The sequence below is a fragment of the Stenotrophomonas maltophilia genome (genome assembly GCF_039555535.1).
Taxonomy (GTDB): domain Bacteria; phylum Pseudomonadota; class Gammaproteobacteria; order Xanthomonadales; family Xanthomonadaceae; genus Stenotrophomonas; species Stenotrophomonas maltophilia_Q.
The window spans coordinates 228,384-284,621 of record NZ_CP154630.1; the positions used below are offsets into that span (position 1 = coordinate 228,384).

Here is a 56,238-nt window from a genome sequence, read left to right on the forward strand (position 1 = left end):
CCGACCGTTGGTCGGCACCCACCACTGTAGAGTCGAGCCATGCTCGACTGCCTTTCATGAGTCGAGCATGGCTCGACTCTACAAGGCGCTGTGCAATCCGCGATCGGCCGCATGGCGCTCCAGCGCCAGCTCGATCAACCGCGTGATCAGGGTGGTGTAGTCCACGCCGCTGGCGCCCCAGAGCTTCGGATACATGCTGATGCGGGTGAAGCCCGGCAGCGTGTTGATCTCGTTGATGATGATCTCGCCATGGGCCGTGAGGAACACATCGACCCGCGCCATGCCCGCGCATTCCAGCGCCTGGTAGGCCTGCAGCGCGATCTGCTGGATGCGTGCCTGGGTAGCGGCATCGATGTCGGCCGGCACCACCACGTCAGCGCCATTGGCATTGATGTACTTGGTGTCGTAGGCGTAGAACTCGTCGTGCACCACCACCTCGCCGCATACGCTGGCCTGCGGCTGCTCATTGCCCAGCACCGCGCATTCGATCTCGCGGCCGACGATGGCCGATTCCACCAGCACCTTGTGGTCATGCCGCAGCGCCAGTTCCAGCGCATCGGCGAAGCCCGCGGCATCCTTGACCTTGCTCACGCCCACCGACGAACCCTGGTTGGCAGGCTTCACGAACAACGGCAGGCCGAGCTGGGCGATCACCGCATCGACATCGACCGCTGCGGCCTGATGACGGCGGATGCACAACCACGGTGCCACCCGCAGGCCGGCATCGCGCAGCAGGCGCTTGGCCACGTCCTTGTCCATCGCTGCGGCCGAACCCAGCACCGGTGAACCGACGAAGGGCAGGTTGACCATGCGCAGCAGGCCTTGCAGCGCACCGTCCTCGCCCAGTGGCCCGTGCACGATCGGCAGCACCACATCGATCTGGCCGAGCGCTGCGGCCGCATCGGAAGGGCGCAGCTGCGCCTGTTCGGCGCCGGGATGCACCGCCAGCGACGCGCCGGACCGATGCAGCGCGATGCGCGACGGATCATCGGCATTGATCAGGAACGTCTCCGGCTGGCTCAGGTGCCACTGGCCCTGCTTGTCGATGCCGACCAGCACCGGCTCGAAGCGCTCGCGGTCGAGCGCGTCGAGGATGTTCTTCGCCGACTGCAGTGAAACTTCGTGCTCGGAAGACTTGCCACCGAAGATGATGCCGACCCGGGTCCGTGCCATGGCGAATGCGATGTCCTGTGCGTTGCGTGGCCGTACAGCATGAACCTTCCGTTGCCGCCCAGGTGAGGCGCGGATGAACCAACCATCCATCCACGCATGGCGTGGATCTACCGTCCTCATGGCCCATCAACAGGGGTCAGAGCCCGTTGCGCAGCAACGGGATCCGACCCTACAGACGGCAGGAACCTGTCGAAGGCGGGGTGGGTCCGGTTGCGGGGGCGTGAGCCGCATGGATGCGGCGACCGAGCTTACAGGGACGTACTTGCAGCGGCCCCCGCAACCGGACCCACCCCGTCAACCCACGGAATGCCGGTTGTTGCTGTTGCTTCGGCTATTGCTGTTGCCGTTGCCTCTGCCGTTGCCTCTGCGGGTGCCGGGCGGCAGCCCGGCCCAAGCCCCCCACCCACGCAGGTAGAATGCGCACATGGCTCTCTCCCTGCTCAAGTCCCTCAAGCCGGTCGCTGGCCGCGCCCTGCAGATCGCCCTGAACCGCGCACTGGCGCTGGATCAGGATACCCGCTATGCATTGGTCAGCCTCGACGGCCGGCATATCGACCTGACCCTGGAAGCGCCTTCGCTGGCCATGCGCATCAGCGTCGACGGCGATGCACTGCGGGTCGGCCCGGTGGACGCGCAGGAGGCCGACCTGGCCGTGCGCAGCAGCCTGGCCGGCGTGCTCGCTCAACTGCCGCTGCTGGCCAACGCGCGGCGCGGTGACAACAACGGCAAGGGCCGTGTGCGCGTGGCCGGCGATGCCGAGCTGGCGCGTCGCCTGCAGCAGCTGGCCAAGGGCTTCGACCCGGACTGGCAGCAGCCCTTCGTCAGCGTGTTCGGCGAAGTGCTGGGCGTGCAGGTCGCCAACACCCTGCGCAGCGCCCTGCAGCATGCACGCCAGGGTGCCATCGACCTGGCCCACAGCGCTGCCGAGTTCATCACCGAGGAATCGCGCGACGTGGTGCCACGTGCGGAGCTGGATGCCTTCCACGACGACGTGGATGTGCTGCGCGATGACGTGGAGCGCCTTGGTGCACGCGTACAGCGGCTGCGGGGTGCCGCATGAAGGCCGTGCTGCGGGCAAGCCGCATTGGCCGGGTGATCCTGCGTTACCGTCTCGACGACCTGTTGCAGGGCACGCCGGCCGAGCGCTGGCTGCGCCTGGCCAAGCCGTTCGTGCCGCGCGCCTCGGCCAGTATCGCTTCGCAGTCGCGTGGCGCCCGCCTGCGTCTGGCGCTGCAGGACCTCGGCCCGATCTTCGTCAAGTTTGGCCAGATCCTGTCCACGCGCCGCGACCTGGTGCCGCCGGACGTGGCCAACGAGCTGACCCTGCTGCAGGACCGGGTCAAGCCGTTCGATGGCGAGACCGCGCGCCGCATCGTCGAGGACGCGCTCGGCCTGCCGGTCAGCGAAGCGTTCGCCAGCTTTGATACCGAACCACTGGCCTCGGCCTCGATCGCGCAGGTCCACGCGGCCACGCTGGCCGATGGCCGCCAGGTGGTGGTCAAGGTGCTGCGTCCGGGCATCGAGAAGCAGATCGACGCCGACATTGCGCTGCTCAACTCGCTGGCCGCGCTGGTCGAGCGCACCCACCCACGCGCCGACAAGATCCGCCCGCGCGAAGTGGTGGCCGAAGTCGAGAACACCCTGGCCGCCGAACTGGACCTGCAGCGCGAGGGCGCCAATGCCAGCGTGCTGCGTCGTTTCTGGGAGAACAGCGACGACCTGTACGTGCCGGAAGTGATCTGGAGCCACACCGCCGAGCGCGCACTGACGCTGGAGCGGGTGTGGGGCATTCCGTCCGACGACATCGCCGCGCTGGACAAGGCCGGCATCGACCGAAAGGCGCTGGCCGCCAAGGGTGTGCGGGTGTTCTACACCCAGGTGTTCCGCGACAACTTCTTCCATGCCGATGCACACGCCGGCAACATCTGGGTCGACACCGATCCGGCGCGCCGAGCCAATCCGCGCTTCATCGCGCTGGACTTCGGCATCATGGGCCAGCTCTCGCAGGAAGATCAGTACTACCTGGCCGAGAACTTCATGGCCATCTTCAACCGGGATTACCGTCGCATCGCCGAACTGCACGTGCAGGCACGCTGGATGCCCGACCACGTACGCATCGACGATCTGGAAGCGGCGGTGCGCTCGGTATGCGAGCCGTACTTCACCCGGCCGCTGTCGCAGATTTCGCTGGCCGAAGTGCTGATGAAGCTGTTCCGCGTGGCGCAGCGTTACCAGCTGACGTTGCAGCCGCAGCTGATCCTGCTGCAGAAGACCCTGCTGAACATCGAGGGCGTCGGCCGCCAGCTGGACCCGCAGATCGATATCTGGGCGGTGGCCAAGCCGGTACTGGCGAAGATCCTGCGCGAGCGCTACAGCCCGCGCCGGGTGGTACGCGAGATCGGCAAGCGCCTGCCGGAGATCATGACCCACGCGCCGGACATGCCGCGCCTGGTGCACGCCTGGTTGACCCAGCAGGTGGAGGGCCGCCACGAACTGGCGATGCGTTCGCGCGACCTGGTTGTGCTCGATGCCAGTCTGCAGCGCCTGCAGAAGCGCGCGGTGGGTGCGATCACCGGTGTCGGCCTGCTCGCCATTGCCGCGCTGATGTATGTGCTGCAGCCGCCGGGCTGGTACTGGGGCGACCTGCCGATGTGGAGCTGGCTGTCCGGTGTGGTAGGTGTCGTTGCGCTGGCACGCGCGTGGTGGCGCTGACCCCAGCAGATTGAAGATCGGCGGCAATGTGCGCCGCCGATCGACCACAGGCTTACCAGTGGTAGCCCAGGCCCAGGTGCGACTGCACGCTCTGGAAGCTGTCCAGGCGCGTCTTGTGCCAGGTCTTGCCGACACCCACGTCCAGCACCAGGTGCTCACCCAACGGCTGGCTGCGGCGCAGGAAGGCACGCCGTGCGTCGTGCTCGCGCAGCAGCAGCGGATCGGACTCGGCGGTGTAGCCGGACGTACCGCTGCCCAGCCACAGCTGGGTCGAGCCACGGCCTTGCGCATCCTTCAGTCGCAGCGACAGTGTGGTGCCATGCCCATCCGGTCCATTGGACTGGCGGTGCCGCTCGTGGCGCAGTGAGGTGGTCACGCGCGGGAAGTAATGCGAGGCACCCACCGACCACCCGCTCACGTAGGCGCCGGCATGGTACTGGGCGTATTTGCCGCCCACGCTCAGTACGGTCTGCGGTGCCACTTTCCACAGGATGTCCTGGTTCACCTGGCGGTTGACGAACACGGGATCATCGTTGGATGCCGTGACGGCAGTGCGGGTGGACAGGCGCGGGCTCCAGCGATGGTGCAGCGAGCCCTGCACGCGGTTGCCGCTGAATCGCCTACTGCCGTAGTCACGCTCGCCATGGGCCAGCCCGAGGTGCCAGCGGCTGTCGCCATTGCGGCCGGCCACGTCCACGGTCTGTACGTCACGCTTGCCGAAGCCATCGCTGTAGTCGGCATGGTCCAGCTGCACCGTGACACGGTCGACGCCGGCGTGGGCGCTGGAAACAGCCAGCAGCAGGGCGCACGGCAGTGCGCTACGGATGATCAATCGCATGGGGTTACTCCAGGGGTTGGGAATGCAGTGACTGCAGCAGCCGGTAGCGGCCGGGCGGCAGGTTTCGTTCCACGGTGATACGTGGGCCGAACTGGCTCCCCGGCGCGACGATGCGACCGGGCAGGATGATCACGCCGACACCCAGCGCGGCACCTTCACCGATCCAGGCACCGAGCTTCTCGCGTTGGCTGTCGATGGCGGTGCCTTCGATGTGCACGCTGACGGCGGCGCCATCGAGGCGGTGGTTGCTGGTGCGCACCAGAGCGCCGAGATAGACCCGGTCATCGATACGACTGTCGGCGATGAAGCATTGCGGACCGACGCTGACCTGGCTGCCCAACCGCGCGTTCTTCAGTTCACTGGCAAAGCCGATGCGCGTGCCGTCACCGATGCACAGCGGGCCGCGCAGCAGCGCGTTGTTGCCGATCAGGCAGTCGCGGCCGATCGACACAGGACCCTGGACATGGGCGCCGTCGCAGATGCGACTGCCGGCACCGATCCGTACGGCCCCCTGCAGGGTGGCCCGTGGCGAGACCCGTGCGCTGGGGTCAGTGCGGGGCGCCAGTGTCGACAGCGCCTCTGCCATGGCGTCGAGGTCATTCCACCACATGCGGGTACCTCGTCGGTTTGTCGCGCACCGGCTCACGGCCGGTGAAAAGTCCCGCCAGGCCGTGCAGCAGCCAGATCGCGTAGGCGAGCAGTACATACAGCATCGAGAAGGCCGCCGCCGGCACCAGCCACGCGCGTCGGTGGTGGACGGCGCTGATCACTGCCAGCAGCATGACGATGCCGACCCAGAACAGGGGCATCACCGACAGTACAAGGCCACCGGGTCCGTGCAGCCGGGCCGCGCCGAACCATACCTGCAGCGACAGGACGATGCCGGCCAGGGCGAGCAGCATCATCGGCAGGATGCTGAAAAGGCCGAAGCGGGTCAGCAACAGGCGCCGATGCAGGCGCATGCATACCGCATAGCCGACGATCCAGCGTCGCCATCGCCGCCACTCCTCCACCAGCGTGTTGCATTCCTGCGGGTAGACCACGCAGCGGACGCTCTGGCGAACCCGATAGCCCTGCGCAACCAGTGACCAGGACATGTCCAGGTCTTCCACGCAGGTGCGATCGGAAAACCCGACCTTGCGCAGCACCGAAGTGCGGAACAGGCCACACGAACCGGAGACGATGAACGGTGCGCCGCCCAGCCATTGCTGGAAGCTGCGCTTGATCACGATCATCGGCAGTTTCAGGCTGGCGCGCACATGGGGGAGGAAGCCGGCACCTTGCAGACTGGAAGAAGGGATGCCGCCAACTGCATCGGCGCCGCGTTCGATCTCGTCCAGCAGATGGCCCAGGCCATGGCTGCGTGGATCGATATAGGTATCTGCATCGGTCAGGAACACCTGCTTGGCGGTCGCGTGCTGCAGCCCGTGCATCAGTGCACCGCCCTTGCCGGTGTTGGCCTGGTGCACGGCCACCAGACGCCCGGGCCAGCGTACCTGCAGCGCATCAAGCACTTGAGCCGTGTTGTCGGTGGAACCATCGTTGACGCAGATCACCCGCGCCACGTAGGGGTTTTCCAACAGGCTGGCCAGCGAGCGCTCCAGGCACGGGGCTTCGTTGTAGGCCGGCACGATCGCGTCGATGCTGTACAGGCGGGTGCTGGGCCGGCGCGAGACCTGCACGCAGATGCGCACCAGGATGAAGGCGCACATGGCCAGGAACAACAGTGTCTTCATCACAGCACCAACCGGTATGGCAGGAAACCCTCGCTGGGCCCGATGCCGATCTGCTGACCACGGAACTGCGCATGGCAGCGGAGGTGGCTTTCCTGCATGTAATGGCGATCGCCCTGGCTGGCATGCTCGCGCAGCGCGTGGATCTTCAGCTCCAGCTGCGCGCTGATGTCCTCGAACACCTGTGGCGCGAACTGCGGCAGGGTGCTGGGGCTCTCATAACAGAGGATCTGCGGAATGTGGCGGCAGGCGATGATCGACGCTTCGTGGACGGTGCGATGGTCCTGGTGATGATCCTCGCCACACATCGTGTAGACGCGGCCTGGTCCGTTCACGGCGCAGGCCTGTTCGATCGACGCGATGATGTCGTTGCGGCAGGCGGGGAATCGCGTGTCGGGGAAATCCTTCTGGATCACCTCGGCCACCCCGAGTCGGCGCAGCGCGCGATGCGATTCCTCGCTGCGATCGATGCCGGCGTGGCAGCCGCGGCCGCCGCGGCTGAGTACCAGTGCATGGATGCGTGAGCCGGCGCGGGCGAGCTTTGCCAGGCTGCCACCGCAACCGAGTTCGATGTCATCTGGATGGGCGCCGATTGCCAGAATGTTCAATGTCATGGCTGTGTCCTAGCGGAAGCCGGGTTCGCGGCGGCCAGGCATGCTGCCCCCGCGTGAAGGAGGCGGGAACTATCTCAGCGTGAAAATGCAGCGGCTCTAGGATTAGTACGAAATTCGGGATTCGGGTAAGAATGGACGCTGCCTCATGGCGAGCTCAGTGGGAAAATGGCTCTGGAACTGTCGGAACTGAAGAATGAACTGGCCCGGCTTGGTGCCGAAAACGACGCCCGTGAAGTCGAACGCGGCCGCCGCATGCTCAACATCACACCGGATACGGGCGAATTCCTGGCGGTGCTGGTGCGTTTCGGCGCAGCGCGGCGGGTGCTGGAGGTCGGCACCTCCAACGGCTATTCCACGCTGTGGCTGGCTGAGGCCGCCGCCGCCATCGACGGCCACGTGACCACGCTGGAGTTCGCCGGGGACAAGGTGGCGATGGCACGTGCGAACTTTGCACGCAGCGGTCTGGGCGAGCACATCACGCTGGTGCACGGCGATGCCGGGCAGTGGTTGGCTCAGGCTGGTGAGGACAGCATCGATCTGCTGTTCCTCGATTCGGACCGCGGGCAGTACGCCGGCTGGTGGCCGCAGCTGCGTCGCGTGCTGCGCCCGGGCGGCCTGCTGGTGGTGGACAACGCCACCTCGCACGCGGAAGAGATGGAACCGCTGCGGGCGCTGCTGGAGGCTGATCCGGACTTCAGCACCAGCCTGGTGCCGGTGGGCAATGGTGAACTGCTGGCCGTGCGCAACGGCTGATTGCCGTGCCGCCCCGCATCGGGGTCAGAACCCTTTTCCGAAGGAAAAGGGTTCTGACCCCGATCTGCGATAATCCCGCGGTGAGCACCGAACCCGAGACCCTCGCCGCGGTCGAGACCGACACCGCGCCCCTGCAGCTGCTGAACCTGGATGAACGCCTGGCCGTGGTCAACAAGCCTGCCGGGCTGATGGTCCACGACAGCAAGCTGGCCCGTGGCGAAGACGATTTCCTGGCCGACCGCCTGCGCGAGCAGCTGGGCCGCCCGATCTTCCTGGTCCACCGGCTGGACCGGGCCACCAGTGGCTGCCTGCTGCTGGCCTTCGACCGCGATACCGCCAGTGCGTTGGGCAAGGCCCTGATGGGCGGCGAGGTGTTGAAGGACTACCTGACCGTCTGCCGCGGCTGGCCGGCCGAACTGTCCTGGCGGGTCGACCACGACCTCGACGGTGGCCCGGGCAAGCCGGTGAAGAAGCCGGCGATCACCGATTTCCAGCGCCTGGCCATCGGCGAGCTGCCGGTGCCGGTCGGCGAGTTCACCAGCTCACGGTACGCGCTGCTGCGCTGCCAGCCACAGACCGGGCGCTTCCGGCAGATCCGCCGGCACCTCAAGCACCTGTCACATCACATGATCGGCGACACCAGCCACGGTGATGGCCGCCACAACCGCATCTTCCGCATGCAGGGCGTGCACCGCATGCTGCTGCACGCCGAGCGCCTGCGTTTCCCGCATCCTGATGGTGGCGTGGTCGATGTACGTGCGCCGCTGGACCATGGGTTCCAGAAGGCGCTGGACCTGTTCGGCTGGCAGGTGGACGACGCCTGATGCTGCTGCGGTAAGCCGAGCGTGGGCTCGGCTCTACAGCCAGCGGCCGGGCGTGGCCCGGCGCACCCCGTTATTTCTTTTCCGGCTCGTTGACGATCGCTTCCAGGTCCTTCTGCAGGTCTGCGAACAGCGGCTGCATGCGCGCCTGGATCGCTACCATCACGTTCTGCATCAGCGCCGGGGTCTTGTCCAGCAGGCTCTGGCCGGCCGCGCTCTCATAGAACTCGGCCATCGCCAGCACGTCTTCCTTGCTGAAGGTTTTCTTGTACAGGTCCACGTACATCGGCCGCAGCTGCTGCCACGACAGGGCCTGGCGCAGGGTCTGGCTGGTCCGTGCCTGGATCCGCTTGAGCTGTTCCTGCTGCTGGGCGTTGAGCTGGCGCTGCGCGGCCACCTGCTGGAACTGCTGCTGCTGCATCGCCTCGATCTGCGGCAGCATGGTGTCGATCATGCTCTGCGCGCGCGAGGCCGAGAGCAGGCGGTTGATGTCGCCGTCGGTCGGCGGTGCGGCCAGGGCCGGGACACTGGCCACGGCCAGCGCCAGCAACAGGGCAGCGCGGCGCAGCAGGGATGGCAGGGCGGGTGCGGAGCGGGTCATGCGAAGCTTCCTGCGGTACATGGGATGGCCAGCATACCCGCAGCCAAGGCGAAGGCGGCGTGTTCGGTACCTGATCGGCGGCATACGGCGCGCGATGCGCACTCCGACACGTGGCTGCCGCTACAATGCGCGGATGGGCAGTGGACCGGTCACCATCAGCGCGCAGCTTGAAATCCCCGACGGCGAGATCGTCGAGCGGTTCGTGCGCGCCAGCGGTGCCGGTGGCCAGAACGTCAACAAGGTCTCCACCGCGGTGGAACTGCGTTTCGATGTGGCCAACTCGCCCTCGTTGCCCGACCCGTTGCGCGAGCGCCTGCTGGCGCGGCGTGACCGGCGCATGACCGGCGAAGGCGTGCTGGTCATCGACGCGCAACGTTTCCGCACCCAGGATCGCAATCGCGAGGATGCGCGCGAGCGGCTGGCGGCCTTCATCCAGGCCGGGCTGAGCGTGCCCAAACCGCGCAAGGCCACCAAGCCGACCCTCGGGTCGAAACTGCGTCGTCTGGACGCCAAACGCGGGCGCGCGCAGATCAAGCGCGGGCGCTCATCACGTGACTGGGAGTGATTGCTTGAACAAGCCGACTTCGTTGCTGCCGGCCGTGCCGCCGCAGATGCCACAGGTCAAACCCAACGCCTTCCTGCGCTGGCTGGCGCGCTGCACCCTGCGCATGGGCGGCTGGAAGGTGACCGGCACCCTGCCTGACATCCCGCGGCTGGTGTTCATCATCGCCCCGCACTCCTCCAACTGGGACGGCCTGTGGGGCATGGCGGCCAAGATCGCGCTGGGCATGAAGGTGAAGGTGCTGGGCAAGGCCTCGTTGTTCTGGTGGCCGCTGGGGCCGCTGCTGCACAAGCTGGGCGTGATCCCGCTGGATCGCAGCTCGCCGCAGGGCACGGTCGGGCAGGCGGTGGATCTGCTGTGCAACAACGAGAAGATGTGGTTCGCCATCACGCCCGAGGGCACCCGCAAGGCGGTGAAGGACTGGAAGGCCGGCTTCCTGAAGATCGCCCGGATGGCCGACGTACCGATCCTGGCCGCGTATTTCCACTATCCGGAAAAGACCATCGGCATCGGCCCGCTGTTCACGCCCAGCGGCGATGACGCCGCCGACATGGCCGCCATCCGCGAGTTCTACCGGCCGTGGATCGGCAAGACCCGCGGCACGGTCTGAGCCGGCCACAGGCCGCCGCATAGACGCCACGTCCGGCACATGCCGGGCGAGCGCGACAGGAGTAGGGTGGAGGGCTGGTATTCCATACCATCTGCCCAAGGAGCGTTTTACATGTCGCGTACCGTAGTCCTGGCCGCCGCCATCAGCCTGGCGCTGGCGGCCTGTTCCGGCAAGGAGTCCACCCCCGTGTCCGATGCCCAGAAAGCCCCGGCCCAGCAGCCGGCCGAAGCCTCCACCAATCCGCTGCTGAGCGCCAGCACGCTGCCGTTCCAGGCGCCGCAGTTCGACAAGATCAAGGACAGCGACTACCTGCCGGCCTTCGAGGAAGGCATGCGCCAGCACCTGGCCGACGTGCGCAAGATCGCCGACAGTAGTGAGCCGGCCACCTTCGACAACACCATCGTGGCGATGGAGCGCAGCGGCGAGACGCTGACCCGCGTGTCGCGCATCTTCTTCGGCCTGGTCCAGGCCGATACCAACGACGCGCGCCAGAAGATCCAGGAAGAAGTGGCGCCGAAGCTGGCTGCGCACCAGGACGAGATCAATCTCGACCCGAAGCTGTTCGCTCGCGTGAAGTCGATCTATGACCAGCGCGACACGCTGGAACTGGATCCGGTGCAGAAGCGCCTGGTCGAGCATTACTACGACGGCCTGGTGCGTGCGGGTGCGCAGCTGTCCGACGCCGACAAGGCCTCGCTGCGCAAGCTCAACGTGGAAGAGACCACCCTCTCCACCCAGTTCCACACCCGTCTGGTGGCGGCGACCGCCGCTGCGGCCGTGGTTATCGACGACAAGGCAAAGCTGGCCGGCCTGGACGAGGACGCGATCAACAATGCTGCGGCCGCCGCCAAGGACCGCAAGCTGGATGGCAAGTTCCTGCTGCCGCTGCAGAACACCACCCAGCAGCCGGTGCTCGGCTCGCTGAGCGACCGCGACCAGCGCGCCGCTGTGCTGAAGGCCTCGGAAACCCGCGCCGAGCGCGGCGATGCCAACGACACCCGGCAGACCGTGCAGCGCCTGGCCCAGCTGCGTGCGCAGAAGGCCAAGCTGCTTGGCTTCGACACCTTCGCCGACTACCAGCTGGGCGACCAGATGGCCAAGACCCCGGCCGCCGCGCTGAAGCTGCTGACCGACACCGTGCCGGCCGCCACTGCCAAGGCCCGTGCCGAAGCCGGCGAGATCCAGAAGGTGATCGACGCGCAGAAGGGCGGCTTCCAGGTCGCCGCCTCGGACTGGGACTTCTACGCCGAGCAGGTGCGCAAGGCCAAGTACGATCTGGACGAGTCGCAGGTCAAGCCGTACTTCGAACTGGACAACGTGCTGCAGAACGGCGTCTTCTACGCCGCCACCCAGCTGTACGGCATCACCTTCAAGCCGCGCACCGACATTCCGACCTACAACCCGGACATGAAGGTGTACGAAGTGTTCGACAAGGACGGCACCTCGCTGGCCCTGTTCTACACCGACTACTTCAAGCGTGACAGCAAGTCCGGTGGCGCCTGGATGGACGTGTTCGTCGAACAGGACGGCCTGACCGGTGCCAAGCCGGTGGTCTACAACGTCTGCAACTTCACCAAGCCGGCCGCCGGCCAGCCTGCGCTGATCAGCTTCGACGACGTCACCACCATGTTCCATGAGTTCGGCCACGCACTGCATGGCATGTTCTCGAACGTGAAGTACCCGTCGATCGCCGGCACCGCCACCTCGCGCGACTTCGTCGAGTTCCCGTCGCAGTTCAACGAGCACTGGGCACTGGACCCGAAGGTGTTCGCCAACTACGCCAAGCACTACAAGACCGGCGAGGCGATGCCGCAGGAACTGGTCGACAAGATCCTCAAGGCACGCAGCTTCAACCAGGGCTATGCGACCACCGAGTACCTGTCGGCCGCACTGCTGGACCTGGCCTGGCACACGCAGAAGGCCGACGCGCCGCTGCAGGATGTCGGTGCCTTTGAAGCCAGCGCGCTGAAGAAGTTCAAGGTCGATCTGCCGCAGGTGCCGCCGCGTTACCGCACCACCTACTTCGACCACATCTGGGGTGGCGGTTACTCGGCCGGCTACTACGCCTACTTCTGGGCCGAAGTGCTGGATCATGACGCCTACCAGTGGTTCACCGAACACGGTGGCCTGACGGCGGCCAACGGCCAGGAATTCCGCGACAAGATCCTCTCGCGCGGCAACAGCGTGGAGCTGTCGACCCTGTACCGCGATTTCCGCGGCAAGGACCCGTCGGTGGAACCGCTGCTGAAGTTCCGCGGGCTGAAGTAAGAAACAAAAAACGGCGGGGGAAACCCCGCCGTTTTTCTTTCTGTAGAGCCGAGCCCGTGCTCGGCTGATGTTTCCTGGAAAGGCAGCCGAGCATGGGCTCGGCTCTACAAAGGCGGAAAAGCCAGTCGAGCATGGCTCGACGCTACACCAGCGGTTTACGTCCCCACGTGCACCCGATTGGCCTGCTCGGCCAGCCCCAGGTGATCCAGCGCGATGTCCAGCGCCAGCACATAGCTCTGCGCGCCATACCCTGCAGCAATGCCCAGTCGATGGCCGACACCAGCCGGCAGGCACGGCTCGGCCACCGCGCCGTCGTCATGCACTTCCACGTACGCGTTGTGCAGATAGGGCAGCAGACGCTGCAGGCGCAGGCTGTTGGCGCACGCGCCCGGATCGAGCAGCGTCACCTCGCCGCGGCTGTGGTCGGCCACGCGCAGTGCATCCAGCAGTTCCTGTTCCGAACCACAGGCACGGATCGCCACGCTGGTGCCGGCGTCGATCGCACGATGCACCAGCGACTTCAGCACCGGCGCCGGCAGCGGCATGGCGGTACGGATCAACGCACCGGCGGCTTCCGGGCCACGGATGATGAAGATCGACATGGCTCAGCCCTCCTGCGCCAGGCGGCGACCGACAATGGCCAGCGACAGCGGATAGCCGGCCTGCTGGCTGCGCTGGTCGATCACCACTGCGGCGGGGCCATGCTGCAGGCGCAGGCGCGCATCCAGGCCAAGCTCGCTGGGCGACTGCAGCTCGATGTACTGCGCCGGCAGACGTTCCAGCGCCGCCTGCAACGCACCGCCCTCGGCCTGCCATTGCGCTTCGTCGGCCACGCCGACATCCAGCAGCACCCAGTCGGCCGAACGCGCCTGCGGCTGGCACAGGCACTGGCGTACTTCGGACAGGCTGGCGCAATCGCTGCACAGCACGCGATGGCCGGCCAGCTGCGCCGGCAGCTGCGGACGCGGCGCCGACGAAGACGCGTGGCGGATCACCAGGAGGGTCATACAACACCTTGCGGAATGCGCCCTGCGGCGCGGTGGGCACACGATGCGCGCGGCGGCCGTAAAGGTGCGATGCCCTTGGCCGGCCCCGCGCGTAAAACCCTCGACAAGCAGCCGAGCGTAGGCTCGGCTCTACAGGATCGTGGCGCGGGAACCTCTCCCGCCCGCCTGTGGTCTGATGCAGCTACCACCCACCCGGAGCCTGCCATGGATGCTGTTGCCCGCCCTCCCTTTTCCGAACGCGCGCTGGCCTGGCTGAAGAAGGAGGCGTTGCCGCTGCTGGTGATGCTCGGCCTGCTCGCCGCTGCCCGCGATACCCTGGCCAACCACTACGTGGTGCCCAGCGGCTCGATGCAGCCGACCCTGCAACCGGGCGACCGGGTGGTGGTGGACATGCGCGCCTACGGCCTGCGCCTGCCGTTCACCAACAAGGAACTGCTGGCGACCGGTACCCCGCAGCGCGGCGAAGTGGCGGTGTTTGATTCGCCGGCCGATGGCACCCGGTTGATCAAGCGCGTGGCGGCGGTGGCGGGGGACCACGTGCACATGCGCGAGGGACACCTGAGCATCAACGGCCAGCCGCTGCAGATCGCTGACCTGCAGGACGTGGAAGCCTTCGGTGAACGTCGTGCCCGCCTGGACCTGGACATGGGCGGTGGTCCGGACATCGCCGATCTGGTGGTGCCAGCCGGCAAGGTGCTGGTGCTGGGAGACCACCGTGGCAACAGTTTCGATGGCCGCTTCTTCGGTTTCGTCGATGCGGACAAGGTCTACGGCCGGGCGGTGGCGGTGTACTACCGCCGGGGCGACGGCTTCGAGTGGCAGCGCCTGTAAGCTGAATTGATACTTCCTGTGTATCAATCATGACCTATCAGGTTATGGATCGACTGGATGGACGGGCCTAGTCTGAGGCCCGTTCCCTCCCATACCCGGCCGTCCCCACCGGCCCACCGATCCCATGACTGGCGAAACCGCCGCGACCGTCGAACGCTGCCCCCACGCTGTTGACCCCGCTTCCGACACCCGCATCCAGCAGGGCACGCCGGCCTTCCGCCGCACTGCGCTGGCGCTGTTCCTGGCCGGCTTTTCCACCTTCGGCCTGCTGTACACGGTGCAGCCGCTGCTGCCCGAGTTCAGCCGCCACTTCGGCGTTTCTGCTGCCGGCAGCGCGATGTCGCTGTCGCTGACCACCGGCACGCTGGCGGTGGCCATGCTGCTGGCCGGCCTGCTGTCCGACGCGGTCGGCCGTCGCCCGTTGATGATCGCTGCGCTGCTGGCCTCGGCCATGCTGTCGCTGAGCACCGCGCTGGTGGACGACTGGACCACGTTGCTGGTGCTGCGCACCCTGCTCGGCCTGGCGCTGAGCGGCGTACCGGCGGTGGCGATGACCTACCTGGTCGAGGAAATGGACAGCCGCGCGCTGGGCCTGGCGATGGGCCTGTACATCGGCGGCAACGCCATCGGTGGCATGAGCGGGCGCCTGCTGGCCGGCATCATCGCCGACCACTGGGGCTGGCGCTGGGGTATCGGCGTGGTCTCGATCATCGCCATCGCCAGCACCGCGCTGCTGTGGCTGCAGCTGCCCCCGTCGCGCCATTTCCACGCGCGTCGCGATGGCCTGCGCCAGTTGCCGTCGCGCTGGCGCATGCTGTTCGCCGACCCGGGCCTGCCGTGGCTGTTCGCCACCTCGTTCGTGCTGATGGGCGTGTTCGTCACCCTCTACAACTACCTGGGCTACCACCTGCTGGCGCCGCCGTACCACCTCAGCCAGACCGTGGTCGGCCTGATCTTCAGCGTGTACCTGGTGGGCACCTTCAGTTCGGCGTGGATGGGCCAGCAGGCCACGCGGTACGGGCGCGGCCGCATCCTGTCGATCTCGTTCGCGCTGATCGGCGCCGGCATCGCGCTGCTGGCATTGCGATGGCTGAGCACGATGGCACTGGGCATCGCGCTGGTGACGTTCGGCTTCTTCGGTGGTCACTCGGTGGCCAGCAGCTGGGTTGGCAGCCGTGCCGGTGCGATGCGCGCGGAAGCCTCGGCGCTGTATCTGTTCGCCTACTACCTGGGGTCCAGTGTGCTGGGCGGGGTCGGTGGGCTGGCCTATGCGGCCTGGGATTGGCTGGGTGTGTGCGCGTTCGCTGCGGTGCTGACCCTGATTGGTGGTGGCATCGTCTGGGCGCTGCAGCAGCGCGCGCCGCAGCCGGTCACTGCCTGATCCTGTGGAGTTGCGCTTGCCTTGGTAGAGTCGACTGTCAGTCGACTGCTCTTCCATCAGACCGCAAAAGCCCCGCGCTGCGCGCGATAGTCGACTAACAGTCGACTCTACCGGCGAACGCCCCGCGCAGCAGCGTGGCGAAGTTGCGGATCAACGGCGTTACCCGTTCGCGATGCCAGGCCAGCTGCACCTCCGAATGCGCACCGGCATCGGCCAGCGCTACGAAGCGCGCCCCTTCCACGCGGATGTGATCGCACGAGGAGGGCAGGATGGCCGCACCCAGCCCGGCGGCGGCCAGGCTGATCAGCGTCGAGGCTTCGCCTGCCTCCTGCACGATGCGCGGCGTGAATCCGGCAGCCGCGCACAACGCGATCATGTGGTCATGGATGCCCGCGCCGGCACTGCGCCGGAACGCCACGAACGGCTCCTGCGCGAAGTCGCGCAGCGACAGCGTTCCCTGTTTCGAGAGCCGATGAAGGGCAGGGTGGTCTGCATGCACGATCAACGCCAGCGGATCAACAAACAGGCTGTGTGCCACCAGTTCCGGGGGCAGTGCGCGCTTGCGGATGATGCCCACGTCCAGTGAACCGTCGAGCAGCGCGTCGATCTGCTGCAGCGTGTTCATCTCGCTCAGCTGCAACCGTACCTGCGGATACTGCTGGCGGTAATGCAGGATCGAACGTGGAATCTGCGGCGACAGCGGCGTGGCCCGGGTCAGGCCGATATGCAGTTCACCCTGCTCACCGCGCTGCACACGCTGCACCTCGTCCACGGCCATTTCCACCTGCTGCACGATGGCGCGTGCACGTTCCTGCAGCAGTTCGCCCGCAGGCGTCAGCTGCACGCGGCGATGGCTTCGCACGAACAGGCGCGCACCTATCAGGTCTTCCAGCTGGCGGATCTGCTGGCTGAGCGGCGGCTGTGACATCCCCAACCGCTCGGCGGCCTGGCCGAAGTGCAGCGTATCGGCGACGGCAAGGAAGTAACGCAGGTGGCGCAGTTCGACGGACATGGCGCCAGTCTAGCCAGACCGGCACCGTGCCTGGCGTCTTCTTTGATCGTTTTTCCGCCAGTCGAGCATGGCTCGACTCTACAAAAGCCCATTTCGATCATTGTTTACGTGTCGACCAAGGTCGACACCCACCAACAGCGCTAGCGATCTGTCGAAGGCGGGGTGGGTCCGGTTGCGGGGGTGTCCGCGGCATGGATGCCGCGGCCAAGCCCCCATGGATGGGTTTACGGCGTCCCCCGCAACCGGACCCACCCCGCCATCTCACAGATAACCGGTTTTTGCTGTTGCTTCGGCTTCGGCAGGTGCAGGGCGCAGCCCTGCCGAACACCCCTTACCGTTCCGAATGCCCGCTCTGGTCGTAATCGCGCGGACTGAACAACTCCGGCTGGATCAGCTCGATGAATGCCCGCGCCTGCGCCGACAACGCTTTGCCGCGCCGCACGATCACCCCGTAACTGCGTTCCGGGAACCAGCGCTTCATCGACCGCGCCGCCAGCCGCTCGCGGTCGGCCTCGTTCAGGCACAGCGCCGGCACGATGGAAATGCCCATGCCCATCGCCACGTACTGCTTGATCACCTCCCAGCCGCCGACCTCCAGCGCCACCGTGTAGGCGATGCGGTGGCGCTGGAAGACCTGGTCGACCAGCCGGTAGGTGATCTGCCGCTTCGGCGGCAGCACCAGCGGGTAGCGCGCAATGTCGGCCAGCTCCAGCTCGCCGCCACTGGCCAGCGGATGATCGTGCGGCGCGATCAGCACCTGCTCGAAGCGGTAGGCCGGGGCGTAGCTGAGATCGGCCGGCACGTCGGTCATCGAGCCGATCGCCAGGTCGGCGGCATCCTCGCGCAGCAGGTCGGTGCCGTCGGCGCTGATCGCGTTGTGCAGGGTCAGGCGCACGTCCGGGTGATGCAGGCGGAAGCGCTCCACGATCTTCGGCAGCAGGTACAGGATGGTGGAACTGTTGGCGGCGATGTTCAGCTCGCCCGCGTCCAGGCCGCGCACCTTGTCGCGGAAGCGCGCCTCCAGCCCGTCCAGGTTCTCCACCAGTGGCTGTGCCATTTCGTACAGCAGCTGGCCCTCACGGCTGGGCACCAGGCGCCGCCCGCTGCGCTCGAACAGCGGCACGCCCAACTCCCGTTCCAGTGCCTGCAGCTGCAGGCTGATGGCCGGCTGGCTGACGAACAGTGCCTCAGCAGCCCGTGAGACCGAACCCAGGCGCACCGTCTGGCAGAACGCGCGCAGCGGCTTCAACCGGTCGGATTTGTAGGAAAAACGCGGACTTGGCGAGGGACGCGTGGTCATGGCGTCATAAGTATTAGCACAATTTATGTAGAACATTGCAAAAACTGTTTTGCCAAATACTCGGCCCCGGCCGCACCGTGGAGACGTTCCCCCACCGCTGGAGTCGCCTCATGTCCGCCGTCGCTTCCGCTGTTCCCACCCCTGCCAGCAAGGCTACCCCCGGCATCGCCCTGGCGACCCGCGTGGCCGGCCAGGACACCATGCTGCCGGCGCCGCTGCTGGCCCTGCTGGTGTCGCTGCACCGTGCGGTGGAACCGGGCCGGCAGGCACGGCTGCTGGCCCGCCGCGAGCGCCAGGCGTTCTTCGACCAGGGCGGCCTGCCGGATTTCCGCGAAGACACTGCCGCCATCCGCAGCGGCGACTGGACCGTTGCGCCGCTGCCGGCCGCGCTGCAGGACCGCCGCGTCGAGATCACCGGGCCGACCGACCCGAAGATGGTCATCAATGCGCTGAATTCCGGCGCCAAGGTGTTCATGGCCGACTTCGAGGATTCGACCTCGCCGACCTGGCGCAACCTGCTGGCCGGGCAGCAGTCGCTGGCGGCGGCGGTGCGCGGTGATCTGGAATACACCGCACCCAATGGCAAGCACTACCGCCTGCGCCCCTACGACGAGCAGGCGGTGCTGATCGTGCGCCCACGTGGCTGGCACCTGGACGAAAAGCACGTAGCCATCGACGGCCAGCCGCTGGCCGGTGGCCTGTTCGACGCGGCCGTCTTCGCCTTCCACAACGCCCGCACCCTGCAGGGCAAGGACCGCGGCCCGTACTTCTACCTGCCCAAGCTGCAGAGCATGGAAGAGGCTGCACTGTGGGAGACCGCGCTGTCGCACATCGAAGGCATGCTCGGCCTGCCGCACGGTCAGATCAAGGTGACCGTGCTGATCGAAACGCTGCCGGCGGTGTTCGAGATGGACGAGATCCTGCACGCGCTGCGTGACCGCATCGTCGGCCTGAACTGCGGGCGCTGGGATTACATCTTCTCCTACCTGAAGACCTTCCGCCACCACGCCGACCGCGTGCTGCCCGAGCGCGGCCAGGTGACCATGACCCAGCCGTTCCTGAAGGCCTATTCGGAGCTGCTGATCCAGACCTGCCATCGCCGCGGTGCGCATGCGATGGGTGGCATGGCCGCGCAGATCCCGATCAACAACGATGCCGTCGCCAATGAGCAGGCGATGGCCCGCGTGCGCGCCGACAAGCTGCGCGAGGTCACAGCCGGCCACGACGGCACCTGGGTCGCGCACCCGGCGCTGATCCCGGTGGCGATGGCAATCTTCGACGAACACATGCCCGGCCCGAACCAGCACAGCGTGCTGCGCCAGGACGTGCGCGTCGGTCGCGATGAGCTGATCGCAAGGCCGCCGGGCACCATCACCCGCGCCGGCTTCGAAGGCAACGTGGAAGTCTGCGTGCGCTACCTGGCGGCGTGGCTGGATGGCAACGGCTGCGTGCCGATCCACCACTTGATGGAGGACGCTGCCACCGCCGAGATCAGCCGCAGCCAGCTGTGGCAGTGGCTGCACACGCCGGGCCAGCAGCTGGACGATGGCACCGCGATCGACCTGGCCCTGCTCGACGCCACGCTGGCACAGCTGCCGGCGCGGCTGGGCGACACCGGCGCGCTGCCCGGTGGCGCACGCATCGGCGAAGCCATCGCGCTGCTGGCCGAACTGAGCCGCAGCAACGAACTGACCGATTTCCTGACCCTGCCGGCCTACGCGCGCATCGACTGACCGACCGCCCGCAATCCCGCCGTTTCCCTCCCCGCTGCACGCACGAACCGAACTGGAGAAAGACATGAGCAAGCTGCCCACTGCCGAACAGATCCAGCACGACTGGGACACCAACCCGCGCTGGGAAGGCATCCAGCGCAACTACAGCGCCGCCGACGTGGTGCGCCTGCGCGGCACCGTGCACATCGAGCATTCGCTGGCCCGCCTGGGCGCGGAGAAGCTGTGGGCGTCGCTGCATGAGCGCGAGTTCGTCAACGCGTTGGGTGCGCTGACCGGCAACCAGGCCATGCAGCAGGTCAAGGCCGGGCTGAAGGCGATTTACCTGTCCGGTTGGCAGGTGGCGGCCGACGCCAACCTGGCCGGCCAGATGTATCCGGACCAGTCGCTGTACCCGGCCGATTCGGTGCCGGCGGTGGTCAAGCGCATCAACAACACCCTGCTGCGCGCCGACCAGCTGCACCACGCCGAAGGCAAGGATGACATCGACTTCCTGCAGCCGATCGTGGCCGATGCCGAGGCCGGTTTCGGCGGCGTGCTCAACGCGTTCGAGCTGATGAAGGCGATGATCGAGGCCGGCGCCGCCGGCGTGCATTTCGAGGATCAGCTGGCCTCGGTGAAGAAGTGCGGCCACATGGGCGGCAAGGTGCTGGTGCCGACCCGCGAGGCGATCGAGAAGCTCAACGCCGCGCGCCTGGCCGCCGACGTGCTGGGCGTGCCGACCCTGCTGGTGGCGCGCACCGATGCCGAGGCGGCCGACCTGCTGACCAGCGACATCGACGGCAACGACAAGCCGTTCGCCACCGGTGAACGCACCGTGGAAGGCTTCTACAAGACGCGTAATGGCCTGGACCAGGCGATCAGCCGCGGCCTGGCCTACGCGCCCTATGCCGACCTGGTGTGGTGCGAGACCGGCAAGCCGGACCTGGAATTCGCGCGCAAGTTCGCCGAGGCGATCCATGCGAAGTTCCCGGGCAAGCTGCTGGCCTACAACTGCTCGCCCAGCTTCAACTGGAAGAAGAACCTGGACGACGCAACGATCGCGAAGTTCCAGCGCGAGCTGGGCAGCTACGGCTACAAGTTCCAGTTCATCACCCTGGCCGGCTTCCACGCGCTGAACTACGGCATGTTCAACCTGGCCCACGGCTATGCACGCCGCCAGATGAGCGCCTTTGTGGAATTGCAGGAGGCCGAGTTCGAAGCGGCCGAGCGTGGCTTCACCGCGGTCAAGCACCAGCGCGAGGTCGGCACCGGCTACTTCGATGCCGTGACCCAGGCGATCCAGCAGGGCCAGTCCTCGACCACCGCGTTGACCGGTTCGACCGAAGAAGAGCAGTTCCACGGCGGGCGTAGCGAGCGCGCCGCCTGATCGGTAGTGCCGGCCAGCGGCCGGCGCTACCGAAGCCTCGAAATACGATCAGGGTGGCCAGGGAAGGGCCAGACAACGCCGGCCGGTCGGGGGACCTGCCGGCGTTGTTGTATCGATGGAAACGCGATGAACGCAGGCAGCGTCAATCCGGCGCACCCCACAGACCGGCAACTTGGCCGAAACCCTGTGAAGGTGGCCATCAGATTGATCCGGAACGACTTTTCCCTCGACCGTGGCGGGCAGAACGGCCACCGCGCGCCTTCACATCGGGAAAGTGGACCACAAGGCTCAAAATGAGATAGGGCGCACATTTTAAAGCGGTGCTATGCTCCGCGGCTCACCAGGGGACGCTGGCGGCGGGTGCAGGGAATGACCGGCAGGGGTGCGGCCGAGAACAGTGATGTGACGTCAGGTATCGCCCGGGTGGCGATGGCCGAGATCGTGCATGCGCTGCTGTCCGATGCCGAAGTCGCATTGTTCGCCAGATTTGCCCGTCCATGCAAGCTTCATGCCGGACAGTGGCTGTTCCAGCGCGGGCATCGTGGCGAGCGCATGTATGTGATCCTGGAAGGCCAGATCGAACTGGACTTCGGCGAGGACCTGGTGATCAAGACGCTTGGCCAGCACGAGTTCTTCGGTGAACTGGGGCTGCTGGTGGGTGACCACCCGCGCAGCGCCAGTGCGCGCGCCCTGGTGGACTGCGAGGTGCTTGAGCTGGGGCCCGCCGACTTCCATCGCCTGGTCGAATCCGATCCGGGCCTGGTCGCCTACTTCCTGCGCCGCACGATCATGCGCGTGTTGACCAACGAACAGGCCCTGATCAGCCAGCTGCGCCGGCGCAACCATGACCTGGAAACCGCGCTGGACAACCTGTACATCACCACCCACCAGCTGACCCACACCCGCGAGCTGGTGCGTACCGATGAACTGACCGGGCTGCACAACCGCCGTGGCCTCACCCTGTACCTGCAGGAATGCCGCGCCGATGGCAGTGGGCTGCCGCAGGCGCTGCTGCTGATCGACTGCGACCGCTTCAAGCAGATCAACGACCGCCATGGCCACCAGGCCGGCGATCGCGTGCTGCAGAGCATGGGCAACATCCTGCGCTCGATGGCCGGCGAGCAGGACCTTGCCTGCCGCCTCGGCGGTGACGAGTTCTGCCTGATCCTGCGTCGTGGCAACCACGAGATCGTGCAGCACGCGGCCGAGTTCATCCTCAGCGCGGTACACGGTCTGCTGGAACGCAGCCACGGCACGCCGCACGTCAGCCTGGTCAGCATCGGCGCCAGCCTGCTGGCACCGGAGGCGGGCTGGAGCGAGTGGTACGCCAGCGCGGACCGTGCGCTGTACCAGGCCAAGCGTGATGGTGGCAACTGCCTGCGTTGGGCAGACGCAGTGGACTCACCCTAGATCGGGAGACAGAGGCGATGAATGGCGACAACGGAACGTCGGCGCCGCACAACCAGCAACTGCGCGCCCTGCTGTTCACCGACCTGTGTGACTCGCTGCTGCTGGTCGAACGCATCGGCGACGTCGCTGCCGCCGAACTGTTCCAGGAACACGACCGGCTGGTGCTGGCGCTGCAGCAGCGCTGGAACGGCCAGCTGATCGATCGCTCCGACGGGTTGTTCATGCTGTTCGAGCGCCCGATCGACGCGCTTGGCTTCGCATTGGATTACCAGCGTGGGCTGCAGCCGCTGGGGCAGAGACACGAGATCCATCTGCAGGCGCGGGCCGGTCTGCATGTTGGCGATGTGCTCACGTGGGAGAACAGCGCCGAGGCAGTGCGGGCTGGCGCCAAGGCGATTGAAGTCGAAGGCCTGGCCAAGCCGACGGCGGCGCGCCTGATGCAGTTGGCACGGCCGGGCCAGATCCTGCTTTCGGCGGTGGCCGAATCCATCATGCGTCGCTCCAGTGGGTCGCTGGGCGCGATGGCTGAAGGCCTGCAATGGCGATCGTTCGGGCGCTGGCGCTTCAAGGGTGTGAGCCAGCCTGCTGAAGTCTACGGCGTGCAGGCGGCGGGCATGCCCACGCCGGGGCGGCTGCGGCACACGGCCAAGGCCCGGCGTGATCTTCCGTTGTGGCGCCGTCCACTGGCGATGGCGGCGCAGGCCGCCGTACTGCTGGCCGCGGTGCTTGGCGTCTGGTTGCTGACCCGGCCACAGCCGGCCATCGCATTCGCTGAACGCGATTGGGTGGTGCTTGGCGGGCTGCACAACCTCACCGGCAACCGCTTGCTTGATGACGCCCTGGACCAGGCGTTCCGGATCAGTCTCGAGCAGTCCCGCTACGTCAATGTCGTCAGTGACGACCGCGTTGGCCGTACTCTTGAGATGATGCGGAAACCGCTGGATGGCGGCCTCCGCGAACGCGGCGATGCCGCCGCTGTGGCGGTGCGCACCGGCGCCCGCCTGGTGTTCGTGCCATCGGCTACCGATATCGGCGGCCGCACCCGCTTCAGCGTGGAGGTGGTCGAGCCGTCGACGCTGCGTACCCTGGCCGTGGTATCCGCCGATGCGAAGGCGGGTGCGGTACTGGCGGCGGTGGACGATGTTTCGCGCCAGCTGCGCGATCGCCTGGGCGAAGAGCCCGCATTGATCCAGCGCGACAGCCAATCCCTGCCCGAGGTGACCACGGGCAGCATGGATGCGCTGCGTGCGTTTGCCTTGGGCCAGAAGCGCTACAGCCGCGGAGATTTCAACGGCGCGATGGCGTTCTTCGAGCAGGCGATCCAGGTCGATCCTGAGTTCGCCCTGGCATGGCTGGGCCAAGCCCGCTGTCGCTTCGCCATGATGAACTACCACGATGCCAAGCGTCTGCTGGAAGAGGCCGACCGTCGATCAGGGCACCTTACGCCACGCGAGCGCCTGTATGTGCAGAACTGGGCGCTGCAGATCGGTGATCCGGATCGTGCCACCGATGGCTGGGCGCGCATGGCAGAGCTGTATCCGGATTACATGCCTGCAAGCTACAACGCCGGTCTGAATCTTTTCCACGAGAACCGCCTTGCCGAGGCCCTGGCGCTTTCCAGGCGTGTTGCACATAGCAGGGTCGAATTGCCTGAGATTGCACAGGACCAGTACGGCCGCGCCTTGCTGGCCAGCGAGCGCTACGCAGACGCTGACATCGCGTTCAGCCGTGCCGCCAGCAATGGCTGGGAGGGTGCATTGATGCGCCAGGCGACGGTGGCGGCAGCGCGTGCCGAGTTCGAGAAGGCCAATGCGCTGCTTGGACGGATCGATCCGAACAACTTCCATGCTGGTAATTTCGCTACCACGATTGCGCTTGACCAAGGCGATGTCGAGGGCGCCATCAAGCTCGCCGAACAGGGGAGGATGCTTGCCGCACGGCGCCAGGGCATGGATCGGTACAACTTCGACATGCCCCTGGCCGTCGCCTACATGATGGCCGGCAGAAAGTCGAAAGCCTTGATGGTGGCGCGCGCGTCCGCGACCGCGCCATTCGAAGAGCTGAGCGGCGAACCCGCGGTGGAGGTAGTGGATCGCCTGGTTGCAGCACACGCGGCAGCCTTGCTGGCACTGAGACTGGGCGATGCCGCACCGGCCAAGGCGGTCCAGGCCCGGATGAACGCGCTTCAGGATCTTCCTGACAGCAGCGTGTTGCGCCAGTACGTCACCCTGTTGGCCGGGCGGATGATGCAGCATGAGGGTCGGCCCCAGGCCGGGCTGGACCTGCTCGTACCGCTGCTGAAGAAGCAGCCACGCCTGCAGGTGCGGCTGGCAGTGCGTGACCTGGCGCTGGAGGCGGGCTTGAAGGATGTTGCCCATGAGCAGACGCGTTGGCTGCGTGATCGCCCCGGATTTGCCTATGCAGAAGCGCAATGCAGCTTCTGCCTGCAGGCACTTAACGTAGTGGATGTGCGCAGGCTCATGGCGGCGCCGGCAATCGAGGCTGCCGACACCATGGCCTCGATGCCTCAGCGCAGCGTGCGCGGCGAGCCGTAACCGTCCTCAAGCATCGGCACGGAGTAGCCGGTACCACTGGTCAGCATGGCGACGATCTGGTCTTCGGCCTGTGCGATGACGTCCTTCTCCGCCAGGCAGATGTTCTTGCAGCAATCCTGGACGAACTGCTGAAGGTCAGCCGGGTTGGATGGAACGTGTCCAGCCAGCAGTATCGCGGCGGCCGTGTCGGTGGCGAAGAGCTGGCGGAAGGTGTCATCGGTGGCGAGGCGCTGAACCAGCGTCCTGGCAACCGGCAGCGAGAGCGTCAACGTGGGCATTGTGTCCTGCATCCATGGAGTGTCGAGGGGCAGTGGTGATGTCGGCCTGGCAAACCGGTTCTTGAGAGGGTGGAGCGGAAGATGTAAAGGAATCGGGCCGCGGTTCGATAACGTGGATTCACGATGAAGGAAGGCTGATCCGATGGATGTCAGGCGCTGCGCGATCGTAGTGGTACAGCCCACCGAGCAGATCCGGTTTGAGCTTGAAGGCCTGCTGCGCGGTGGTGATGGCCTGGTGCGCACGCTTGCCTGGGAGGCACTCGCCCCTCACCTGGATGCGCCGGTGGTGCTGGACGCCACGGCACAGGCGCTGCTGGGAAGCCTGAGCCCAAGTGCATGGACCACGCTTGAGGCAGAGAAAGCCTGTTCACCTGCGATGGACCTGCTGATTGCCAGTCGCCTGGTGTTGACCCGCGGACAGGATGACGATGTTGCCGCTCGTGATGAGCGGCTGCGTGCAACGCACTGGCACCCTCTGGCTGCGGTCATGCATGCCTTCTCACGCTGGGAGGATGTTGACGCCGTTCGCAACATGCGTGAATCACAGATCGAAACAGCCTCGCAGATGCGCAGGACGTTGGGAGCGCCCCCACCGCACGCTGCCGCTGCCGCTGCCGAAGCAGGATTGGTACCACTGCCGCCTCAGCAGTCCAACGATTTCGACGCACTGCTGGCGCGGCGCGTCACCTGCCGGAACTTCGATGTCACCCGATCACTGCCACTGCCCCTGCTGAGCCAGATGCTGCAGCGGGCATTCGGCAGCAGCAGCTGCCAGCGAGAAGGCGATGATCTGGTGTTCCTGAAGAAGAACGTACCCTCAGGCGGCGGACTGCATCCTGTCGAAGCCTACGTGCTGGTGCGTAATGTCGAAGGACTTGCTGCCGGCATGTATCTCTATCGAGCGCAGGGCCACGGACTGCTGCCGATTGATTGCCCCGTGGCCATCGATGGCGACTTCGTGATGTCCATGGTCGGGCAGCAGCACTGGTTTGCGGATGCGCATGTGCTGGTGATCCTGGCCCCGCGTTTCAACAGGACGTACTGGAAGTATCGCCAGCATGGGAAAAGCTATCGGGTTGTCGCGATGGAGGCGGGACATCTATCGCAGACGCTGTATCTGGCGGCCACGGATGCCGGCCTGGGAGCATTCATTACTGCGGCGATCAACGAAAAGCCGATCGAACGAGCCTTGGGCCTGGACACGATCAATGAGGGGGTGCTCGCGGTCTGCGGTTTCGGATGGCGTGCATCACGGATGACGACCAGCGAGCTGGACCCGGCAGGCGTGATCTGGAACCTTGAAGACCGCGCGGGCTGACCCCGCGCGGCCTCTGCCACATCACGCCGCTTCGAAGTCCACCAGCACTGCGCCATCACCCACCTGGTCGCCTGCCTTGGCGCGGTAGCCCTTCACCGTTCCGTCGGCCGGTGCCTGCAGGGTGTGCTCCATCTTCATCGCTTCCAGTACCACCAGCGGGGTGCCGCGCTTGACCTCGGTGCCGGCCGCGACCAGCGTGGCGACGATCTTGCCCGGCATCGGCGCCAGCAGGCTGCCGGCATCGGCCACGGCGTGGTCCGATTCGCCCACCGGATCATGCAGGGTGAAGCGGTGCTGGCCGTCGGCGCCGAACAGGTACAGCTGGTCGCCTTCGCGCAGCAGCTGCAGTGACCAACGGCGCTCGCCCAGCTGCACGGTCAGATGCTGTGCATCGGCCGTGCCGATCACCTGCACCGGTGCTGCGTCGTCGCACTGCACGCGCCAGCCATCAGCCCGCGGCCACACCCTCAGCGTGTGCCGGCGCTCGCCCTGCTGCAGCGGCAGCACGCGCGGGGTGGATGCGCCGAGGCGCCAGCCGTCCTGTGCCTGCCATGGCGAATGCGGGTCGCGGGCATCGGTGATGGCTCCTGCGGTGCTGGTCACGGCGGCCACCGCTGCCAGCAGCCACAGTGCATGTTCGCTGTCGCCGACTACGCTCAACGCCGTCTGTTCGCGTTCGATCAGCGCGGTATCCAGCTTGGCGTGGGTGAACGAATCGGTGTTTACCAGCCGGCGCAGGAAGCCGGCATTGGTGGTCACGCCCACCACCTGGCAGTCGGCCAGTGCCTGGCTCATGCGGCGCAGCGCGGCAACGCGGTCCACGTCCCAGACGATCAGCTTGGCGATCATCGGGTCGTAGTACGGGGTGATGCTGTCGCCTTCCTCCACGCCGGTATCCACGCGCACGTTGGCCGACGGAGTCGGCAGGCGCAGGCGACGCAGGGTGCCGGTGGAGGGAAGGAAGCCACGATCGGCATCCTCGGCGTACAGCCGCGCTTCAATTGCGTGGCCGTGGATGGCCAGCTGTTCCTGGCGCAGCGGCAGCGGCTGGCCCGAAGCCACCCGCAGCTGCCACTCCACCAGGTCGGTGCCGGTGATGTACTCGGTGACCGGGTGCTCGACCTGCAGGCGGGTGTTCATTTCCATGAAGTAGAAATCGCCGTCCGGGCCGGCGATGAACTCCACGGTGCCCGCGCCCTCATAGCCCACCGCGCGCGCGGCATCGACCGCGGCCTTGCCCATCGCCGCACGACGCTCGGCGCTCATGCCCGGCGCCGGCGCTTCTTCCAGCACCTTCTGGTGGCGGCGCTGCACCGAGCAGTCGCGCTCGAACAGGTACACCGCATCACCGTGGGAATCGCCGAACACCTGGATCTCGATGTGGCGCGGACGCTCGACGTACTTCTCGACCAGCACATGGTCGTTGCCGAACGCCGAGGCCGCCTCGCGCTGGCAGCTGGCCAGCGCATCGACGAAGTCCTCGCTGCGCTCGACCTTGCGCATGCCCTTGCCGCCGCCGCCGGCGCTGGCCTTGATCAGTACCGGGTAACCGATGGCGTCGGCCTGTGCGCGCAGGAAGTCCGGCGCCTGCTGGTCGCCGTGGTAGCCCGGGGTGAGCGGTACGCCGGCCTGGGCCATCAGTGCCTTGGCCGCGCTCTTGTCACCCATCGCGCGGATGGCGCTGGCCGGTGGGCCGATGAAGGTGATGCCGGCGGCGGCGCAGGCGTCGGCGAAGTCGGCATTCTCGGAGAGGAAGCCGTAGCCGGGGTGGATGGCCTGCGCGCCGGTCGCGCGTGCGGCGTCGAGCAGGGCATCGCCGCGCAGGTAACTCTCGCGCGCGGCGGCCGGGCCGATGTGGATGGCTTCGTCGGCCAGCCGGACGTGACGCGCAGTGCGGTCGGCATCGGAATACACCGCCACGGTGGCGATGCCGAGGCGGCGGCAGGTGGCGATGACGCGGCAGGCGATCTCGCCGCGGTTGGCGATCAGGACTTTGGTGAACATGGCAACGGGCTTCATGGGAGCGTGCTCGGTCATGGCATGGGTTACATGCGGAACACGCCGAAGCGCGTCTGCTGTGGAGCGGCGTTGAGGCTGGCCGACAGCGCCAGGGCCAGTACGCGGCGGGTGTCGGCCGGATCGATCACGCCGTCGTCCCACAGGCGCGCGCTGGCGTAATACGGGTGGCCCTGCTGTTCGAACTGGTCGCGGATCGGCGCCTTGAACGCGTCTTCCTCCGCTGCCGGCCACTGCCCGCCCTTGGCTTCGATGCCATCGCGCTTGACCGTGGCCAGCACGCTGGCCGCCTGCTCGCCACCCATCACGCCGATGCGCGCGTTCGGCCACATCCACAGGAAGTTCGGCGAGTACGCGCGGCCGCACATGCCGTAGTTGCCGGCACCGAACGAACCGCCGATCACCACGGTGAACTTGGGCACCCTGGCGCAGGCCACCGCCATCACCAGCTTGGCACCGTCCTTGGCGATGCCGCCCTGTTCGTACTTGCGGCCGACCATGAAGCCGGTGATGTTCTGCAGGAACACCAGCGGGATGTTGCGCTGGGTGCACAGCTCGATGAAGTGCGCGCCCTTCAGTGCCGACTCGGAGAACAGGATGCCGTTGTTGGCGATGATGCCGATCGGGTAGCCGTTCAGATGGGCGAAGCCGGTGACCAGCGTGGCGCCGTAGCGCGGCTTGAACTCATCAAAACGCGAGCCATCGACCAGGCGCGCGATCACTTCGCGCACGTCGTAGGGCTTGCGCGTGTCGGCCGGGATCACCCCGTACAGGTCGTGCGCCGGCAGCAGCGGTTCTTCGGAAGGCTGTACCGCCATCGCCGGTTCCGGCTTGCGCCAGTTCAACTGGGCGATGATCGCGCGAACGCGTGCCAGTGCCTGCAGGTCGTTGTCGGCCATGTGGTCGGCCACGCCGGAAATGCGCGTATGCACGTCGGCGCCGCCCAGTTCCTCGGCGGTCACCACTTCGCCGGTGGCCGCCTTCACCAGCGGCGGGCCGCCGAGGAAGATCGTGCCCTGTTCGCGCACGATCACCGTTTCATCGCTCATGGCCGGCACGTAGGCGCCGCCGGCGGTGCAGCTGCCCATCACGCAGGCGATCTGCGGAATGCCCTGCGCCGACAGGTTGGCCTGGTTGTAGAAGATGCGGCCGAAGTGGTCGCGGTCGGGGAACACCTCGTCCTGCAGCGGCAGGAAGGCGCCACCGGAATCGACCAGGTAGATGCAGGGCAGGTGGTTCTGCTCGGCGATCTCCTGCGCGCGCAGGTGCTTCTTCACCGTCATCGGGTAATAGGTGCCGCCCTTGACCGTGGCGTCATTGGCCACGATCACGCACTCCACGCCGCTCACCCGGCCGATGCCGGCCACCACGCCCGCAGCGGGCACGGCGTCTTCATACATGCCATGCGCGGCCAGCGGCGCGATTTCGAGGAAGGCGCTGCCTGGGTCGAGCAGGGCGTCGATGCGGTCACGCACCAGCAGCTTGCCGCGTGCGGTGTGCTTGGCGCGTGCCGCTTCGTTGCCGCCCAGTGCGGTGCGGGCAAGCGTGGCGTGCAGGTCGTCGACCACGGCCTGCATGGCCGTGCGGTTGGCTTCAAACGTATCGCTGCCCGGTTGCAGCTGGCTGTTCAGGACGGTCATCGCGGTGGCCTTACAGGGTGCGCTGGAACAGTTCGCGGCCGATCAGCATGCGGCGGATCTCCGAGGTGCCGGCGCCGATTTCATACAGCTTGGCGTCGCGCCACAAACGGCCGGTCGGGTATTCGTTGATGTAGCCGTTGCCGCCCAGGATCTGGATTGCCTGGCCGGTCAGCCAGGTGGCCTTCTCGGCGGCGTACAGGATGGCACCGGCTGCGTCCTGGCGGGTGGTGCGGCCCTGGTCGCAGGCGCGCGCCACGGCATACACATAGGCGCGGCAGGCGCCGAGGCCCACGTACATGTCGGCGATCTTGGCCTGGATCAGCTGGAAGCTGCCGATCGCCTCACCGAACTGGTGACGCTCGTGCACGTAGGGCATCACCACGTCCATGGCCGCCGCCATCAGGCCCAGCGGGCCACCGGACAGCACCACCCGCTCGTAGTCCAGGCCGGACATCAGCACGCGCACGCCGCCACCGACCTGGCCCAGTACGTTTTCTTCCGGCACTTCGCAGTCCTGGAACACCAGCTCGCAGGTGGGCGAGGAACGCATGCCCAGCTTGTCCAGCTTCTGCGCGGTGGAGAAGCCCTTCATGCCCTTTTCGACCAGGAAGGCGGTGATGCCCTTGGCGCCGGCGTCCATGTCGGTCTTGGCATAGACCACCAGCACGTCGGCATCCGGGCCGTTGGTGATCCACATCTTGTTGCCGTTGAGCACGTAGCGGTCGCCGCGCTTGTCCGCGCGCAGCTTCATCGACACCACGTCCGAGCCGGCGCCCGGTTCGCTCATTGCCAGCGCGCCGACCTTGGCGCCGCTGCACAGGTCGGGCAGGAAGCGCTGCTTCTGTTCCTCGTTGCCGTTCTTGCGCAGCTGGTTCACGCACAGGTTGGAGTGCGCGCCATAGGACAGGCCGATGCCGCCGGAGGCGCGCGAGATTTCTTCCATCGCCACCACATGGGCCAGGTAACCCATGCCGGTGCCGCCGTATGCTTCCTCCACGGTGAGGCCGAGCAGGCCCTGTTCGCCCAGCTTGGGCCACAGGGCCAGCGGGAACTGGTTGCTGGCATCGGCTTCGGCGGCCAGCGGTGCGACCTCGGCGGCGGCAAAATGGGCCACGCTCTGGCGCAGCAGGTCGATGTCTTCGCCAAGATCGAAGTTCAGGGATGGCACGTGCATTGTGGTGGCTCCACGGCGGGATGGCAGGAAATGGACGCACCCGGCGGGGGAGCGGGCGGCGGTCTGCAGGACCGCTGCCCGCACGGGCGATTGGACCCCAGCGTAGCGGGGTTCGGGTAAGAAGTGAATACGAATTCAAAAATTGAAACTAGAATCAGAACATGGCCTATAAACGCTCTGCATTGATGGAAGAACGCCTGGCCGGGGCCCGTGAAAGGATCCTGCTGGCCACCCGCGAGCTGGTCGCCACCGGTGGCTGGCGCAACGCCCCGGTGACCGCCGTAGCGACCCAGGCCGGGGTGTCCACCGGCCTGATCTACCGCCACTTCCCGTCCAAGGCCGAGTTGTTCGTGGAGGTGCTCAACGCCGCCGTGGCCCATGAAGTGGCGATCATGGAGCGCATTGCCAGTGGTCCGGAGGCGGCCAGCGAGCGGCTGCGGCTGGCGATCACCGCCTTCGTCCGCCGCGCCCTGGCGGGGCCGGGGCTGGCCCATGCCTTCATCGTCGAGCCGGTCGACCCGGACGTGGAAGCCGAACGCATGCGCGGCCGTCGTGCCTTTGGGGATGTCTTCCTGCGCCTGGTGGAAGAGGGCGTGGCCGCCGGTGAACTGCCGGCGCAGGACGCGCACGCCACGGCCGCGTGCCTGGTCGGTGCCTTCACCGAAGCGATGGTCGGCCCGACCGCGCCCAGCCGCGAAGCGCACCGCGACGAAGGCGCACTGGTGGATGCGATCTGCAGCTTCTGCCTGCGCGCGATCGGCGCCTCCGCAAAACGGTAGCGCCGGGCCATGCCCGGCGGCTGTTGCCGCGCTTGCGTTGCCGGGGTCAGATCCCTTCTGCGTGGCAAAAGGGATCTGACCCCAGCCCCCCGGCATGTTGCGCCGCACCAGCAGTGACGCCTGTTGTCGCACGCAAAGCGCGTTCTATACTCGGTCCATCACGCAGTCGCTCAGCCGTGGTCCAACGACTATCAGCCAGGGGTAACGAAGAGTGCGGAATTACGATCTGGAGTTCCTGAAACGCTTCTCCATGGTGATCGCGCTGCTGGCGACCATCACCCTCGGCCTCATCCTCCTTGCCGCCTACATCCACACCCGGATTCCGCCCGAGGTGTCGCCGGCCGCGGCCAAGCGCACCGAACAGCGCATCTCGCCCACCGGCGCGGTCTATGCCGGCAGCACCGGCGCTGCCGCGCAGGCCGCCGCCAAGGCCGCCGCGCTGGCCAAGGCCGCGTCGCAGGTGGCCTACGGCGGCACCAAGGACGGCAAGGTCATCTTCGACAACCTGTGCACCGCCTGCCACACCACGGGTGTGGGCATGGCGCCGACGCTGGACCATTCGCACTGGGACAAGCGCATCGCACAGGGCAAGGACACCCTCTACAAGCACGCCATCGAGGGCTATACCGGCCCGGACGGCGGCATCATGCCACCCAAGGGTGGCAACCCGGCGCTGACCGAGGAGCAGATCCACGCCACCGTGGACTGGATGCTGGGCAACCTGAAATAGCCTCCGAACGGCGGAACGGCCAAACCGCTGGATGGCCGAACTGCTGAACCGCCGAACCGCCGAACGACCGAATCGCCTAACCGCCGGTAGAGTCGACTGTTAGTCGACTGCTCTTCCCAACGCTGCCGGAAAGCCCGCGCTGCGCGCGACAGTCGACTAACAGTCGACTCTACCGCCGGTCACGCCGGTCACGCCGGTCACCGCACCGGCTTTGCCCACCGAGGCCTGATCGCCCATATTCCCCCGCCCGCAAGCGGGGTTTCGCATTTCAGGGTTAGTCTGTGCGCCCTCTTCCCTGGAATCGCCCGTCGATGCGCCGCCGTTCCCTCGCCCTTGCCCTGTCCCTGCTGCTGCCGGCCAGCGCCTTCGCCCAGGCCCAGCCGCAGGCCGCACCGGTTACGACGCCCGCTGCCGCGCGCAGCAGCGCGACCGTGGTGCTGACCGCCGCGCCGACTGACTGGCGCGCGCTGGACGGCCAGCGTGTGCGCATCGCCGCGCCGCTCACCCTGGCCGGCACCGATGGCCTGGAGCGCTTCGGCCAGCTCACTGTCGCCTTCGATGGCCGCCTCTGGCAGCCCACCGAAGTGGCCGCGCCGGGTACTGCCGGCTACGAGCAGGTGATGGCCGACAACCTGCGCCGCCGCCTGGTGCTGGACGATGGCAGTGATGCCCGCGACCCGGCCAGCGTGCCGTACCTGCCGGGCAACCCGGTGCTGCGCGCCGGCATGCAGCTGCGCAACGTGGAAGGTGTCGTGCACGTGGACGCGCAGGGGCACCCGCGCTTGCAGGTCGAAGGTGTGCTGAAGCTGCCGGAGCTGAAGCGCCCGGCGGTGCCGACGGTGCCGGGCAGCCTGCACGTGGCGGCCTTCAACCTGGAGAACTTCTTCAACGGCGACGGCCAGGGCGGTGGCTTCCCGACCCTGCGCGGTGCGCGCACACTGGATGAACACAAGGCGCAGGTGGCCAAGCTGGTCACCACGGTCAACGCGCTGGGTGCCGACGTCGCCGCGCTGATGGAACTGGAAAACGATGGCTACGGCCCGCAGTCGGCCATCGCCGAACTGGTCGATGCGCTCAACCGGGACCGCGGCGCGCAGGGTGACTGGCGCTTCGTCGATGCCGGCAACGGCCCCGGCGACAATCCGATCCGGGTCGGCATCATCTACCGCAGCAACCGCCTGCAGCCGCAGGGAAAGCCGGCCACGCTGACCGGTGGCCCGTTCGTCGAGCACAGCCGCGTGCCGCTGGCGCAGGCCTTCCAGGGCAAGCAGGGCGCGCCGTTCGTGGTGGTGGCCAACCACTTCAAGTCGAAGGGCTGTCGCGAGGCCGCCGGTGCAGACGCCGACCACAATGACAACCAGGGCTGCTGGAATGCGACCCGCGTGACCTCCGCGCAGCAGCTGCACGCCTGGCTGCAGACGGATCCAACCGGCACCGGCGCCAAGGACGCCGTGCTGCTGGGTGATTTCAACGCCTATGCGATGGAAGACCCGATCCGCACCCTGCATGACCTGGGGTGGCAGGACGCGTTCAAGGTGGCCAAGGTCGAGCATCCCTACAGCTACGTCTACAACGGCTACACCGGCCGCCTCGACCATGCATTGCTGAGCCCGGGCATGGCCAAGCGCCTGCGCGGCGCCGCCGAATGGCACAGCAACGCCGACGAGCAGGACGCCAGCGGCTACCAGGGCCGCAATGTGCCGGGGCCGTGGCGCAGCTCCGACCACGACCCGCTGCTGCTGGGTTTCGATAAATAACGCCCAACGCAGGGGTCGGAGCCCATTCCAACGGAATGGGCTCCGACCCCGATGCACATGCTCACCCCCAGGCGATCAACCCGATCGCCAGCACCGCCAGCGCAAGACCCGCGCGGTTCCACTTCGTGGTTGCCTCGCCGAACGCGAACACGCCCACCAGTGCACCCAGCACCACCACGCCGATGTTCATGCCGGCGAACACGGTGGCTGGGCTCTCCGGCATCGACTGATGCGCGTGCACATAGAAAAGAATGTTGCCGCCATTGAGCAGGCCCAGCAGTGCACCCGCGCCGAGATTGCGCCAGGCCAGCCGGCTGCGGCCACTGACATGCCGCCACAGCTGCAGCGCCAGCATCAGTACGAAGGCCACGCTGAAGCTGGCCAGCACCGCCGCCATCGACGGCGTGCCCGACAGCGCCACCTGCTTGAGCAGCACGTCGACCACCGCGAACCCGGCCCAGACGCCCAGCAGCCAGCCCCAGCCACCGGGTGAGGACGACACCGCCGGTCCGCGCGGGCGCAGGCTGATCGCCACCATGGCGACCAGGCCCAGCGCCAGGCCGACCAACTTCCACGGCGTGGCGGTCTGGCCGAAGAACAGGAACGCGGCGGCCAATGACAGCAGCAGCGACAGCCGCTGCGCCACGTCGCTGCGGACGATGCCGGCCACCGCCACCGCGCGGCCCAGCACCAGGAAGATCGACGGCAGCACCACCGCCAGCGCCAGCAATGACAGCCACGGCGCATGCGGCGCGCGCAGTGCATCCAACGGCGGCTGCAGCACCGCGGCGGTGAGCGTTGCAGCGACCAGATAGTTCCAGGTGACCATCTGCGCGACATCCAGCTGGCGGCGTCCAGCCACCTTCAACAACACCGAAACCAGCACGCTGCAGATCACGGCCAAAGACAGGTAGAGCATGGGGCGGGCACAGGGCAGGGGCGGGGGACGGTATCATGGTGCCATGCACAAGCCCTTGTTCCCCGTTGCCCCCGGCGAAACCGCCTGCCTCGAACTGGACGGCCCGGCCGGCCCGCTGGAAGTGGTCGTCGACCTGCCCAAGGCCGATGTGCCGGTGCAGCCGATCGTGGCCATCATCTGCCACCCTTTGTCCACCGAAGGCGGCACCCTGCACAACAAGGTGGTCACCATGACCGCCACCACCCTGCGCGAGCTGGGCATCGCCACGGTGCGCTTCAACTTCCGCAGCGTCGGTGGTTCGGCCGGTGAGTTCGACCACGGCGTGGGCGAGCAGGATGACCTGAAGGCCGTGGCTGCCTGGGTGCAGAGCCAGCGCCCCGACGACCGCCTGTGGCTGGCCGGTTTCAGTTTCGGTTCGTTCGTTTCGCTGAAGGCCGCTGCCGCGCTGCAGCCCGAAGCGCTGATCTCGATCGCGCCGCCGGCCGGCCGCTGGGATTTCGATGGCATCGCACCGCCGGCGCGCTGGCTGGTGATCCAGGGCGAGCAGGACGAGATCGTCGACCCGCAGGCGGTCTATCAGTGGCTGGACACGCTGGATTTCCCGCATGAGCTGGTGCGCATGCCCGAGACCAGCCACTTCTTCCACCGCAAGCTGATCGACCTGCGTGGCGCGCTGACCCACGGCGTGAAGCATTGGCTGGGCGCGGCGGCATGAGTGCAACCGAGTTGACCCCGTCGCAGCGGTACGCGGAAGGGGTCGCCCGTGGCGACTGGCAGAACGACCCGGCCCAGCATGCGGCGCTGGCCGAGCTGGACCGCATCCACCTGGGCCTGCTGGACAGTGCCGAGGACGGCTGGCTGGACCGCCTGTCCTCGTTCTGGAAGAAGCCCGAGCCGGTAAAGGGGCTGTACTTCTGGGGTGGCGTCGGCCGCGGCAAGACCTTCCTGGTCGACCTGTTCTACGACGGCCTGCCGATCAAGCAGAAGTACCGCACCCACTTCCACCGCTTCATGCGCAGCGTCCATGAGCGCCTGCGCGAGCACCAGGGGCAGAGCGACCCGCTGGCGAAGATCGCCCAGGAATGGCGCAGCAACCTGCGCGTGCTGGTGCTGGACGAGTTCTTCGTTACCGACATCGGTGATGCCATGCTGCTGGCACGGCTGCTGGAGCGCCTGTTCGCCGAGGGCGTGACCCTGGTCACCACCTCCAACACGGCGGTGGAGAACCTGTACCTCAACGGGCTGCAGCGCGAGAGCTTCCTGCCGGCGATCGGCCTGCTGCAGCGGTTCTGCGTCGAGCTGTACGCCGAAGGCACCGAGGATTACCGGATGCGCGCGCTGACCCGCTCGCCGGTGTACCGCGCGCCGCTGGCCGCCGACAGCGACGACTGGCTGGCCACGCGCTGGAACGAACTGAGTGGTGGTCAGCCGGCCAAGCCCGGCAACATCGAGATCGAGGGCCGCAAGATCCCGGTCCGTGGCCGCGGCAAGAGCATTGCCTGGTTCGATTTCGCCGCGCTGTGCGAAGGTCCGCGCGGCCCGTCGGATTACATCGAGATCGCGCACGAGTTCAACACGGTGCTGCTCGGCGGCATTCCCGCCTTTGACCGCCTGAACGAAGATGCCGCGCGCCGCTTCGTCAACCTGATCGATGAGTTGTACGACCGCCACGTCAACCTGGTGTGCACCGCAAGCACCTCGCCGATCGAGCTGTACACCGGCCAGCGCCTGCAGGGTGCGTTCGAGCGCACCGCCTCGCGCCTGATCGAGATGCAGAGCGCCGAGTACCTGGGTACCCCGCACCGGGCGTGAGGGTCGTGCCGTTTGTAGAGCCGAGCCCACGCTCGGCTGCTTTTGCATGATGTGCCGAAAAGCAGCCGAGCGTGGGCTCGGCTCTACAACAGCGCCGCGTGGTTATCGGGAGGGCGCCAAGGCGTCGTCACGCGGCCGCTCCTCCGGCCCGGCCGACACATGCAGCCCCGAACCGCTGCCATGCTCTACCCGCACGCTGTCGCCGCGCTCCAGCAGCCGCAGCGGCTGTCCCTGGTAGCGCAGCTCCAGCGCGTCGTGGGCATCCGCCAGCGACTGCACCAGCGGGCATAGCGCCATGGCCCTGGCTTCCAGCTGCTGGCTGCGCGCTTCCATGCGGCGGTCGACCTCGGCATCGAGGCGGTCGGCGCGGCGCTCCATGGCGCCGGCGCGGCCGGTGAATACCTGCCACAGCACGCTGCGGGTCGTCGACGTGGCCATTGTCTCGGCCATCTGCTCGATGTGCGCGTCGAAGCCATCGCCGAAAGTGTCCTGCTCCCAGTAGCCGCGGCCGAGGCTGGCCTCGATCCAGTCCTGCATCTCGCCACGCATCGCCCGCATCTGGCGGTTGCGGGACTTGCCGGTGATGGCTTCGAAGGCGGCGTCCAGCGCATCGAAGGTGACCCCGGAGACTTCATGGGCGAGCGCGGTGGCGGCGGGCATCAGCTGGCGGGCGCCGGCCTCCATCTGCCGCAGGCGGGCAGCGTCGGCGGCGCTGACCGGCACCATCGTGCCGTCCAGGCTCAGCTCGCCGTCGTGGAACACCACTTCATGCGGCGCCTGCGGGCCATGCCGCAGCCAGATGCCACCGCTGTCCACCAGCACGTCGTAGTCGGTGTGGATGCCGCACTGGTCCGAACGCAGGCCCGGCCCCTCGGCGGCCAGCGCGGGAGCGGTGAACAGAGCGGGCAGCAGTGCCAGCAGGGGCAGTCGCAGGTGCATCGGATCATCCTTCTCCGCAGGCGAGGGGCCAGCATCGGCTGCCCGCGCGCGGGCGTCACCGGCCGGAAGTCACCCGTCCACCGCATTCCCACCGGCTGCCCACCACCTATCCACAGGGTTGTCCCTAGCCAGCTTCATCACTGTCATGTGAAGCTGTCATTGTTCCGTTTCCGCGGTGTGTTGTGCCACCGCAGTGACGCCTTTCGGGCTTGACTGCGCAGCCCGTTCCGGCAGGTCTGAAGCGTCTGATCAGGGCGCCGATGGCACGATCCTTGCGGCGCAAGGGATTGCCGAATTTCACTACATTTGGCGTTGACGGACCCCATTACCCCCACTATCTTGTGGCCGTCGGTCGCAGCAACCCCAAGTCTGGGGGTTGGCAGCAGCACCCATCCGCGATCGTCAACGGCAGTGGCAGGCGCAGGGTCTCATTCCCTGCGACGCCGTCCTGCCATCCTGGGCCGTCATGTCCCGGGATGCGTCACCCCGATGCATCGAGCACCCCCAATCACGCCAAGAGGACATACGCCGTGAGCACCGAATCCAGCGCCACCATCGAGAAGGAAAGCGAGTTCCTGTTGACGTCGCCGCCGACGGCCAACGCGATGAGTGTGACCAAGCGCAACGGGACCACCGAACTGGTGGACCTGAACAAGATCGTGCGCGCGGTGCAGCGTTCCTCTGAAGGCCTGCACGCCGTCGATCCGATGCGCGTGGCCACCCGCACCATTTCCGGCCTGTACAACGGCGCCACCACCCGCGAGCTGGACGAACTGTCCATCCGCACCGCCGCCCTGCTGATCGGTGAAGAGCCCGAGTACGGCCGCCTTGCTGCGCGCCTGCTGGCCAACTACATCGCCAAGGAAGTCTCGGGCCAGGAAATCTACGCTTTCTCGCAGTCGGTCAGCCGTGGCCATGAAGTCGGCCTGATCAACGACCGCCTGCTGAACTTCGTGCAGACCAACGCGCGCAAGCTCAACGATGCCATCGACATCTCGCTGGACCTGAACTTCGATTACTTCGGCCTGCGTACCCTGTACGACCGTTACCTGCTGCGCCACCCGCACACCCGCAAGGTGATCGAGACCCCGCAGCAGTTCTTCCTGCGCATCGCCAGCGCGCTGAGCGAGGACGTGTCCGAGACCCTGGCGCTGTACAAGCGCATGGGCAACCTGGACTACCTGCCGTCCAGCCCGACCCTGTTCAACTCCGGTACCACCCACGAGCAGCTGTCCTCGTGCTTCCTGCTGGATTCGCCGCAGGACTCGCTGGAGTCGATCTATTCCAAGTACGGCGACATCGCCCAGCTGTCGAAGTTCTCCGGCGGCATCGGCGTCAGCTACACCCGCGTGCGTTCGCGTGGTTCGCTCATCAAGTCGACCAACGGCCACTCCAACGGCATCGTGCCGTGGCTGAAGACCATGGATTCGTCCGTGGCCGCGGTGAACCAGGGCGGCAAGCGCAAGGGCGCGGCCTGCGTCTACCTGGAAACCTGGCACGCCGACATCGAGGACTTCCTCGAACTGCGTGACAACACCGGTGACGAAGCCCGCCGTGCGCACAACCTGAACCTGGCCAACTGGGTGCCGGACCTGTTCATGAAGCGCGTCGAAGCCGACCAGGAATGGTCGCTGTTCGATCCGCGCGTGGTGCCGGAGTTCACCGACCTGTTCGGCGAAGCCTTCGAAGCCGCCTACCTGCAGGCCGAAGCGCAGGGCAAGGCCAACCGCACGATCTCTGCCCGCAAGCTGTACGCCCGCATGATGCGTACGCTGGCCGAGACCGGCAACGGCTGGATGACCTTCAAGGACAAGTGCAACCGCGCCAGCAACCAGACCCTGCGTCCGGGCAACGTGATCCACCTGTCCAACCTGTGCACCGAAATCCTGGAAGTCACTTCCAACGATGAAACCGCGGTGTGCAACCTGGGTTCGATCAACCTGGGCAACCACTTCGACGAGCACAACGAGTTCGACTTCGAGAAGCTGGCCGAGACCGTGCGCCTGGCCGTGCGCCAGCTCGACCGCGTCATCGACCTGAACTTCTACCCGATCGAAACCGCGCGCCGTGCCAACCTGCGCTGGCGTCCGGTCGGCCTGGGCTGCATGGGCCTGCAGGACGTGTTCTTCCGCAAGCGCCTGCCGTTCGACAGCGCCGAAGCCCGCGCGCTGTCGAAGAAGATTGCCGAAGCGATCTACTTCCACGCGCTGGAAACCTCCTGCGAGCTGGCCCAGGAACGCGGCAAGCACCCGTCGTTCAACGACACCCGTGCCGCCAGCGGCGAACTGCAGTTCGACGCCTGGAACGTGGTGCCGGAAGACACCGCGCGCTGGGATGCCCTGCGTGAGCGCATCAAGGAACACGGCCTGCGCAACTCGCTGATGATCGCGATCGCACCGACCGCGACCATCGCCTCGATCGCCGGCTGCTACGAGTGCGTCGAGCCGCAGGTGTCCAACCTGTTCAAGCGCGAGACCCTGTCCGGTGACTTCCTGCAGGTCAACCGCTACCTGGTGAACGAGCTGAAGAAGCTGGGCCTGTGGACCGCCGACATGCGCGACGCCATCAAGCTGGCCGAAGGTTCCATCGCCGGCGTGGCGCAGATTCCGGAAACGCTGCGCGAGGTCTACCGCACCGCGTGGGAACTGCCGATGCGTTCGCTGATCGACATGGCCGCCGAGCGTGGCGCCTTCATCGATCAGTCGGCCTCGCTCAACCTGTTCATGGAAAGCCCGAACATCGGCGCGATGTCCTCCATGTACATGTACGCCTGGAAGCAGGGCATCAAGACCACCTACTACCTGCGTTCGCGCCCGGCCACCAAGATCGCCAAGACCACGGTGAGTGCCGCCGCACCGGCCAAGGTGTTCAGCCCGGACGAAGCCATCGCCTGCTCGCTGGAAAACCCGGAAGCCTGCGAGGCCTGCCAGTAAGACGCGGCGTGCCGGCCTTGCCGGCACCTCGCACCTGTAGAGCCGAGCCATGCTCGGCTGCCGCACGGAAACACCCAGGTAGCGCCGGGCCATGCCCGGCGTTTTGACCCGAGAAGACAAGGAAACACCCATGGCCGACAAGCCCAAGCAGATGCTGCTCGATCCCGGTTTTGAACTGACCCTGCGCCCGATGCGCTACCCGCAGTTCTATGACATGTACCGGAACGCGATCAAGAACACCTGGACGGTGGAAGAGATCAACTTCCAGATCGACATCACCGACCTGCACAGCAAGATGTCGCCGGGTGAGCGCCACCTGATCCACCGCCTGGTCGCGTTCTTCGCCACCGGCGACTCGATCGTGTCCAACAACCTGGTGCTGAACCTGTACCAGCACCTCAATGCGCCGGAAGCGCGCATGTACCTGTCGCGCCAGCTGTATGAAGAAGCGCTGCACGTGCAGTTCTACCTCACCCTGCTCGACAACTACCTGCCGGATCCGGAAGAGCGCGCCAAGGCGTTCTCGGCGGTGGAGAACATCGACTCGATCAAGAAGAAGGCCGATTTCTGCTTCAAGTGGATCGACTCGATCCAGAGCCTGACCCGCATCGAGACCCGCGAACAGCGCCGCCAGTTCCTGCTCAACCAGATCTGCTTCGCTGCCTGCATCGAAGGCCTGTTCTTCTTCGCTGCGTTCGCCTACGTGTACTACTTCCGTTCGCGCGGCCTGCTGCCGGGCCTGGCCTCGGGCACCAACTGGGTGTTCCGCGACGAGAGCGCGCACATGGAGTTCGCGTTCGAGTCGGTGCGCGTGGTGCGTGAGGAAGAGCCGGACCTGTTCGACGATGAAATGAAGCAGCAGGTCTACGACATGCTGGCCGAAGCCATCGAATGCGAAGTGCAGTTCGCCGAGGACGTGCTGTCCGGCGGCGTGGCCGGCATCTCGACCCGCGACATGCGCCAGTACCTGCAGCACTGCGCCGACCAGCACTTCGCCAAGCTGGGCATGGAAAAGAAGTACAACGTGCGCAACCCGCTGCCGTTCATGGAGCTGCAGGACGTGCAGGAACTGACCAACTTCTTCGAACGCCGCGTCTCGGCCTACCAGGTGGGCGTGCAGGGCGAAGTGGCCTTCGACATGAACTTCTGATCGAACCGGTCAGGCCTGCCGCAACGAAGAACCCCGGCCAATGCCGGGGTTCTTCGTTTCTGTAGAGTCGAGCCATGCTCGATTGATCTTCGCGAACAGCAGTGGAGCATGGCTCCACTCTACAAAGGGCGGCTACCGCCGCCCTTCCACCGCCATGCGCACCGCCAGCCCGGCCAGTACCGTGCCCATCAGCCAGCGCTGCACCGCCTGCCAGGTCGGGCGCGCAGCCAGGAAGCCGGCGATGCTGCCTGCAGTCAGCGCGATCATACCGTTCACGCTGACGCTGACCAGGATCTGGGTGGAGCCCAGCACGATCGACTGCATCAGCACGCTGCCTTCGCCGTCCGGGTGCAGGAACTGCGGCAGCAGCGACAGGTACATCACGGCCACCTTCGGGTTCAGCAGATTGGTCAGAAAGCCCATCGTGAACAGCTTGCGCGGGCTGTCCTGCGGCAGGTCGCGCACCGCGAACGGCGAACGGCCACCCGGCTTGAGCGCCTGCCAGGCCAGGTACAGCAGGTACAGCGCGCCGCCGATGCGCAGCGCGTCGTAGGCGAACGGTACCGTCATCAGCAGGGCGGTGATGCCCAGCGCCGCGCACAGCATGTAGAACACGAAGCCCAGCGCCACCCCGCCCAGCGAGATCAGTCCCGCCATCGGCCCCTGGCAGATCGAGCGCGAGATGACGTAGATCATGTTCGGCCCGGGCGTGATCACCATGGCCAGCGAGACCAGTGCAAAGGCCAGAAGGTCGGAAGTGGCGGGCATGGGTGGTCCTGGCGGTGGTCGTGGCGCAGTGTAGCGCCTGCCATGGACGCGGCCTGCGCAGGCACCACTGCCAGGTGGCCATTGCACATTCGTTCCGATGGCCGTCACGCCGGTCGCATAAAATCACGGGACCCCACACACCGAAGCCGCTCCCATGACCCCGATTCCCGAGACCGTGCCGCCCACCGAAGTGCGCATGGCCGAAATCGTCTTCCCCAACCACACCAACCACCTCGGCACCCTGTTCGGTGGCCAGGCGCTGGCGTGGATGGACAAGGCCGCCTTCCTGGCCGCCGCCCGCTACTCACGCCGCACCGTGGTGACCGCGCGCAGCGACCAGGTCGACTTCAAGCTGCCGATCCGCATCGGCCAGATGGTCGAGACCATCGGCCGCATCGTCGAAGTCGGCCGCAGCTCGATGAAGGTCGAGGTGGAGCTGGTCGCCGAGGACCTGCACAGCGGCGAGCGCAAGCTGTGTACCCGCGGCCACTTCGTGATGATCGCGCTGGACGAGGAAGGCCACCCGATCGCGGTGCCGCCCCTGCCGGCGGCCTGACCCGGCCAACTGACCAGCGCTTGCGGGGGCGCCCACGCGCCCCCATCTGGCTCCCATGACCCCGCCGCTGACCGACTTCATCGACCGCGCCCAGCGCCTGTTCGTGCTGACCGGCGCCGGCTGCAGCACTGCCTCGGGCATTCCCGACTACCGCGATGCCGACGGCCAGTGGAAACGCACGCCGCCGGTGACCTACCAGGCCTTCATGGGCGAGGCGGCCACCCGCCAGCGTTACTGGGCGCGCAGCCTGCTGGGTTGGCCGCGCTTCGGCCTGGCCCGGCCCAACGGCACCCACCAGGCCCTGGCCGCCCTGGAAGCGCGCGGCACGCTGCAGGTGCTGCTGACCCAGAACGTGGATGGCCTGCACCAGCGCGCCGGCAGCCACAACGTGATCGACCTGCATGGCCGCCTGGACCAGGTGCGCTGCATGGGCTGCGAACGCCGCAGCGGCCGCGAGGACTTCCAGCAGCGCCTGCTGGACGCCAACCCGGGCTGGGACGCGCTGGAGGCCGGCATCGCCCCGGATGGCGATGCCGATCTGGAGACCGATTTCTCCAGCTTCGTGGTGCCCGATTGCCCGTCCTGCGGCGGCCTGCTGAAACCGGACGTGGTGTTCTTCGGCGAAAACGTGCCCCGTGAACGCGTGGCGGCGGTGCATGACCACCTGCAACAGGCTGATGCCGTGCTGGTGGTGGGCTCGTCGCTGATGGTCTATTCCGGCTTCCGCTTCGTGCAGGCGGCCGCGAAGGCAGGGTTGCCGGTGGCGGCGCTGAATCGTGGCCGTACCCGTGCCGACGACCTGCTGCAGTTCAAGGACGAGCGGGACTGCGCCGAGGCGTTGGCCGGTTGGGTGGCGGGCTGAGCCGAGCGCGGGCTCGGCTCTGCAAGGGGGTGTTGGTTTCTGTAGAGCCGAGCCCACGCTCGGCTTCAGCAGGCCGCGCGAAACAGCGATCCATCCAGACGGTTGATTCGCAGGCCGTGCGGCGGTGCAATACGCACCCCTTCGTCGTCCATCACCGTCTTGAGCCAGTTGTTTTCGCCGATTTCGTTCGGCCCCCTGACCCTGTCCAACCGCATCGTCATCGCGCCGATGTGCCAGTACTCCGCCGAGGACGGCCGCGCCAGCGACTGGCACGCCATGCACCTGGGCAACCTGGCGCAGTCCGGTGCCGGCCTGCTGATCCTGGAAGCCACCGCCGTCGAACCGCGCGGCCGCATCAGCTGGGCCGACCTGGGCCTGTGGGACGATGGCACTGAAGCCGCGCTGGCACAGGTGCTGGCCAGCGTCCGCCGCTGGTCGCCGATGCCGTTGGGCATCCAGCTCGGCCACGCCGGCCGCAAGGCCTCGGTGAACCGGCCTTGGGACGGCGGCGGCCAGCTGCCGGCCGACGATACCCGTGGCTGGACTACGGTGGCGCCGTCGCCGCTGCCGTTCCATGCCGCCGATCCAGCGCCGCAGGAACTTGGCGAGACCGGCATCGCCGACGTCATCGCCGCCTTCGCCGCCAGCGCGGTGCGTGCCGAGCGCCTGGGCTTCGAACTGATCGAGCTGCACGCCGCGCACGGTTACCTGCTGCATCAGTTCCTGTCGCCGTTGAGCAACCGCCGCACCGATGGTTACGGTGGCTCGCTGCCCAACCGCCTGCGCCTGCTGGTGGAAGTGTTCGACGCCGTGCGTGCGGCGGTATCGGACAAGGTCGCTGTGGGCGTGCGCATCTCCGCCAGCGACTGGGTCGATGGCGGCTGGGATCTGGTGCAGAGCGAGGCGCTGGCGCAGGTGATGGACGCGCGCGGCTGCGATTTCCTGCATGTCTCCAGCGGCGGCCTGGACGAGCGCCAGAAGATCACCGTCGGCCCGGGTTACCAGGTGCCGTTCGCGGCGGCGATCAAGGCCAAGGTGCGCATGCCGGTCATCGCGGTGGGCATGATCACCGAACCGGAACAGGCCGAATCGATCCTGCGCCATCGCCACGCCGATGCCGTGGCCCTGGCGCGCGGCATCCTCTACGACCCGCGTTGGCCGTGGCATGCCGCAGCTGCACTGCGCGAGAGCGTGGTACCGGCGCCGCAGTACCTGCGCTGCGAGCCGCGCGACGCGCGTGGCGTGTTCAAGGCACGCTGAGGCTCACACCCGCCAGGCGGGCGCCATGCCGGCCTGCAGGTGTTCGAACAGCGCGCGGATCTTGGCGGTGAAGTCGCGGCGGTCACTGACGCAGAAGTAGACCTCCATCGGTTCCGGGCGCCACGCGGTATCGGCGCCGAACACCGCCTGCAGGCGGCCATCGCGCAGGTAGGGCTCGGCCACGAACGCAGCCAATCGAGTGATGCCGGCACCGGCCGCCGCCAGCGTCGCCAGCGCATCGATGTCATCGCAGACCATGCTTGGTGGCAGCGCGGCGTCCACGCGCTGGCCGTCCTTCAGCAGGCCCCAGCGCAATGGCCGGCCATCGGTGGGGAAGCGGTGCAGCAGACCACGATGGCTGCCCAGGTCGGAGGGTTGCCGCGGGGTGCCGTGCGCCTTCAGATAGGCCGGCGAGGCGCAGAACACGAACGGTACGCGCGCCAGCTGCCGTGCGACCACGCCGTCCTCCAGCTGTGCGCCGATGCGGATGCTGGCATCCACCGCTTCCGGCCCATGCTGCACGGCGCGGTCGGTCAGGCGCAGCTCCAGCTGCAGTTGTGGATAGCGCTGCTGCAGTGAAGGCAGCAACGGTGCCAGCACATGACGACCGAACGCGCTGCTGCTGGCAATGCGCAGCGGCCCGGCCGGTTCGATGTCGCCGGCGGTGACCATGGCCTGCGCACGCGCCAGGTCGGCTTCGATGTGGCGCACCTGCGCCAGGTACAGCGCGCCGGCCTCGCTGAGAGCCAGCTGCCGCGTGCTTCGGTTCAGCAACCGCACGCCCAGATGGGCCTCCAGCCGGTTGATGTTCTGGCCGACAGCGGTGGCGCTGATGCCAAGGATGCGGGCCGCGGCGGCAATGCTGCCGGTCTCTGCGGTGCGGGTGAAGCTGCGGATCAGTTGCAACAGGTTCATGACCAACCAGCTTGCCACGGGTACACCCAAGTATCGCTTGGGACTGAACCAAGCTGTTCGGTTGCATCGGTGACCATCGATCCGGCGGACGCGGCGCTGCCCTACACTCGGGGGATGCGCCCCGATTCCATTCTTACCCTGTCCTGTCCCGACCGTACCGGCATCGTCTACCGCGTGTCCGGCCTGCTGTTCGACCACGGCTGCAACATCCTCGACGCCCAGCAGTTCGGTGACGAGGAAAGCGGCCGCTTCTTCCTGCGCGTGCACTTCGACCGCGATGCCGGGCTGCCGCTGGAGACCGTGCACACGAGCATGGCCGCGCTCGCCGAAGGCTTCGGCATGGACTGGCAGCTGCACGATGGCCGCCGCCGCGCACGCCTGCTGGTGCTGGTCAGCAAGCAGGGCCACTGCCTCAACGATCTGCTGTTCCGCGCCCACAGTGGCCAGCTGAAGGTGGACATCGCGGCAGTGGCGTCCAACCACGCCGACTTCGCGCCGCTGGCCGCGTCCTACCAGGTGCCGTTCCACCACCTGCCGGTGACCGCCGAAACGCGCGCGGTGCAGGAACAGCAGATCATCGATCTCGTCGAGCACGAGCGCATCGACCTGGTGGTGCTGGCGCGCTACATGCAGATCCTGTCGCCCACGCTGTGCCGCGCACTGGCCGGCCGTGCGATCAACATCCACCACAGCTTCCTGCCCAGCTTCAAGGGCGCGCAGCCGTATCACCAGGCGCACGCGCGCGGGGTCAAGATCATCGGTGCCACCGCGCACTACGTCACCGAGGATCTGGACGAAGGCCCGATCATCGAACAGGACGTGGCCCGCGTGGACCACGCGATGGCACCGCGCGAGCTGGTGCGGCTGGGCAGCGATACCGAATCGCTGGTACTGGCACGCGCGGTTCGCCGCCATGTGGAGCACCGCATCCTGCTCAACGGGCATCGCACCGTCGTATTCCGGTAGGGGCCTTTCTGTAGAGCCGAGCCATGCTCGGCTGCACTTCGGCCCAAGGCCGTGAATCTGACGGATGAGCCGAGCATGGCTCGGCTCTACAGGGCAACTCAGATGATCGCGATCCCTGCTTTGCCCAGCGCCTCGCGCACCATCGCATCGTTGGCGTCGGTCACCGGTCGGGTCAGCTCCCACAGGAACTTCACCCGGAAGCCGGACTTCACCGCGTCCTGCGCGCTCCACAGCACGCAGTAGTCGCGGGCCAGGCCGCACATGTGCACTTCGCGGATGCGGCGCTCGTGCAGCCAGCCGGCCAGGCCGGTCGCCGGGCGCTCGCCATCGGGACCGTGGTTCTCGCGGAAGGCGCTGTACGAGTCCACCTGTTGGCGCGTGCCCTTGCGCAGGATCAGATCAGCCACAGTCCAGTCCACGCCCGGATGCAGCGCGGCGCCGTCGCTGCCCTGCACGCAATGGTCGGGCCACAGGGTCTGTGGCTGTGCGTGCAGCAGGATGGTCTCAAACGGACGCTTGCCGGGGTGCTGGCTGGCAAATGAGGCGTGATCGGCGGGGTGCCAGTCCTGGGTGGCCACCACCGTGCGATAGCGGCGCTGCGCCAGCAGCCCTGCAATGGGTGCCACCAGGGCATCGCCCTGGTCGCAGGCCAGCGCGCCACCGGGCATGAAGTCCGGCTGCAGGTCGATCACCAGCAGGGCGACGTCGGCGGGCAGGGCGGTCATGGCAGATCCACTACAACGCAAAGGGGCGACCAGCGTGGCCGCCCCGGCGGCACAGGTCAATCGCCCTGCGGCGTCCCAGCGTCCTGCCCGTAGTACAGCAGGCCGATCTTGATCCGTTCGCGGCCGTTCTCGCGGCGATGGCGGTTGGCATCGCGCAGCGAATACACGCAGCCGCAGTACTCCTGCTGGTAGAACTGCTCGCGCTTGCTGATCTCGATCATGCGGCTGGCACCGCCGCCCTTGCGCCAGTTGTAGTCCCAGTACTGCAGGCCTTCATAGCGCGACGCGGCACGGATGCCGCAGTCGTTGATCTGCGCCATGTTCTTCCAGCGCGAGATGCCCAGCGAAGAACTGATGGTGTCGTAACCGTGTTCGTGCGCGTACAGGGCGGTGCGCTCGAAACGCATGTCGAAGCACATCGTGCAGCGGATGCCGCGCTCGGGTTCGTTCTCCATGCCGCGCGCACGGCTGAACCAGTTGTCGGTGTCGTAGTCGCAGTCGATGAACGGAATGCCGTGCTTCTCGGCGAAGCGGATGTTCTCCTGCTTGCGCAGCTCGTATTCCTTCACCGGGTGGATGTTGGGGTTGTAGAAGAAGATCGCGTAGTCGATCCCGGAGGCGGTGATCGCCTCCATCACTTCGCCGGAGCAGGGTGCGCAGCACGAATGCAGCAGCAGGCGCTTGCCGTCGGCGGGCAGGGTCAGGGCGGGGCGTTGGAACTCGGTCATCGTCGGGTGCGTCAGGGCGTGGAAGTGGGCTGGCCGGATACCGTGAACAGGACGCGCGCGGCCACACCGCCTGCGCGCGCAGGACGACGACGGCCCCGGCACCCTCCCCGCGGAGAGTCCAGGTCGAATCAGGGGACGGTCGTGTCCCCCGGCCGGGGCCGGTATTCGGGCTGATGGACACGGGCCGCAGCCCACCTACTCCCTGCCGCTTCCCAGGCGTGAGCCCAGTGCTGTTGGCAGGATTCGTTTCCATTCACCGCTGCGGGGCAGCTCCGGAATGGGCGCGTGAGGCGCCTTCACCGGATTCCCGTTTAAATCCCTCCCCGCGCGTGAACGCCTGGAGGGATACCTTCGGCGCGCCCACGGTGGACGGGTTGCTGGCCAGGGTCAAGGGGGCAGAGCCCGTTGCGCTGCAACGGGATCCGACCCCGGGCGGGACGTACCTTCAACGTCCCACCGCAGCCCGCGCGCGGATGTCGTCCAGCCGCTGGTCGTGCAGCAGGTGCCCGTTCTCCCACACGGTCACCATCGCGTCCTCGAAGCCGACCGGCAGGGTGTCGTCGCCGTTGGCCGGCAGTGGCACCGTATGCAGGCTGCCGTCACCCAGGCGGCGCAGCAGGCGCATGCGGCCACGCTTGCTGGTCTTGCCGGCATCGGTGACCGGATCCTTGTATACATCGACCCACTCACCGTCGACCCGTGCCGCCGAGCATTTCAGCGCGAACTTCTGCGTGTCGCGGTCCAGTCGCTGCAGCAGGGCGCCGCCCATGCCGAAGGCTATGTTGTCGGCGGCGTAGCCATCGTAGGTGATGCGTTGCAGGATGGCGCGGATCATATCCGGGTTGATGCCATCGCCCTGGATCACCCGCACGTGGTTGAGCACGCGATAGCCCTTGCCGTTGATCACGTGGCCGAACGCTTCATCCAGCCGGCGCAGACTTTCGGCCACCACCTCCACCGGGTCGCCCGAGTCGGGACGGATGACCAGGGTGGCGCCCGAGGCGATCACTGCATCGCGCAGGGTGGTACCCCAGTGCTCGCTGATCGCGCGGTAGATGTCATAGCTGTCCGACACGACCGCCACGATCGCACCGGGCTTGCCGAACTGGCGCAGCATGTTGCGGTAGGCGTCCACTTCACGCTCGCGGCCCCAGCTGGTGATGGTGCTGTGCTCGGCGGCGGGAATCGAATAGCCGGCCATCGGCGCGTGATAGTGCGCGCGGGCCAGGCACAGGGCCGATACGGTATCGGTGCCGAGGAAGTTGACCAGGTGCGCGGCACCGCCCAGCGCGGCCGATTCCAGGCTCGATACACCGCGCGCGCCGAAGTCGTGCAGCTTGAACGGCAGCTGCCCCTGCGGATCGTCGCTGGTCTGCTGCAGGAACGCGGCAATCGTCTGCCGTGCGTGCCAGCTGATGGTGGCCACGGTGACCGGATACCACACCCGCAGCAGCAGCGTTTCCAGGTACGACGGCACCCAGAACGCGGCCGGATCGGTCGACTCGATCGTCATCAGTGCCTGGTGGGTGGGCACCACGCTGCCCTCGGGCACGGCACGGATGCGTACCGGCAGGTGGCCGCCAAGCCGGTCGACGATATCGCGCCAGCCGGTCTCGTTGAACGGTTCGCCATGCGCGGCGAACACCGCAGCAGCGTCGTCGATGTCGGCGTGGGTGACCGGCCGTGCCAGTGCGTCCTTGAGGATCGCCTGCAGGCCGAAGAACACCGTGCGATCGTGCAGGCCGCCACGCGATTCGACGTAGAAGAACGTGGCATCGGTACCCGGGGGGTACTGCAGCCAGTGGCTGGCCTTGTAGCTGTCGGTGTTGAGGAGAAGATTATCGAGGTAGTGCATGACGGAAGCTCCTTCGCGTCGGGTGGCACCGGCGGTCTATCCGCCAGTGGGGAGGCCGGGCCTGTCAGCCGCGGCCGAGGAAATACTCCAGGATGTGCAGGTGGTCTTCGAACAGCTGCGGGCCCATGTCCAGGGCTTCACTTACCGGTACCCAGCGCGCCTTGTCGGCGTCATCGCCGCCGCGCACCGGCGGCAGCTCGCCGGCGGGGAATTCGAAGTGGAAACCGTGGGTGATGGTGCGGCCGCGCTGGCTGCGGTCGGGGTGGTCGAAGACCTGCTGGCCCTTCAGTGACCCCTTCAGCACCGGCAGCGGGATCTTCAGCCGGGTTTCCTCGCGCAGTTCGCGCAGGCAGCTGTCGAGCAGGCTCTGTTCCTGGCCGACGAAACCGCCGGGCAATGCCCACAGCCCCTTGCCGGGTTCCGAGCGGCGGCGCACCAGCAGCACGTGGCCCGAATGCACCACCACCGCATCGGTGGTGACGAAGGTCGGCGCGTAGGGCGCATCCTTCCAGGCGGCCTTGTACTGCTCGATGAAGCGGTACTCGGCCACCAGCTGGGCATAGGCCGGCGCGCTCTTGCGGAACGCTTCGAGCATGTCGAAGACCGGCGCCGGCACATTGCCACGCAGCATCAGCAATGCACCGTGGAAGTCCACGTCGCCGGCCTCGAACAGGTAACGCCGCAGTTCGGTGGCCGACAGCGTGGCGGTGTGCTGCACGTCCACCAGCGGCCACTGCGGGAACTCGCGCAGGTAGTAGCTGGACGCATCCTTGTCCATGCCGATCAGGCCGACTCTGGCATCGGCCGCGGCGCCGTCGTTGCGCAGGGCCTCGGCCACCTGGCGCTGCACGTTGGCGATCCACTGGGCTTCGTTGTACAGGTGGTCACGCAGCGGGCGGATCAGCAGGCGGTCGCCATGGCCGTCGAGGGCGGCTTGGATCATCACGGCACGTTCGGCCACGGTCCAGGGATTGCGGAGGCTGCGGGGGGTATCGGCAGAGCCGACCAGGAAGATCAGCTTGCGGGCCCGGCTCAGGGCCAGGCGCGCAACGGCGGCGTGGCCGTTGTGAAAGGGCTCGAAACGCCCGATGAAGACGAGATAGTCGAATTCCATGAGAATCCCTCATGTCGTTGTGGCAGCCGCAGGTCTGTCCCTTGGCTTGCTGCAGATGCTACGCCGATGGCGGGGCGGGTCAAGCCTGCAGGCATGCCATCGGCTGAACGCCGCAGATTCCTGCTCGGACTGCGGTGGTGTTCTCAGGCCCTGAGAAGCCTCTGCGCCATACTGGCACCCACGCGGCGGACGGCATGCTCGGGGGCAAGACAGTGGCAGACAAGTACTGCGATCTGGTCATGAAAGGCGGCATCACCAGCGGCATCGTGTACCCCAATGCGGTACTGGCGCTGGCGCGCGAGTATCGATTCAAGAGCATCGGCGGCACTTCGGCCGGCGCCATCGCTGCGGCGGTGGCGGCTGCGGCGGCCTGCGGTGATCGCCGCCAGCAGGCCGGTGAGCACTTGCCCGGCGATGCCGGCTATGGTGGGTTGTCGGCGGTATCGGCGCAGCTGTCGCGGCGCGGCTTTATCTACAGCCTGTTCCAGCCGGCGCGCGGCGCACGCGCGGCCTATCGGCTGCTGGTGGTGCTGACCGGCAATGCCAGCCTGCCGCACAAATTGCTGTGCCTGGCCGTTGCCGTGTTCGAGATCGCACCGCTGGAAGTGCTGGTGTCGCTGGCGCTGTTGCTCGGCCTGGGCTGGTGGGGCGGTGGTTGGAGCGGCGTGGCGGCCACGCTGCTGCCGTCGCTGCTGTGTGCGTATGGTGCGGGTGTGGCCGGTGCCGCGCTGCGTGTGGCACGCGTGGCGCGACGCAATCTGCTGGGCCTATGCAGTGGACTCGGCCGCGATGCACGCACGCCGGCACTGACCGAGTGGCTGCACGAATGCCTGCAGCAGTTGTCCGGCAAGCCGCTGGATGCACCGCTCACCTTCGCCGACCTGCACGACGCGCCGCGCTATGCCGGCGAGCCGGACAGCCCGCATGCGATCAGCCTGCAGATGATCACCACCTGCGTGTCGCACAACGAGCCGCGTACGCTGCCGCTGGGCGGCGCGCAGTTCTGGTTCCTGCGCGAGGAATTCGAGCAGCTGTTCCCGGCCAGCGTGGTGCAGTGGCTGGTGAAGCAGGCTGGCCCGCCGCTGGAGGTGGAGGGGCGCCAGTATTATCACCTGCCGCCGGGCCCGCAGCTGCCGGTGCTGGTGGCCACGCGCATGAGCCTGAGCTTCCCGCTGCTGATCAGCGCCGTGCCGCTGCACGAACCTTCGCGCCGCGAGCGTCGCTGCGATCCGACTGCGCCAGCGGCCGACCCCGAGCACAACGTGGCCGACAGCATGGAAGGGCTGACCAGTGCCGGGCAGGCCTGCGGCCCGGTGATCACCGCGTTCCGCATCTGCTGGTTCTCCGATGGCGGCATCAGCAGCAACTTCCCGATTCATCTGTTCGATGCCGCGTTGCCGCGCTGGCCGACCTTCGCCATCAATCTGGTCTACCCGCAGCACGCCGAAGAGGTGAACCAGGGCAGCAGTGGCCGCCAGGCGCTGGAACACGCCGTGTTCCTGCCCACCGAAAACCGGCATGGCTGGCAGCGCACCTACCAGTCGATCGCCACGCCGTTGGCGGCTGCGGAACTGGGGCGTTTTCTGTTCGCGGTGGTGGCAACCATGCAGAACTGGCGTGATCTGCTGCAGGCGCGCGCGCCGGGCTACCGCGACCGCATCGTGCACGTCAGCCTGCAGGGCGACGAAGGCGGCATGAACCTGGACATGCCACAGGAGGTGCTCACCCGCATCGCCGACAAGGGCAGCCTGGCCGGTGCGCGCTTCTGTTCGTTCTCGTTCGAGAACCACTACTGGATCCGCTGGCGCAACCTGGCCTCGGCCTACCAGCGCTACACGCTGGAAGTGGCGCGTACCGACGACCCGGCGCAGCAGGTGCTGGCCTACCGCGCGGCCTATTCGATGGTCGCCCGGGGTGAACCGGCACCGCCGTCGTACAAGCTGGGCTCGGACGACAAGCGTCGCGGCTCGCAGCAGCTGTGGGCGCAGATGGTCGAGCAGGGCCGCACCTGGGAAGACCTTGGCCCGGACCTGACCGACGGCGCACCACGCCCGCTGCCGCAGATGAAGGTGACGCCGATCTACTGACCGGGTAGCAGATCCACGCCATGCGTGGATGGAACCCCGTTGAAGTCGAGCATTTCGAACATTCATCGAAGAGCATCCACGCGTGGCGTGGATCAAGCGTGTCGACCAAGGTCGACACCTACCCACAGCAGCAAAGGATGCCGTTTTGACAGCTCGCGGAGATCTGTCGAAGGCGGGGTGGGTCCGGTGGCGGGGGTGTCCGCGGCATGGATGCCGCGGCCAAGCCCCCAAGGACGGGTCTACGGCGTCCCCCGCCACCGGACCCACCCCGCCATCCCACGGAAAGCCCGCTGTTGCTTTTGCTGTTGCCTTGGATTGAAGCAGGTGCAGGGCGCAGCCCTGCCGAACCAACCCTACCGCCCCGGCAACTGCGCGAACGCACGCTGCATGCAGTCCTCGCGCGGGCACACCCGGCAGCCCGGCCCGATCGACACCGAATTGCCCGGGCTCTGCACGTCCAGCCCCAGCGAGTACACCAGCCGTTCGGCATGCTGAAGATCGCAGCCCAGTGCCACCGCAAACGTCTTGCGTGGCTGCCCATGCCCGACCGGCCCGCTGCTGACCTGCCGTGCCAGCCAGAAATGTCGGCGGCCATCGGGCATGCGCGCAGTCTGGGTGAGGATGCGCCCGGGCTGGTTGAACGCCTCGTAGACGATCCACAGCGGGCACGAGCCGCCCACCTGCGAGAAGTGGAAGTCGGTGGCCGAGTGGCGCTTGGACACATTGCCGGCGCGGTCCACGCGGATGAAGAAGAACGGCAGGCCAGGCGCGCTGCGCCGCGCCAGCGTGCTCAGCCGGTGGCAGACCGCTTCGAAGCCGACGCCGAACTGGTGCGCCAGCAGTTCGATGTCGTAGCTGCTGGCCTCGGCGGCGCGCAGGAAGCGCAGGTACGGCATCACCAGCGCACCGGCGAAGTAGTTTGAAAGACCGATACGCGCCTGCGCGATGCGCGCGTCATCGCTGAAACCGGCACGCGCCACCACCGCATCGATCTGTGGCAGGTAGCCGTGCAGGGCCAGTTCGGCGGCCATCTGGAACGCCTGCTGGCCCGGCTCCAGGTAGTCCGGCAGCCACAGCCGGCGGGTACCGGCGTCGTACTGGCGCTTCTCGCGCCCGGCCTGCAGCGCGGCCACTTCCACCAGCACCCCGTGGCGATCGGCCAGCAGCTGGCGCAGGCGCGGCGCCACGTGCCCGGGCGACAACCCCCACTCGGCGAACAGGCGCTCGGCCAGTTCGTCCAGCTCGGGGATGTGGTTGTGCATGCGGTTGAAGAACTCGCGCACCTGGTCACCGGCAGGCAGGGTGCTGCCGGCACCCGGCTCGCCCAGCTGGAATTCCAGGGCGGCGGCATGTTCGCGCAGGGCCAGGTGGCGGCGGTGCAGGTCCAGCAGGGCGCGGCTGACCTGCGGCAGGTTGCCGGCCAGTGCGCGCAGTTCGGTCGCGCTCACCTCCGCCAGGCCCAGGTCGCGCAAGGTCTCGCCCAGCGCCTCCTGCAGTGCGGCGGGCTCATCTTCGTCGAACAACGAGGAAACGTCGCCCAGCACCTCACCCAGCTTTTTCTGCACCGCCGGCGTCAGCGGGCGCTTGTTGCGCTCGATCTGGTTCAGGTAACTGGCCGACAGCCCCAGCGCCCGCGCCAGATCAGCCTGGCTGTAGCCACGCTGCTCGCGCAGCCGC

49 protein-coding genes and 1 riboswitch (1 of these 50 cut by a window edge) are annotated in these 56,238 nt (G+C 67.1%); of the genes, 26 read left to right on the top strand and 23 right to left on the bottom strand.

What is annotated here, in order from left to right:
• Window positions 1-78 precede the first annotated feature (78 nt).
• Complete coding sequence (ddlA, locus tag AASM09_RS00935; protein WP_049429803.1) at window positions 79-1,173, bottom strand: D-alanine--D-alanine ligase; 1,095 nt, start codon at window positions 1,171-1,173, stop codon at window positions 79-81.
• Between the two features lie 424 nt (window positions 1,174-1,597).
• Between ddlA and AASM09_RS00940 the strand changes: the two genes are divergently transcribed.
• Both AASM09_RS00940 and ubiB read left to right on the top strand, forming a co-directional pair.
• Window positions 1,598-2,233 (top strand): ubiquinone biosynthesis accessory factor UbiJ, encoded by a 636-nt coding sequence (locus AASM09_RS00940; RefSeq protein ID WP_049429802.1) that lies wholly within the window; start codon window positions 1,598-1,600, stop codon window positions 2,231-2,233.
• Window positions 2,230-3,885, top strand: coding sequence for a ubiquinone biosynthesis regulatory protein kinase UbiB (gene ubiB / locus AASM09_RS00945; RefSeq protein WP_049429801.1), 1,656 nt, complete (start codon window positions 2,230-2,232; stop codon window positions 3,883-3,885). The genes AASM09_RS00940 and ubiB overlap by 4 nt, the downstream gene beginning before the upstream one ends.
• A 52-nt stretch (window positions 3,886-3,937) precedes the next feature.
• On the opposite strand, the gene AASM09_RS00950 is transcribed toward ubiB, so the two are convergent.
• The 4 genes from AASM09_RS00950 to AASM09_RS00965 are packed head-to-tail and all read right to left on the bottom strand — an operon-like array spanning window position 3,938 to window position 7,070.
• Window positions 3,938-4,723: a YaiO family outer membrane beta-barrel protein gene (locus AASM09_RS00950; protein WP_049429800.1), complete on the bottom strand. Its 786-nt coding sequence runs from the start codon at window positions 4,721-4,723 to the stop codon at window positions 3,938-3,940.
• A gap of 4 nt (window positions 4,724-4,727) precedes the next feature.
• Window positions 4,728-5,333, bottom strand: a complete 606-nt coding sequence (locus AASM09_RS00955) for an acetyltransferase (RefSeq protein WP_049429799.1) — start codon at window positions 5,331-5,333, stop codon at window positions 4,728-4,730.
• Window positions 5,320-6,459 carry a glycosyltransferase gene (locus tag AASM09_RS00960; protein WP_049429798.1) on the bottom strand — a complete coding sequence of 380 codons (1,140 nt, stop codon included), beginning with the start codon at window positions 6,457-6,459 and terminating at the stop codon, window positions 5,320-5,322. Before AASM09_RS00960 ends, AASM09_RS00955 begins: the two co-directional genes overlap by 14 nt.
• Complete coding sequence (locus tag AASM09_RS00965; RefSeq protein WP_049429797.1) at window positions 6,459-7,070, bottom strand: PIG-L deacetylase family protein; 612 nt, start codon at window positions 7,068-7,070, stop codon at window positions 6,459-6,461. The genes AASM09_RS00960 and AASM09_RS00965 overlap by 1 nt, the downstream gene beginning before the upstream one ends.
• A 165-nt stretch (window positions 7,071-7,235) precedes the next feature.
• On the opposite strand from AASM09_RS00965, the gene AASM09_RS00970 reads away from it, so the two are divergent.
• Complete coding sequence (locus AASM09_RS00970; protein WP_049429796.1) at window positions 7,236-7,823, top strand: O-methyltransferase; 588 nt, start codon at window positions 7,236-7,238, stop codon at window positions 7,821-7,823.
• An 80-nt stretch (window positions 7,824-7,903) separates the two neighbouring features.
• Window positions 7,904-8,647, top strand: a complete 744-nt coding sequence (locus AASM09_RS00975) for a pseudouridine synthase (RefSeq protein ID WP_049429795.1) — start codon at window positions 7,904-7,906, stop codon at window positions 8,645-8,647.
• Between the two features lie 70 nt (window positions 8,648-8,717).
• Here the strand turns inward: AASM09_RS00975 and AASM09_RS00980 are convergent, their stop codons facing one another.
• On the bottom strand, window positions 8,718-9,245 hold the full coding sequence (locus AASM09_RS00980; protein ID WP_005407643.1) for a DUF2059 domain-containing protein: 528 nt from the start codon (window positions 9,243-9,245) through the stop codon (window positions 8,718-8,720).
• A gap of 133 nt (window positions 9,246-9,378) precedes the next feature.
• Between AASM09_RS00980 and arfB the strand changes: the two genes are divergently transcribed.
• From arfB to dcp, 3 genes are all read left to right on the top strand, one after another.
• Window positions 9,379-9,810 carry an alternative ribosome rescue aminoacyl-tRNA hydrolase ArfB gene (gene arfB, locus AASM09_RS00985; RefSeq protein ID WP_049429794.1) on the top strand — a complete coding sequence of 144 codons (432 nt, stop codon included), beginning with the start codon at window positions 9,379-9,381 and terminating at the stop codon, window positions 9,808-9,810.
• A gap of 46 nt (window positions 9,811-9,856) precedes the next feature.
• Complete coding sequence (locus tag AASM09_RS00990; protein ID WP_238378715.1) at window positions 9,857-10,417, top strand: lysophospholipid acyltransferase family protein; 561 nt, start codon at window positions 9,857-9,859, stop codon at window positions 10,415-10,417.
• Window positions 10,418-10,528: 111 nt separating this feature from the next.
• Window positions 10,529-12,685 (top strand): peptidyl-dipeptidase Dcp, encoded by a 2,157-nt coding sequence (gene dcp, locus AASM09_RS00995; protein WP_049429792.1) that lies wholly within the window; start codon window positions 10,529-10,531, stop codon window positions 12,683-12,685.
• 155 nt (window positions 12,686-12,840) lie between these two features.
• On the opposite strand, the gene AASM09_RS01000 is transcribed toward dcp, so the two are convergent.
• Both AASM09_RS01000 and AASM09_RS01005 read right to left on the bottom strand, forming a co-directional pair.
• A complete protein-coding gene (locus AASM09_RS01000) occupies window positions 12,841-13,287 on the bottom strand; it encodes a hypothetical protein (protein WP_049429791.1) in 447 nt (148 codons plus the stop codon).
• Between the two features lie 3 nt (window positions 13,288-13,290).
• Window positions 13,291-13,692 (bottom strand): hypothetical protein, encoded by a 402-nt coding sequence (locus tag AASM09_RS01005; RefSeq protein ID WP_049429790.1) that lies wholly within the window; start codon window positions 13,690-13,692, stop codon window positions 13,291-13,293.
• A gap of 204 nt (window positions 13,693-13,896) precedes the next feature.
• Between AASM09_RS01005 and lepB the strand changes: the two genes are divergently transcribed.
• Complete coding sequence (gene lepB / locus AASM09_RS01010) at window positions 13,897-14,523, top strand: signal peptidase I (RefSeq protein WP_049429789.1); 627 nt, start codon at window positions 13,897-13,899, stop codon at window positions 14,521-14,523.
• Between the two features lie 124 nt (window positions 14,524-14,647).
• A complete protein-coding gene (locus AASM09_RS01015) occupies window positions 14,648-15,904 on the top strand; it encodes an MFS transporter (RefSeq protein ID WP_049429788.1) in 1,257 nt (418 codons plus the stop codon).
• A 94-nt stretch (window positions 15,905-15,998) separates the two neighbouring features.
• Here AASM09_RS01015 and AASM09_RS01020 read toward each other — a convergent pair whose 3' ends face one another.
• A complete protein-coding gene (locus AASM09_RS01020) occupies window positions 15,999-16,916 on the bottom strand; it encodes a LysR family transcriptional regulator (protein WP_049429787.1) in 918 nt (305 codons plus the stop codon).
• Window positions 16,917-17,247: 331 nt separating this feature from the next.
• Window positions 17,248-18,216, bottom strand: a complete 969-nt coding sequence (locus AASM09_RS01025; protein WP_024956234.1) for a LysR family transcriptional regulator — start codon at window positions 18,214-18,216, stop codon at window positions 17,248-17,250.
• A gap of 110 nt (window positions 18,217-18,326) precedes the next feature.
• On the opposite strand from AASM09_RS01025, the gene aceB reads away from it, so the two are divergent.
• The 4 genes from aceB (at window position 18,327) to AASM09_RS01045 (ending at window position 25,280) form a co-directional block, all read left to right on the top strand.
• Entirely contained in the window at window positions 18,327-19,949 is a 1,623-nt protein-coding gene (gene aceB, locus AASM09_RS01030; protein ID WP_049429786.1) for a malate synthase A, read from the top strand.
• Between the two features lie 64 nt (window positions 19,950-20,013).
• Window positions 20,014-21,315, top strand: coding sequence for an isocitrate lyase (aceA, locus tag AASM09_RS01035; protein WP_004153647.1), 1,302 nt, complete (start codon window positions 20,014-20,016; stop codon window positions 21,313-21,315).
• Window positions 21,316-21,684: 369 nt separating this feature from the next.
• On the top strand, window positions 21,685-22,725 hold the full coding sequence (locus AASM09_RS01040; RefSeq protein ID WP_049429785.1) for a GGDEF domain-containing protein: 1,041 nt from the start codon (window positions 21,685-21,687) through the stop codon (window positions 22,723-22,725).
• Between the two features lie 17 nt (window positions 22,726-22,742).
• The gene (locus AASM09_RS01045; protein WP_049429784.1) at window positions 22,743-25,280 is read left to right on the top strand and encodes a putative peptide modification system cyclase; all 2,538 of its coding nucleotides are present in this window, start codon (window positions 22,743-22,745) and stop codon (window positions 25,278-25,280) included.
• On the opposite strand, the gene AASM09_RS01050 is transcribed toward AASM09_RS01045, so the two are convergent.
• Entirely contained in the window at window positions 25,253-25,558 is a 306-nt protein-coding gene (locus tag AASM09_RS01050) for an NHLP-related RiPP peptide (RefSeq protein ID WP_049429783.1), read from the bottom strand. The genes AASM09_RS01045 and AASM09_RS01050 overlap by 28 nt on opposite strands.
• A 142-nt stretch (window positions 25,559-25,700) precedes the next feature.
• Here AASM09_RS01050 and AASM09_RS01055 point away from each other — a divergent pair, with 142 nt between their 5' ends.
• A complete protein-coding gene (locus AASM09_RS01055; protein WP_049429782.1) occupies window positions 25,701-26,876 on the top strand; it encodes a putative peptide maturation dehydrogenase in 1,176 nt (391 codons plus the stop codon).
• 21 nt (window positions 26,877-26,897) lie between these two features.
• Here AASM09_RS01055 and AASM09_RS01060 read toward each other — a convergent pair whose 3' ends face one another.
• Genes AASM09_RS01060 through AASM09_RS01070 form a run of 3 tightly spaced genes read right to left on the bottom strand, consistent with a single transcriptional unit; the run spans window position 26,898 to window position 31,706 of the window.
• Window positions 26,898-28,913 carry an acetyl-CoA carboxylase biotin carboxylase subunit gene (locus tag AASM09_RS01060; RefSeq protein WP_404830273.1) on the bottom strand — a complete coding sequence of 672 codons (2,016 nt, stop codon included), beginning with the start codon at window positions 28,911-28,913 and terminating at the stop codon, window positions 26,898-26,900.
• Between the two features lie 8 nt (window positions 28,914-28,921).
• Complete coding sequence (locus AASM09_RS01065) at window positions 28,922-30,532, bottom strand: carboxyl transferase domain-containing protein (RefSeq protein ID WP_049429780.1); 1,611 nt, start codon at window positions 30,530-30,532, stop codon at window positions 28,922-28,924.
• Window positions 30,533-30,542: 10 nt separating this feature from the next.
• Window positions 30,543-31,706 carry an isovaleryl-CoA dehydrogenase gene (locus AASM09_RS01070; protein ID WP_049429779.1) on the bottom strand — a complete coding sequence of 388 codons (1,164 nt, stop codon included), beginning with the start codon at window positions 31,704-31,706 and terminating at the stop codon, window positions 30,543-30,545.
• Window positions 31,707-31,867: 161 nt separating this feature from the next.
• Here AASM09_RS01070 and AASM09_RS01075 point away from each other — a divergent pair, with 161 nt between their 5' ends.
• The 3 genes from AASM09_RS01075 (at window position 31,868) to AASM09_RS01085 (ending at window position 34,972) form a co-directional block, all read left to right on the top strand.
• Window positions 31,868-32,485 (top strand): TetR/AcrR family transcriptional regulator, encoded by a 618-nt coding sequence (locus AASM09_RS01075; RefSeq protein ID WP_049429778.1) that lies wholly within the window; start codon window positions 31,868-31,870, stop codon window positions 32,483-32,485.
• A 211-nt stretch (window positions 32,486-32,696) separates the two neighbouring features.
• On the top strand, window positions 32,697-33,215 hold the full coding sequence (locus AASM09_RS01080; protein ID WP_043400625.1) for a c-type cytochrome: 519 nt from the start codon (window positions 32,697-32,699) through the stop codon (window positions 33,213-33,215).
• Window positions 33,216-33,526: 311 nt separating this feature from the next.
• A complete protein-coding gene (locus AASM09_RS01085; RefSeq protein ID WP_049429777.1) occupies window positions 33,527-34,972 on the top strand; it encodes an ExeM/NucH family extracellular endonuclease in 1,446 nt (481 codons plus the stop codon).
• A gap of 61 nt (window positions 34,973-35,033) precedes the next feature.
• On the opposite strand, the gene AASM09_RS01090 is transcribed toward AASM09_RS01085, so the two are convergent.
• Complete coding sequence (locus AASM09_RS01090) at window positions 35,034-35,891, bottom strand: EamA family transporter (protein WP_049429776.1); 858 nt, start codon at window positions 35,889-35,891, stop codon at window positions 35,034-35,036.
• A 43-nt stretch (window positions 35,892-35,934) separates the two neighbouring features.
• Here AASM09_RS01090 and AASM09_RS01095 point away from each other — a divergent pair, with 43 nt between their 5' ends.
• Window positions 35,935-36,606 (top strand): alpha/beta hydrolase, encoded by a 672-nt coding sequence (locus AASM09_RS01095; RefSeq protein WP_049429775.1) that lies wholly within the window; start codon window positions 35,935-35,937, stop codon window positions 36,604-36,606.
• Window positions 36,603-37,703, top strand: coding sequence for a cell division protein ZapE (gene zapE / locus AASM09_RS01100; RefSeq protein WP_049429774.1), 1,101 nt, complete (start codon window positions 36,603-36,605; stop codon window positions 37,701-37,703). The genes AASM09_RS01095 and zapE overlap by 4 nt, the downstream gene beginning before the upstream one ends.
• A gap of 102 nt (window positions 37,704-37,805) precedes the next feature.
• Here zapE and AASM09_RS01105 read toward each other — a convergent pair whose 3' ends face one another.
• Window positions 37,806-38,642, bottom strand: a complete 837-nt coding sequence (locus tag AASM09_RS01105; protein WP_049429773.1) for a DUF2884 family protein — start codon at window positions 38,640-38,642, stop codon at window positions 37,806-37,808.
• A 530-nt stretch (window positions 38,643-39,172) separates the two neighbouring features.
• On the opposite strand from AASM09_RS01105, the gene AASM09_RS01110 reads away from it, so the two are divergent.
• Together AASM09_RS01110 and AASM09_RS01115 are read left to right on the top strand one after the other, a co-directional pair.
• The gene (locus AASM09_RS01110; protein ID WP_049429772.1) at window positions 39,173-41,575 is read left to right on the top strand and encodes a ribonucleoside-diphosphate reductase subunit alpha; all 2,403 of its coding nucleotides are present in this window, start codon (window positions 39,173-39,175) and stop codon (window positions 41,573-41,575) included.
• A 130-nt stretch (window positions 41,576-41,705) separates the two neighbouring features.
• Entirely contained in the window at window positions 41,706-42,725 is a 1,020-nt protein-coding gene (locus AASM09_RS01115) for a ribonucleotide-diphosphate reductase subunit beta (protein ID WP_049429771.1), read from the top strand.
• Window positions 42,726-42,857: 132 nt separating this feature from the next.
• Here AASM09_RS01115 and AASM09_RS01120 read toward each other — a convergent pair whose 3' ends face one another.
• A complete protein-coding gene (locus tag AASM09_RS01120) occupies window positions 42,858-43,493 on the bottom strand; it encodes a LysE family translocator (RefSeq protein WP_049429770.1) in 636 nt (211 codons plus the stop codon).
• 154 nt (window positions 43,494-43,647) lie between these two features.
• Between AASM09_RS01120 and AASM09_RS01125 the strand changes: the two genes are divergently transcribed.
• From AASM09_RS01125 to AASM09_RS01135, 3 genes are all read left to right on the top strand, one after another.
• Window positions 43,648-44,049, top strand: a complete 402-nt coding sequence (locus AASM09_RS01125) for an acyl-CoA thioesterase (RefSeq protein ID WP_004153688.1) — start codon at window positions 43,648-43,650, stop codon at window positions 44,047-44,049.
• Window positions 44,050-44,104: 55 nt separating this feature from the next.
• The gene (locus AASM09_RS01130) at window positions 44,105-44,911 is read left to right on the top strand and encodes an NAD-dependent protein deacetylase (protein ID WP_100443743.1); all 807 of its coding nucleotides are present in this window, start codon (window positions 44,105-44,107) and stop codon (window positions 44,909-44,911) included.
• 159 nt (window positions 44,912-45,070) lie between these two features.
• On the top strand, window positions 45,071-46,171 hold the full coding sequence (locus AASM09_RS01135; RefSeq protein ID WP_080355043.1) for an NADH:flavin oxidoreductase/NADH oxidase: 1,101 nt from the start codon (window positions 45,071-45,073) through the stop codon (window positions 46,169-46,171).
• Window positions 46,172-46,174: 3 nt separating this feature from the next.
• On the opposite strand, the gene AASM09_RS01140 is transcribed toward AASM09_RS01135, so the two are convergent.
• The gene (locus AASM09_RS01140) at window positions 46,175-47,086 is read right to left on the bottom strand and encodes a LysR family transcriptional regulator (protein ID WP_049429767.1); all 912 of its coding nucleotides are present in this window, start codon (window positions 47,084-47,086) and stop codon (window positions 46,175-46,177) included.
• A gap of 114 nt (window positions 47,087-47,200) precedes the next feature.
• On the opposite strand from AASM09_RS01140, the gene purU reads away from it, so the two are divergent.
• Complete coding sequence (purU, locus tag AASM09_RS01145; protein ID WP_049429870.1) at window positions 47,201-48,052, top strand: formyltetrahydrofolate deformylase; 852 nt, start codon at window positions 47,201-47,203, stop codon at window positions 48,050-48,052.
• 98 nt (window positions 48,053-48,150) lie between these two features.
• On the opposite strand, the gene pncA is transcribed toward purU, so the two are convergent.
• The 4 genes from pncA to AASM09_RS01165 form a co-directional block, all read right to left on the bottom strand.
• The gene (pncA, locus tag AASM09_RS01150) at window positions 48,151-48,777 is read right to left on the bottom strand and encodes a bifunctional nicotinamidase/pyrazinamidase (RefSeq protein ID WP_049429766.1); all 627 of its coding nucleotides are present in this window, start codon (window positions 48,775-48,777) and stop codon (window positions 48,151-48,153) included.
• Window positions 48,778-48,833: 56 nt separating this feature from the next.
• On the bottom strand, window positions 48,834-49,505 hold the full coding sequence (locus AASM09_RS01155) for an epoxyqueuosine reductase QueH (protein ID WP_049429765.1): 672 nt from the start codon (window positions 49,503-49,505) through the stop codon (window positions 48,834-48,836).
• Window positions 49,506-49,661: 156 nt separating this feature from the next.
• Window positions 49,662-49,855, bottom strand: a riboswitch (cobalamin riboswitch).
• A 95-nt stretch (window positions 49,856-49,950) separates the two neighbouring features.
• The gene (locus tag AASM09_RS01160) at window positions 49,951-51,360 is read right to left on the bottom strand and encodes a nicotinate phosphoribosyltransferase (RefSeq protein ID WP_049429764.1); all 1,410 of its coding nucleotides are present in this window, start codon (window positions 51,358-51,360) and stop codon (window positions 49,951-49,953) included.
• Window positions 51,361-51,424: 64 nt separating this feature from the next.
• Entirely contained in the window at window positions 51,425-52,474 is a 1,050-nt protein-coding gene (locus tag AASM09_RS01165; protein ID WP_049429763.1) for a bifunctional nicotinamide-nucleotide adenylyltransferase/Nudix hydroxylase, read from the bottom strand.
• A 194-nt stretch (window positions 52,475-52,668) separates the two neighbouring features.
• Here AASM09_RS01165 and AASM09_RS01170 point away from each other — a divergent pair, with 194 nt between their 5' ends.
• The gene (locus AASM09_RS01170) at window positions 52,669-54,561 is read left to right on the top strand and encodes a patatin-like phospholipase family protein (protein ID WP_049429762.1); all 1,893 of its coding nucleotides are present in this window, start codon (window positions 52,669-52,671) and stop codon (window positions 54,559-54,561) included.
• 353 nt (window positions 54,562-54,914) lie between these two features.
• Here AASM09_RS01170 and AASM09_RS01175 read toward each other — a convergent pair whose 3' ends face one another.
• A protein-coding gene (locus AASM09_RS01175; protein WP_049431349.1) for a helix-turn-helix domain-containing protein crosses the window boundary here: on the bottom strand, window positions 54,915-56,238 show its 3' portion. Its footprint extends 44 nt past the window's final position; 1,324 of the gene's 1,368 nt are visible here — the last part of the coding sequence; the start codon falls outside the window, past its right edge; its stop codon occupies window positions 54,915-54,917.

Bases quoted from the DNA above. Each gene is read 5' to 3' on its own strand.
- ddlA (WP_049429803.1), bottom strand. From the start codon at position 1,173: ATGGCACGGACCCGGGTCGGCATCATCTTCGGTGGCAAGTCTTCCGAG.
- AASM09_RS00940 (WP_049429802.1), top strand. From the start codon at position 1,598: ATGGCTCTCTCCCTGCTCAAGTCCCTCAAGCCGGTCGCTGGCCGCGCC.
- ubiB (WP_049429801.1), top strand. From the start codon at position 2,230: ATGAAGGCCGTGCTGCGGGCAAGCCGCATTGGCCGGGTGATCCTGCGT.
- AASM09_RS00950 (WP_049429800.1), bottom strand. From the start codon at position 4,723: ATGCGATTGATCATCCGTAGCGCACTGCCGTGCGCCCTGCTGCTGGCT.
- AASM09_RS00955 (WP_049429799.1), bottom strand. From the start codon at position 5,333: ATGTGGTGGAATGACCTCGACGCCATGGCAGAGGCGCTGTCGACACTG.
- AASM09_RS00960 (WP_049429798.1), bottom strand. From the start codon at position 6,459: ATGAAGACACTGTTGTTCCTGGCCATGTGCGCCTTCATCCTGGTGCGC.
- AASM09_RS00965 (WP_049429797.1), bottom strand. From the start codon at position 7,070: ATGACATTGAACATTCTGGCAATCGGCGCCCATCCAGATGACATCGAA.
- AASM09_RS00970 (WP_049429796.1), top strand. From the start codon at position 7,236: ATGGCTCTGGAACTGTCGGAACTGAAGAATGAACTGGCCCGGCTTGGT.
- AASM09_RS00980 (WP_005407643.1), bottom strand. From the start codon at position 9,245: ATGACCCGCTCCGCACCCGCCCTGCCATCCCTGCTGCGCCGCGCTGCC.
- arfB (WP_049429794.1), top strand. From the start codon at position 9,379: ATGGGCAGTGGACCGGTCACCATCAGCGCGCAGCTTGAAATCCCCGAC.
- AASM09_RS00990 (WP_238378715.1), top strand. From the start codon at position 9,857: ATGCCACAGGTCAAACCCAACGCCTTCCTGCGCTGGCTGGCGCGCTGC.
- dcp (WP_049429792.1), top strand. From the start codon at position 10,529: ATGTCGCGTACCGTAGTCCTGGCCGCCGCCATCAGCCTGGCGCTGGCG.
- AASM09_RS01000 (WP_049429791.1), bottom strand. From the start codon at position 13,287: ATGTCGATCTTCATCATCCGTGGCCCGGAAGCCGCCGGTGCGTTGATC.
- AASM09_RS01005 (WP_049429790.1), bottom strand. From the start codon at position 13,692: ATGACCCTCCTGGTGATCCGCCACGCGTCTTCGTCGGCGCCGCGTCCG.
- lepB (WP_049429789.1), top strand. From the start codon at position 13,897: ATGGATGCTGTTGCCCGCCCTCCCTTTTCCGAACGCGCGCTGGCCTGG.
- AASM09_RS01015 (WP_049429788.1), top strand. From the start codon at position 14,648: ATGACTGGCGAAACCGCCGCGACCGTCGAACGCTGCCCCCACGCTGTT.
- AASM09_RS01020 (WP_049429787.1), bottom strand. From the start codon at position 16,916: ATGTCCGTCGAACTGCGCCACCTGCGTTACTTCCTTGCCGTCGCCGAT.
- AASM09_RS01025 (WP_024956234.1), bottom strand. From the start codon at position 18,216: ATGACCACGCGTCCCTCGCCAAGTCCGCGTTTTTCCTACAAATCCGAC.
- aceB (WP_049429786.1), top strand. From the start codon at position 18,327: ATGTCCGCCGTCGCTTCCGCTGTTCCCACCCCTGCCAGCAAGGCTACC.
- aceA (WP_004153647.1), top strand. From the start codon at position 20,014: ATGAGCAAGCTGCCCACTGCCGAACAGATCCAGCACGACTGGGACACC.
- AASM09_RS01040 (WP_049429785.1), top strand. From the start codon at position 21,685: ATGACCGGCAGGGGTGCGGCCGAGAACAGTGATGTGACGTCAGGTATC.
- AASM09_RS01045 (WP_049429784.1), top strand. From the start codon at position 22,743: ATGAATGGCGACAACGGAACGTCGGCGCCGCACAACCAGCAACTGCGC.
- AASM09_RS01050 (WP_049429783.1), bottom strand. From the start codon at position 25,558: ATGCCCACGTTGACGCTCTCGCTGCCGGTTGCCAGGACGCTGGTTCAG.
- AASM09_RS01055 (WP_049429782.1), top strand. From the start codon at position 25,701: ATGGATGTCAGGCGCTGCGCGATCGTAGTGGTACAGCCCACCGAGCAG.
- AASM09_RS01060 (WP_404830273.1), bottom strand. From the start codon at position 28,913: ATGACCGAGCACGCTCCCATGAAGCCCGTTGCCATGTTCACCAAAGTC.
- AASM09_RS01065 (WP_049429780.1), bottom strand. From the start codon at position 30,532: ATGACCGTCCTGAACAGCCAGCTGCAACCGGGCAGCGATACGTTTGAA.
- AASM09_RS01070 (WP_049429779.1), bottom strand. From the start codon at position 31,706: ATGCACGTGCCATCCCTGAACTTCGATCTTGGCGAAGACATCGACCTG.
- AASM09_RS01075 (WP_049429778.1), top strand. From the start codon at position 31,868: ATGGCCTATAAACGCTCTGCATTGATGGAAGAACGCCTGGCCGGGGCC.
- AASM09_RS01085 (WP_049429777.1), top strand. From the start codon at position 33,527: ATGCGCCGCCGTTCCCTCGCCCTTGCCCTGTCCCTGCTGCTGCCGGCC.
- AASM09_RS01090 (WP_049429776.1), bottom strand. From the start codon at position 35,891: ATGCTCTACCTGTCTTTGGCCGTGATCTGCAGCGTGCTGGTTTCGGTG.
- AASM09_RS01095 (WP_049429775.1), top strand. From the start codon at position 35,935: ATGCACAAGCCCTTGTTCCCCGTTGCCCCCGGCGAAACCGCCTGCCTC.
- zapE (WP_049429774.1), top strand. From the start codon at position 36,603: ATGAGTGCAACCGAGTTGACCCCGTCGCAGCGGTACGCGGAAGGGGTC.
- AASM09_RS01105 (WP_049429773.1), bottom strand. From the start codon at position 38,642: ATGCACCTGCGACTGCCCCTGCTGGCACTGCTGCCCGCTCTGTTCACC.
- AASM09_RS01115 (WP_049429771.1), top strand. From the start codon at position 41,706: ATGGCCGACAAGCCCAAGCAGATGCTGCTCGATCCCGGTTTTGAACTG.
- AASM09_RS01120 (WP_049429770.1), bottom strand. From the start codon at position 43,493: ATGCCCGCCACTTCCGACCTTCTGGCCTTTGCACTGGTCTCGCTGGCC.
- AASM09_RS01125 (WP_004153688.1), top strand. From the start codon at position 43,648: ATGACCCCGATTCCCGAGACCGTGCCGCCCACCGAAGTGCGCATGGCC.
- AASM09_RS01130 (WP_100443743.1), top strand. From the start codon at position 44,105: ATGACCCCGCCGCTGACCGACTTCATCGACCGCGCCCAGCGCCTGTTC.
- AASM09_RS01140 (WP_049429767.1), bottom strand. From the start codon at position 47,086: ATGAACCTGTTGCAACTGATCCGCAGCTTCACCCGCACCGCAGAGACC.
- purU (WP_049429870.1), top strand. From the start codon at position 47,201: ATGCGCCCCGATTCCATTCTTACCCTGTCCTGTCCCGACCGTACCGGC.
- pncA (WP_049429766.1), bottom strand. From the start codon at position 48,777: ATGACCGCCCTGCCCGCCGACGTCGCCCTGCTGGTGATCGACCTGCAG.
- AASM09_RS01155 (WP_049429765.1), bottom strand. From the start codon at position 49,505: ATGACCGAGTTCCAACGCCCCGCCCTGACCCTGCCCGCCGACGGCAAG.
- AASM09_RS01160 (WP_049429764.1), bottom strand. From the start codon at position 51,360: ATGCACTACCTCGATAATCTTCTCCTCAACACCGACAGCTACAAGGCC.
- AASM09_RS01165 (WP_049429763.1), bottom strand. From the start codon at position 52,474: ATGGAATTCGACTATCTCGTCTTCATCGGGCGTTTCGAGCCCTTTCAC.
- AASM09_RS01170 (WP_049429762.1), top strand. From the start codon at position 52,669: ATGCTCGGGGGCAAGACAGTGGCAGACAAGTACTGCGATCTGGTCATG.